The sequence below is a fragment of the Bacteroides sp. AM07-18 genome, from assembly GCF_003602695.1.
Taxonomy (GTDB): Bacteria; Bacteroidota; Bacteroidia; order Bacteroidales; family Bacteroidaceae; genus Bacteroides; species Bacteroides uniformis.
The window spans coordinates 35259-92929 of record NZ_QTLM01000006.1; the positions used below are offsets into that span (position 1 = coordinate 35259).

The 57671-nt window shown below is 47.4% G+C and carries 38 protein-coding genes (1 of these 38 only partly in view); 23 read left to right on the forward strand and 15 right to left on the reverse strand.

Features of this window, described 5'->3' with window-relative positions; translation table 11 throughout:
* The first annotated feature begins 189 nt into the window (after positions 1 to 189).
* The 5 genes from DW096_RS10010 (at position 190) to DW096_RS10030 (ending at position 7730) form a co-directional block, all read left to right on the forward strand.
* Positions 190 to 3585, forward strand: coding sequence for a TonB-dependent receptor (locus DW096_RS10010; RefSeq protein ID WP_016272490.1), 3396 nt, complete (start codon positions 190 to 192; stop codon positions 3583 to 3585).
* 22 nt (positions 3586 to 3607) lie between these two features.
* The gene (locus DW096_RS10015; RefSeq protein ID WP_005824940.1) at positions 3608 to 5293 is read left to right on the forward strand and encodes a RagB/SusD family nutrient uptake outer membrane protein; all 1686 of its coding nucleotides are present in this window, start codon (positions 3608 to 3610) and stop codon (positions 5291 to 5293) included.
* A gap of 208 nt (positions 5294 to 5501) precedes the next feature.
* A complete protein-coding gene (locus tag DW096_RS10020; RefSeq protein ID WP_005824945.1) occupies positions 5502 to 7055 on the forward strand; it encodes a hypothetical protein in 1554 nt (517 codons plus the stop codon).
* 90 nt (positions 7056 to 7145) lie between these two features.
* Complete coding sequence (locus DW096_RS10025; protein ID WP_005824947.1) at positions 7146 to 7418, forward strand: HI0074 family nucleotidyltransferase substrate-binding subunit; 273 nt, start codon at positions 7146 to 7148, stop codon at positions 7416 to 7418.
* Positions 7419 to 7421: 3 nt separating this feature from the next.
* Positions 7422 to 7730, forward strand: coding sequence for a nucleotidyltransferase domain-containing protein (locus DW096_RS10030; RefSeq protein ID WP_005824948.1), 309 nt, complete (start codon positions 7422 to 7424; stop codon positions 7728 to 7730).
* A 148-nt stretch (positions 7731 to 7878) separates the two neighbouring features.
* On the opposite strand, the gene DW096_RS10035 is transcribed toward DW096_RS10030, so the two are convergent.
* Entirely contained in the window at positions 7879 to 8502 is a 624-nt protein-coding gene (locus tag DW096_RS10035) for an HU family DNA-binding protein (protein ID WP_005834690.1), read from the reverse strand.
* Between the two features lie 372 nt (positions 8503 to 8874).
* Here DW096_RS10035 and DW096_RS10040 point away from each other — a divergent pair, with 372 nt between their 5' ends.
* The 15 genes from DW096_RS10040 (at position 8875) to DW096_RS10115 (ending at position 33519) form a co-directional block, all read left to right on the forward strand.
* On the forward strand, positions 8875 to 10968 hold the full coding sequence (locus tag DW096_RS10040; protein WP_120028745.1) for a BT4734/BF3469 family protein: 2094 nt from the start codon (positions 8875 to 8877) through the stop codon (positions 10966 to 10968).
* A gap of 230 nt (positions 10969 to 11198) precedes the next feature.
* Positions 11199 to 12365: an exo-beta-N-acetylmuramidase NamZ domain-containing protein gene (locus tag DW096_RS10050; RefSeq protein ID WP_034532683.1), complete on the forward strand. Its 1167-nt coding sequence runs from the start codon at positions 11199 to 11201 to the stop codon at positions 12363 to 12365.
* A 158-nt stretch (positions 12366 to 12523) separates the two neighbouring features.
* The gene (locus DW096_RS10055) at positions 12524 to 13978 is read left to right on the forward strand and encodes a sodium:solute symporter (protein ID WP_087332263.1); all 1455 of its coding nucleotides are present in this window, start codon (positions 12524 to 12526) and stop codon (positions 13976 to 13978) included.
* 15 nt (positions 13979 to 13993) lie between these two features.
* Positions 13994 to 17104: a xanthan lyase gene (locus tag DW096_RS10060; protein ID WP_120028746.1), complete on the forward strand. Its 3111-nt coding sequence runs from the start codon at positions 13994 to 13996 to the stop codon at positions 17102 to 17104.
* Between the two features lie 19 nt (positions 17105 to 17123).
* Positions 17124 to 18983: a PQQ-binding-like beta-propeller repeat protein gene (locus DW096_RS10065; protein ID WP_117963514.1), complete on the forward strand. Its 1860-nt coding sequence runs from the start codon at positions 17124 to 17126 to the stop codon at positions 18981 to 18983.
* Between the two features lie 24 nt (positions 18984 to 19007).
* The gene (locus DW096_RS10070; RefSeq protein ID WP_117963513.1) at positions 19008 to 20468 is read left to right on the forward strand and encodes a glycosyltransferase family 2 protein; all 1461 of its coding nucleotides are present in this window, start codon (positions 19008 to 19010) and stop codon (positions 20466 to 20468) included.
* Positions 20469 to 20504: 36 nt separating this feature from the next.
* Positions 20505 to 21437, forward strand: coding sequence for a DUF4922 domain-containing protein (locus DW096_RS10075; protein ID WP_057281521.1), 933 nt, complete (start codon positions 20505 to 20507; stop codon positions 21435 to 21437).
* Positions 21438 to 21478: 41 nt separating this feature from the next.
* Entirely contained in the window at positions 21479 to 22798 is a 1320-nt protein-coding gene (locus DW096_RS10080) for a SpoIID/LytB domain-containing protein (protein ID WP_057281381.1), read from the forward strand.
* Between the two features lie 27 nt (positions 22799 to 22825).
* Complete coding sequence (locus DW096_RS10085) at positions 22826 to 24148, forward strand: MFS transporter (RefSeq protein WP_005824972.1); 1323 nt, start codon at positions 22826 to 22828, stop codon at positions 24146 to 24148.
* A 48-nt stretch (positions 24149 to 24196) separates the two neighbouring features.
* Positions 24197 to 25438 carry an exo-beta-N-acetylmuramidase NamZ domain-containing protein gene (locus DW096_RS10090; RefSeq protein WP_117963512.1) on the forward strand — a complete coding sequence of 414 codons (1242 nt, stop codon included), beginning with the start codon at positions 24197 to 24199 and terminating at the stop codon, positions 25436 to 25438.
* A gap of 177 nt (positions 25439 to 25615) precedes the next feature.
* The gene (locus DW096_RS10095; RefSeq protein WP_117963511.1) at positions 25616 to 28561 is read left to right on the forward strand and encodes an FAD-binding and (Fe-S)-binding domain-containing protein; all 2946 of its coding nucleotides are present in this window, start codon (positions 25616 to 25618) and stop codon (positions 28559 to 28561) included.
* 33 nt (positions 28562 to 28594) lie between these two features.
* Positions 28595 to 29779 carry an acyltransferase family protein gene (locus DW096_RS10100; protein WP_057281383.1) on the forward strand — a complete coding sequence of 395 codons (1185 nt, stop codon included), beginning with the start codon at positions 28595 to 28597 and terminating at the stop codon, positions 29777 to 29779.
* Between the two features lie 113 nt (positions 29780 to 29892).
* A complete protein-coding gene (locus DW096_RS10105; protein WP_005824980.1) occupies positions 29893 to 30732 on the forward strand; it encodes a BadF/BadG/BcrA/BcrD ATPase family protein in 840 nt (279 codons plus the stop codon).
* A 53-nt stretch (positions 30733 to 30785) separates the two neighbouring features.
* Positions 30786 to 31595, forward strand: coding sequence for an N-acetylmuramic acid 6-phosphate etherase (gene murQ, locus DW096_RS10110; RefSeq protein ID WP_005824981.1), 810 nt, complete (start codon positions 30786 to 30788; stop codon positions 31593 to 31595).
* 28 nt (positions 31596 to 31623) lie between these two features.
* A complete protein-coding gene (locus DW096_RS10115; RefSeq protein ID WP_005824982.1) occupies positions 31624 to 33519 on the forward strand; it encodes a serine hydrolase in 1896 nt (631 codons plus the stop codon).
* Between the two features lie 144 nt (positions 33520 to 33663).
* On the opposite strand, the gene DW096_RS10120 is transcribed toward DW096_RS10115, so the two are convergent.
* From DW096_RS10120 to DW096_RS10175, 12 genes are all read right to left on the reverse strand, one after another.
* Entirely contained in the window at positions 33664 to 34308 is a 645-nt protein-coding gene (locus DW096_RS10120) for an FKBP-type peptidyl-prolyl cis-trans isomerase (RefSeq protein WP_005824983.1), read from the reverse strand.
* A 68-nt stretch (positions 34309 to 34376) separates the two neighbouring features.
* The gene (locus DW096_RS10125; protein WP_005824984.1) at positions 34377 to 35918 is read right to left on the reverse strand and encodes a glycine--tRNA ligase; all 1542 of its coding nucleotides are present in this window, start codon (positions 35916 to 35918) and stop codon (positions 34377 to 34379) included.
* 238 nt (positions 35919 to 36156) lie between these two features.
* The gene (locus DW096_RS10130; protein WP_044468059.1) at positions 36157 to 38493 is read right to left on the reverse strand and encodes a glycoside hydrolase family 3 protein; all 2337 of its coding nucleotides are present in this window, start codon (positions 38491 to 38493) and stop codon (positions 36157 to 36159) included.
* A 13-nt stretch (positions 38494 to 38506) separates the two neighbouring features.
* Positions 38507 to 39703, reverse strand: coding sequence for an esterase (locus DW096_RS10135; RefSeq protein ID WP_044468058.1), 1197 nt, complete (start codon positions 39701 to 39703; stop codon positions 38507 to 38509).
* Positions 39704 to 39738: 35 nt separating this feature from the next.
* Entirely contained in the window at positions 39739 to 41280 is a 1542-nt protein-coding gene (locus DW096_RS10140; RefSeq protein WP_005834667.1) for a DUF1593 domain-containing protein, read from the reverse strand.
* A gap of 21 nt (positions 41281 to 41301) precedes the next feature.
* Positions 41302 to 42849 carry a RagB/SusD family nutrient uptake outer membrane protein gene (locus tag DW096_RS10145; protein ID WP_005834665.1) on the reverse strand — a complete coding sequence of 516 codons (1548 nt, stop codon included), beginning with the start codon at positions 42847 to 42849 and terminating at the stop codon, positions 41302 to 41304.
* A 20-nt stretch (positions 42850 to 42869) separates the two neighbouring features.
* The gene (locus tag DW096_RS10150) at positions 42870 to 45926 is read right to left on the reverse strand and encodes a TonB-dependent receptor (RefSeq protein ID WP_005834663.1); all 3057 of its coding nucleotides are present in this window, start codon (positions 45924 to 45926) and stop codon (positions 42870 to 42872) included.
* Positions 45927 to 46000: 74 nt separating this feature from the next.
* Complete coding sequence (locus DW096_RS10155) at positions 46001 to 47017, reverse strand: GRP family sugar transporter (RefSeq protein WP_005834661.1); 1017 nt, start codon at positions 47015 to 47017, stop codon at positions 46001 to 46003.
* Positions 47018 to 47052: 35 nt separating this feature from the next.
* On the reverse strand, positions 47053 to 48477 hold the full coding sequence (locus DW096_RS10160) for an L-fucose/L-arabinose isomerase family protein (protein ID WP_005830248.1): 1425 nt from the start codon (positions 48475 to 48477) through the stop codon (positions 47053 to 47055).
* A gap of 38 nt (positions 48478 to 48515) precedes the next feature.
* Positions 48516 to 49994, reverse strand: coding sequence for a glycerol kinase (locus DW096_RS10165; protein WP_005830250.1), 1479 nt, complete (start codon positions 49992 to 49994; stop codon positions 48516 to 48518).
* 48 nt (positions 49995 to 50042) lie between these two features.
* Complete coding sequence (locus tag DW096_RS10170) at positions 50043 to 50966, reverse strand: transketolase family protein (RefSeq protein ID WP_005834658.1); 924 nt, start codon at positions 50964 to 50966, stop codon at positions 50043 to 50045.
* Between the two features lies 1 nt (position 50967).
* Complete coding sequence (locus DW096_RS10175) at positions 50968 to 51801, reverse strand: transketolase (protein ID WP_005830255.1); 834 nt, start codon at positions 51799 to 51801, stop codon at positions 50968 to 50970.
* Between the two features lie 254 nt (positions 51802 to 52055).
* Between DW096_RS10175 and ribB the strand changes: the two genes are divergently transcribed.
* Both ribB and DW096_RS10190 read left to right on the forward strand, forming a co-directional pair.
* Complete coding sequence (gene ribB / locus DW096_RS10185; protein WP_005830259.1) at positions 52056 to 52670, forward strand: 3,4-dihydroxy-2-butanone-4-phosphate synthase; 615 nt, start codon at positions 52056 to 52058, stop codon at positions 52668 to 52670.
* 7 nt (positions 52671 to 52677) lie between these two features.
* Positions 52678 to 53439 carry a DeoR/GlpR family DNA-binding transcription regulator gene (locus DW096_RS10190; protein WP_005830261.1) on the forward strand — a complete coding sequence of 254 codons (762 nt, stop codon included), beginning with the start codon at positions 52678 to 52680 and terminating at the stop codon, positions 53437 to 53439.
* Positions 53440 to 53518: 79 nt separating this feature from the next.
* On the opposite strand, the gene DW096_RS10195 is transcribed toward DW096_RS10190, so the two are convergent.
* The gene (locus tag DW096_RS10195; protein ID WP_005830263.1) at positions 53519 to 55045 is read right to left on the reverse strand and encodes a hypothetical protein; all 1527 of its coding nucleotides are present in this window, start codon (positions 55043 to 55045) and stop codon (positions 53519 to 53521) included.
* Positions 55046 to 55183: 138 nt separating this feature from the next.
* Here DW096_RS10195 and DW096_RS10200 point away from each other — a divergent pair, with 138 nt between their 5' ends.
* Positions 55184 to 56287 (forward strand): glycoside hydrolase family 43 protein, encoded by a 1104-nt coding sequence (locus DW096_RS10200; RefSeq protein WP_044467387.1) that lies wholly within the window; start codon positions 55184 to 55186, stop codon positions 56285 to 56287.
* Between the two features lie 81 nt (positions 56288 to 56368).
* On the opposite strand, the gene DW096_RS10205 is transcribed toward DW096_RS10200, so the two are convergent.
* Positions 56369 to 57671: the 3' portion of a glycoside hydrolase family 2 protein gene (locus DW096_RS10205; protein ID WP_005830268.1), read on the reverse strand. The gene runs 695 nt beyond the window's last position; the window shows 1303 of its 1998 coding nt (coding positions 696-1998); its start codon lies beyond the right edge, outside the window; the stop codon is at positions 56369 to 56371.

Genomic DNA, 57671 nt, shown 5'->3' on the forward strand with positions numbered 1-57671 from the left:
AAGTTCCGTCTGGACTTGGCAAACAAATAGAAAAACAAGAGATAATATAAAGTTATAAACCTTTAAAAAGAGAAAATGCCTATGGAAAAAGAAACAATCCTGCAAGTTGAATAGTCTCACTATTCGGTCCTTATTACCCTTACCCTAAATTTAAGAAGTATTTAATTAACAACAAATCATCAATCATTTATGAATGAAGATCACAAAAAACGAGGACTAACACATAGCAAACTCCTCACAGCAGTGGCAATCAGCTCACTGTTATTAAGCAGCGGCAACGTGATGGCTGCACAAGCCAATCCTGATAATTCGCTTGGCGTAACAGAACAATTACAAGCTATCACTATCAGCGGTTTAGTTGTCGATGCAGCCGGCGAACCGATTATCGGTGCCAGCGTAGTAGAAAAAGGGACTACCAACGGCGGAATTACCGACTTAGACGGTAAGTTTACATTGACCATAACACCGGGAGCAACACTAAAAATATCATTTGTGGGCTATCAGACACAAGAAGTGAAGGCAGCCAAAACGATGAGAATAACTCTGAAAGAAGATACCGAGATGCTGGATGAAGTAGTAGTAGTAGGCTACGGTGTACAAAAGAAGGCTAACTTGACAGGAGCAGTTTCTACAGTGGACTTAAACAAGACAATGGCAGGTCGTCCACAACAAGATGTAGCCAAAGCATTGCAAGGGGCTGTTCCGGGACTAAGCATTCTCACCACAAGTGGTGCCATCGACGAGACAGCCTCCATGCGTATACGTGGTTTGGGGACATTGAGTAATGGAGAAGTCAGCAATCCACTCATTGTAGTGGACGGCGTTCCGATGGATGACATTTCTTTCCTCGATACGCAAGACATCGAAAATATTTCCGTACTGAAGGACGCTTCCGCTTCCTCCATTTATGGAACGCGCGCCGCTTTCGGTGTGATTCTAATCAATACCAAGAGCGCAAAGCCTAGCGAAAAGGTTACCATCAATTACAGCAACAATTTTGCATGGGATCAAGCTACTTACCTGCCGGACTATCCCGATGTACCCACACAATTAAAGATGGGTATCGAAGCCAGTATGAACGGTGGTGCCGGTATGCCTGAATTGTTCGGTATGTATTTCGACAAATTGTTACCTTACGCCGAAAAGTGGCAGCAACAGAACGGCGGCAAGACCGGCTACCGTCCTATGAACCTCTACCAAAGCGATAGTAACGTGGGTGACTATATCGTATTGGACGGCACTCCTTTTTATTATGCTGACTGGGATGTACAGGACATCTACTTCAACAAAGCTGCTCCTTCCATGAGCCACAATGTTTCTATACAAGGAACATCTGGTAAGACCAATTACTACCTATCTTTCGGCTACAACGAAAAGCAAGGACAGATGAAGATTCACCCGGACGAACTAAAAAAGTACAATGCCTCAGTCAATGTCACCACTAATGTTTACGACTGGCTACAGGTGGGTGCACGCATCAACTATAGTCGTAAGAACTATAAACGCCCGGACACATGGGCCAACACCTACCAATATTTGTGGCGTTGGGGTTCTTATTTCATTCCTTCGGGCACAATCGACGGCTATGACACACGCGTCATGGCCATGCAGAAGCAAGCTGCCGATCGTGAAGTGACAACAGACCTGACCCGTATGAACACCTTCTTGAAAGCTGAAATCGTTAAAGGACTGACCCTTAATGCAGACTTTACATATGCCATTCAGAATATGAACAGCGGTTCGCAGGACAACTCCGTTTACGGCATCAATTGGAGCGGGAAACCGGTACCCTCTTACATCGTCACTAAAGGCAATAGCGGCATCTGGAGAGACTTTTCCAAACAGAACACATGGACGGCCAACGCATACGTAAACTATACCAAAACATTTGCCAAAAAACACAACCTGAATGTAATGGCAGGTGTCAACGCAGAAGAAGAGGAATACAAATATCTGTATGGTACCCGCAATGTGATGTACGATCAAGAGGGATACCCCGAACTGAATATGGCTGGCAAGGATGGACAAGATTTGAGTTGGAATCATACATCCCGCGCTTCTGCCGGTTATTTCGGCCGTATCAATTATGACTACAAAGGCATTTATTTATTGGAACTGAACGGACGTTACGACGGTTCTTCCCGTTTCCCCCATACCGACCAGTGGGCCTTCTTCCCTTCTGCATCCATCGGCTACCGCTTCTCCGAAGAAGCCTACTTCGCCCCACTGAAACATATTGTCAGCAATGGTAAGTTGCGTGCTTCTTTTGGCGAAATCGGCAACGAGGCTGTGGGCGACTACATGTTCGAACAATTAATAAGCCAACGGTTGAACAATAAAAGTACCGGCTATATCTATTGGATTGAAAACAATAATGCCAACGCTAATCTCCTGACCATGTATAACATGCCGGATTTGGTATCAAGTACTTTGACCTGGGAGCGTATCCGCACCCTCAATATAGGTCTTGACCTGGGTCTCTTGAATGACGAACTGACTATAGGTTTCGACTGGTTCCAACGTGAGAATCGTGACATGCTGGCACCGGCACAAGTATTGCCGAACACTCTGGGTGCTTCTGCTCCTTATGAAAATGCCGGTACCTTACGTACACGTGGATGGGAGTTGAACTTGAACTGGCGCCATACCTTCGGCGACTTCGACGTATATGCCAACTTCAACATCGGTGACTCCAAGACTAAAGTAACAAAGTGGGACAATGATTCCAAACTGCTCAGCACCTATTACACCGGTAAAACCTACGGTGACATTTTCGGTTTTGAAACCGACCGTTACTTCGAGGAAAAAGACTTCACCAGCCAAAATGCAGACGGCTCATGGAATTATGCAAACGGCATTGCAAGCCAGGCAGGACTGGAATCCGGTAATTTCCATTACGGCCCGGGAGACGTCAAGTTCAAGGATTTAGACGGCAATGGCAAGATTGACGGTGGAAAAGGCACAGCAGACGACCACGGCGATTTGAAAGTCATCGGAAACTCTATGCCACGCTACGAATACAGCTTCCATTTAGGCGGAGCGTGGAAAGGTATCGACCTTGACCTCTACTTCCAAGGTGTAGGCAAACGTGAGGACTGGACGACTTCTTCCCTAAACCTTCCCGCCATGGTACATGCCGACGTAGCCATCTATTCCCACCAAACAAGCTATAACAAAGTGCTTTGGAATTCAGACTATACCGCCATTACCGGTTATGAGGTAAATCAAGGCAACCGTTATCCACGTCTTTATCGTGGTACAAATAATAGTGGAGGTACCGTATCCGGTATAGCTAACGGCTGCAACAACTACTATCCCCAATCCCGCTATTTGACAGACATGTCCTATCTTCGTCTGAAGAACGTAACTGTGGGATATACCCTTCCGAAAGAGTGGACACGCAAAGCCTACATTGAGAAAGCACGTATCTACTTCAGTGGCAGCAACCTCTTTCTGCTCCACAAAGGGAATGACCTTCCAGTCGACCCCGAAATCAGTACAGGCAATGGACTTACAGCTGGTGGATGGGGACGTATAGCTCCTATTACACGCACATTCTCATTTGGAGTCCAGGTAACATTATAACAACCTCAAAAACTTAAGAACAATGAAGAAATTATTTATATATGGGGTCACAGCGCTGGCGATGTTAACCGGTTGCAACGATTTGCTGGACAAATCCCCCTTGGATACCTTCACGAATACTCCGGCATACTGGAGCAACACCGATAATTTGGATAATCAGTGCAATACTTTTTATAACAACTTTACCGGCTTTGGCAACGGAGCCAGTGGAGGATGGTTCTACTTCAAAACAATAAGCGATGACCAGGTAGATGCAGAAAGCCATAACTGGACTTACACTAACGTGGTCGCATCTTCCACAAACTGGTCAGCCCCTTTCACAGAAATCCGACGCGCCAACTATATCATTGCCGGTGTACAGTCTTCCTCTCTTGATGAAGCAACAAAGGCCCACTATGAAGGTCTTGCACGCATGAACCGTGCGTGGGAATACTATCAGTTGGTCCGTATGTACGGCGATGTTCAATGGATAGACAAAGTTATCGACCCAGCCGACAACGAAGCCCTCTACGGACCACGCACCGACCGGGATGAAGTGATGGACCATGTGCTGGCAGACATCAATTATGCGTGCGAACACATTACCGCAAACAGCAATCGGCAACGTTTCAGCACCGACATGGCATATGCCATGAAAGCAGACATCACCTTATATGAAGGTACATACTGCAAATATCGCACTCAAGCAGAGAATGGCAAAGCCGCTGATGAGAGCCGCGCCAACAAATACTTGCAAGAATGTGTATCAGCCTGCGAATATCTTATGGCCAAAAACTACTCTCTAAGTAACAGTTACAAAGCCAACTATAATTCTGTCAGCCTGGCAAGCAATCCGGAAATGATTTTCTACAAGCCTTATGCACAAAGTTCGTTAAGGCACTCCACCATTGACTACACAATCAATACAAGTGGTACGCACGGCATTTCAAAGGACGCATTCGACAGTTTCCTTTTCCTTGATGGAAAACCGTTGGCAACAACCTCGAAAAACAAGGACGATGCAGCCGTATTGGATGCAGACAAAAATTACTCTATAAGAGAGGTTTTGGCCGTACGCGACAAGCGCCTGTCCGAAATTCTTGACCCGGTACTTTCTTTCAGAGGCCACGCCTACAGCCGTGCCGGTGTAGCAGCCTTCACCACATCGACCGGTTATGGCATCGCCAAGTATGATAACCCCGAAGAATTGAGTGTTAGCGACCGAAACAACATCGGCTACCAATACACCGACTGCCCGCTCTATTGGATTTCAGTTATTTATCTGAACTTTGCAGAAGCCAAAGCCGAAATGGGTTCTCTCACACAAGACGATCTCAACAACTCCATAAACAAGCTTCAGGCTCGTGCCGGCCTGCCGGCTATGACAACTACTCCAGATGCCGATCCTGCCAATAATATGGGAGTAAGCAATCTGATTTGGGAGATACGCCGCTGTCGCCGTTGCGAACTGATTATGGATAACTGGTACCGATATTGGGATTTAATCCGTTGGCACCAGCTCGACAAATTGGATTCAACCAAGTACCCGAACACCATGTTGGGCGCCAACGTAAGCAATGTGCCTGACTGTGAAGAAGCGACCAAGAACGGATATATAGATGCCTCCGATGCACAAATCCGTACTTATGAAGCCAAACATTATTTCTACCCGATTCCAACTACACAGTTGACCCTGAATAAAAACATGAAGCAGAATCCGGGTTGGTAATCAACTAAAAACAGCATATCGCGCTGTACCTCGTTTGGATTTAATTAAAGCGTTCATACATTCCATGTATCTAAATACAAATGTATGGACGCTTTTGTTATTCCCTTTAAAAGGTGTATAGAAACACGAATAGCACCTTCTAAAAGGAACCATAAATCAATATCATATACTTTCCCTTCGTTCATAACATACTAACAAGAAACATATCATGAAAAAGAAGAACATATTTTTCGTACTACTAATCTGCTTCATCAATAGTAGTTGCAACAAAGAAGAACAAACAGACGAGTTACAAGATAAGGATTTCTATTCTGATGTCACAACACGTGCTTCCTACATAAGCGGTACTATTACGGGCGAAATGAACCCCTATGTTAGTGATGGTTACTACACTTATGATTTAAGTATTCCTATACAAAAACAATCTGTAGGTATAAGAATTTCAGCAGTCGGTGGAGAAGCACGATTCAAAACAAACTACCAAGAACGATTCGAGAGTACATGGGTAACCCAAATTCCAGCAGGAAAAAACCATTTTCCAATAAATGTATTATGGACTAAAGCAGGTAGTAATTCTACCCTGATGGTACGTCCTGAAAAAAGTACAATCGAACTTACCGCAGATCTAAGAAACATCAATGTCAAAATGAAACCTATGCCAATCAATGCCCCTTCAACATTTGAATTGGGAGATACGATAACACTTTGGTGCAATTATTCCATAAACAAAGATACGGGCATAAAGTGGACTTACGATAAAAATCTATTCGCTGAAGTCTCTCAAAGTGCATCTGTCACACAAAGTAGATTCCAAATAAATTTGAAATCAAAGCAAGCCTTCAAGAACAGCGATGTCGGAGTAGAAGTCCATGATTTCTACATAAATTCTATCGGAGCAAAAGAGTATTTCATGGCTCGGAAAAGCAATATCAGTTTTCCCAATATGGGTCCTCAAATAGATGGCTACAGAAATATTGAACAATATAAAGAATACATATATTCCATCAATGACAGCAAGGCACATACATTTTATTGGACCGGGAAGAATATCAAGATAGTAAGTGGTCAGAACAGCTCTACGGTAACAATCGTACCGACACAACCCGGTAACGCAAGTGTCAAAGTGAGCTACAAATATAAAAATCAAACCGATAATTTTACCAATGAGCTACCTTTGAGTGTATCTAAGACATCAATGCAACTGATTGGCCCTGACGTAATCTGTGACAACGGGACATTCAGTATCAAGAATTTTCCCACAAAAGCAACAGTGGATTGGATTGTTGGCAACGATTTATATTCGCAATTAAATCAGGCATCACCTGCTATCACCCTGAATAATTTAGGGACACCCGGAGGCAGTTCCATTTATACGACCTTAACCGCAATAGTACACACAAAGGAATACACTGTTCAGTTTTCCAAACCAATTACTTTCAATGTATCAGGAATACAAGAAAATGACCATGACATTATATATGGCTATCTGTCACAAAGCGGAGGTGAATGCGGATTGAATCCTATTCCTGAAGGTGCGCATGATTTTCATTGGAGTGTTGACTGCGATTGGGAGGTAGACATGCAAGGATATTATTTCACTACTTTCAGCAGTCGGAACAGTCATGAAATTGAACGAGTTTGCGTAACGGTTGATTTCATAAATGCATGTGGAACCAGAACATACATATATAACTATTTCGACATCGGCTCAACAAATTCAGGAACTTATTCCACACCTAAAAACAGCCTTTCTCCAAAATAGCCCCAGACAGCTTTCACGAAAAAGCCCCCATCCATTTGCTCGTTACACAAAAGAAGCTTATATTTGCTTACTTAAAAACAGACAGCTATCATGGTACAGCAAGACATACGATGGATACAGCGTTTTGAATATACCCACGAACTGGCCTGGAAAGTGATGAAGGACTATGCAGAATATCAGGGGTATACCGACATCCGCAGCTCCCGTGATGCCATACGCAAAGCCCTTGAAATGGGATTGATTGATGACAAGCAATGGACGGAGACTATAGAAGCCCGAAATCTGACATCGCACAATCATGACAACGATGTAGTCTCTGAAGAGAAAATGCAATCCTTGAATACACCATCCTTATTCGATTGAGCTATGTACGGATTGACCGACAATGAACTGGAAAAGCTATGCAATCTCTTCCGGAAACATGAAGAAATAGAGCAGGCTGTTTTGTACGGCTCACGAGCCAAAGGAAATTTCAAGCCTTTTTCCGACATAGACATCACGCTGATGGGAGACAGACTTACGTATAATACTTTAAGCAGCCTTTCCGATGAAATAGACGACCTGCTTTTGCCTTACAGCGTAGACCTTTCCATCTATGGCAAATTAAAGAATGCCGACCTTTTGGAACATATACACCGTATGGGAATACCCATATTCAGCCGCCCATCAAACTAAACTAAATTTCACACATCCACCCTCACCACCCTCACCTTTCGCACGCATCGCCCTATTCATCGGCATTCAAGAGGTGGGTGAGAGCAAATTTAAAAAGTGAGGGCAAAATTTGCCCTCACCACAAGATTTCTTCGTTCAAAGTTATAAGTCACTCATTCTTACCGTAATATCCTGAAACGGGTACATAAATCGGTTGCAGCATTGTTCCCTCATTCTTCAACTTTCCTTCGGTGCGCAGCCGACGGATATGCCGCATGGCAGTAGTACGCATCATGCCGCAAACGCTTTGAAAGTCATTCCGTGTCATAAAAGGGCGAGTGGCGAAATAGTTGGTCAGCCGACGGTCTATCTCTTTATCCGTCAGTTTAGCCGAATGCTCGTTTGCCTTCAAAGCCTTTGCCTTGATGGTACCAATTTCATTTTTCAGTTTCTGGTCAGCACGAAATTTCACACCCGCCATCTTCACCTTCGTCAACTTACGCTTGGTAGCAGCCACTACCCGTTCGGTCGTGGTGAGCGACACGCGAAAGTAGCCGATGCCGTCGAGATGCACCTGCCTTCCTTCGGCAAGTTCCCTGCCCATGACGTGCGACACAGCATCGAGCACAGCCGTCACATCGGTTTCTGTCAATGAGCAACGTGCCTGGATGTCCCGCCGCAATTCATCGGTAGACCTGCTCCCATTTAGGCGGAGACGGGGATGAAGGATTTTATCTTCCGGAGATTTGTCGTACGAGTCCGGATTCTCGTACCAATCAAACAAAATAGCCATAGTTCAAACTGCGTTAAAGGGTTACATTATACGATAAAGCACTGCACGGAACACGTGCGAAGTACGTACGCAGTCTGTTGAAGTACAAAGGTTATATCACAGCCCAGCCCGTGAGCAGAACCGTTCACTGTAGTGAGCTGCTCCGTTCACTAATATGAACAAGAAAGACCACTTTAGTGGACTGTTCATAAACTCTGGTGTAAAAGTAGACAAAACTATGGGGATAAGCAAAGAAACGAACACCTTTTATAAAAGAAACATATAGACATTCCACCCCAAAAAAGAAGCCAATCGGAAAATAATCCTTGAAAAGCTTGTATCCCCCCCCTTTCCCGGCGTATCTTTACAAGAATATTACATACACGATAAAGAATGAAAATCACACTGATCAGAGAGGAACGCGAAAGCGGAAAAGAGGCCGTCAGCACACAAAAAACGGACATGTTGATGGAAAAGCTGAAAACCGAGAACAAGACCGGATACATTACGGAGCTGCGTAGCATCATCCCGCATTTGAAAGGGACCAACGCCCGATATGAGCATATCGACAGACTGCCGCGTCTCTATCCCGCCGTAGAAATGACCCGCACCAAAGCAGGAGAACACCGGATAAAGACCTACAACGGGCTGGTACTACTGGAAGTAAACAATCTGGCCGGGGTGGCCGAAGCCGAACTGGTGAAACAACAAGCCGCCCTGCTGCCGCAAACCTTTGCCGCCTTCTGTGGCTCCAGCGGACGAAGTGCCAAAATATGGGTACGCTTCACCCTGCCCGACGGAGGGCTTCCAAAGAATGAAGACGATATCGCCTTATTCCACGCCCACGCCTACCGCCTGGCAGTGAAGTGCTACCAACCCCTTCTCCCTTTCCCCATCACCCTCCAGGCTCCTTCACTCCTACAAAGCTGCCGGATGACCGTGGACGAACAGCCCTATTATAGCCCCACCGCCGTGGCCTTCTGCCTGGAACAGCCCTGCGCCCTGCCCTCGGAAGACAACTACCGCCAACGGAAACAGCAGGAAAGCAATCCGTTGCTGAGAATGACTCCCGGCTACGAAGTGGCGGACACATGCAACCTGCTCTTCGAGGCCGCCCTCGACCGCGCCTTCCGCGATTTGGACAACTGGCGACGGGGCGACGACCTGCGCCCGCTGCTGTCCCGCCTTGCCGAACATTGCTTCAAAGCCGGCATTCCTGAAGAAGAAGCGGTGCGCCAGACACTGGTGCACTACTACCGGGAGGCAGACGAACCCCTTGTACGCCTGACGCTGCATAACCTTTACGGGGAATTGAAAGGCTTCGGCACCCGCAGCAGCCTGAACAAAGACCAGGAAACTGCTTTCCGGCTGGAAGAGTTCATGAAACGCCGCTACGAATTCCGCTACAACACCGTGCTTGGCGACTTGGAATACCGGCAGCGCGACTCCATCCACTTCTACTTCCAGCCTGCCGACCAGCGCGTACGCAGCAGCATTGCCATGAAGGCACTGAAAGAGGGAGTACGTGTGTGGGACCGCGACATCACCCGCTTCCTGTCTTCGGACTACGTGCCGCTATACAACCCCATCGAAGAATATCTCTATAACACCGGACGCTGGGACGGCAAAGACCGCATCCGCGCATTGGCCGACCTCGTGCCCTGCCATAATCCCCACTGGAGGGAACTGTTCTACCGGTGGTTTCTTGGCATGGTGGCACATTGGCGGGGAATCGACAAACAGCACGGCAACAATACCTCGCCCCTGCTCGTAGGTCCGCAAGGTTACCGCAAAAGTACTTTCTGCCGCATCCTATTGCCACCGGAACTGCGTTTCGGCTACACCGACAGTATCGACTTCAAGAGCAAGCAGGAAGCGGAGCGCAGCCTTGGCCGCTTTTTTCTGATTAACATCGACGAATTCGACCAGATAAACGCCAATCAGCAAGGCTTCTTGAAGCACCTCCTGCAAAAACCGGTTGCCAACCTGCGAAAGCCCTACGGTACCACTATTCAGGAAATGCGCCGCTATGCCTCCTTCATCGGGACCAGCAATCTGAAAGACCTGCTGACCGACCCGTCGGGAAGCCGCCGTTTCATCTGCATCGAAGTGACCGGCCCTATCCAGACAAACGTCACTATCAATTATCGCCAGCTCTATGCCCAAGCCATGCACGACATCATGAAGGGTGAACGCTACTGGCTGGACGACACTGACGAAGCAATCGTAAAGGAGTACAACCGGGAATTCGAGCGGGTAGACCCATTGGAAGAACTTTTCCTTTGCCATTTCCGTGGCGCGGAGGAGAGCGAAGAAGGCGAATGGCTCACAGCCATGCAGATTTTCAACGACCTGCAACAGAAAACGAGGGATAAGTTGGCCATCAACCGGATAGCAGCTTTCGGACGCACGCTCCGCAAGCTGGACATCCTCAACAAGAAATCGAACCGGGGAACACTTTATCATCTGGTAAGAATAGAAGAATGAACCGGCACTCCCACCGATTGTACCAAAGTGAGGGCAAACTTGGCCCTCACTCTTTTTATAAAAAGTATTTCCGTAGGCAACTGATGCAGTTCAACCATTATTTAATAAGGTGAACAGTTGACTATTTGCAAATTATGATTGATAATACTAAAAATACCCAAATAAGTGTTTTTGATATTAAAATAAAACGTATCTTTGTTGCAAACAACGTCCTCCTTAATAATACTATTATGAAGAAACTGCTGCTTTTAGCCTTTGTGCTATGTAGTTCTTTACTGTGCCGGGCACAAGAAGAACGAGTTATTTTAGGTGATGAACAGACTTCCGAGTATTTTCCAATCCTAAAAGATAAACGAATTGCCATATTCTCCAATCATACAGGAATGATAGGAGACAAGCATCTGCTGGACATTCTGCTGGAAAACAAGTTCAATGTAGTAGCCATTTTCTCCCCTGAACACGGTTTCAGAGGAGATGCCGACGCAGGCGAACATGTGTCCAGCTCGGTAGACAAGAAGACCGGAGTACCTATCCTCTCGCTGTACGACGGGAAATCCGGGAAACCAAGCGAAGCATCCATGCGCAAGTTCGATATCCTTGTGGTAGACATCCAGGATGTAGGCCTGAGATTCTATACTTATTATGCCTCTATGTGCCGGCTGATGGACGCTTGTGCAGAATACAACCGAAAGGTGCTGATACTGGACCGCCCCAATCCGAACGGACACTACGTGGACGGCCCGATACTGGACATGAAATATAAATCCGGTGTAGGTTGGCTGCCGATTCCCGTGGTGCACGGCATGACGCTGGGCGAACTGGGCCTGATGGTAAACGGCGAACGCTGGTTGCCGGCGTCACGCACTTGCGACCTGACCGTCATTCCCTGCAAGAACTATACGCACCAGACCCTATACAAGCTGCCGATTCCCCCGTCCCCCAATCTGCCGAACATGAAGTCCATCTATCTGTACCCCTCGACCTGCTACTTCGAGGCCACTCCGGTCAGCCTGGGAAGAGGAACCGACCTCCCCTTCCAGGTCTACGGGCATCCCAACATGACGGGCTACAGCTACAGCTTCACCCCGCGCAGTGTTCCCGGAGCCAAGAATCCGCCCCAGCTGGGCAAGCTTTGCCACGGCGTGAACCTGAGCAACATGAGCGACGAGGAAATCTGGAAACGCGGCATTGACTTGAGTTACGTGATAGACGCTTACCGGAATCTGAACATGGACGACCACTTCTTCCGTTCCTTCTTCGAGCTGTTGATAGGCACCGACTACGTGCGCAAAATGATAAAGGAAGGAAAGAGCGCCGAAGAAATCAAGGCAAGATGGAAAGACGACGTGGAGAAATTCAAGGTACAGCGCAAGCCCTATCTGCTCTACGAAGAATAAAGGGATGTACGATTTGACGATTTACGATTTACGATTAAAAAATGAACGTGAATTGGAAGAGAACGTCAGAGCGTACATAGGATAATCAAAGTCGTACATATCATCAAAAGAAGTAATTTCAATCGTAAATCGTAAATCATAAAATCGTAAATAACCTCATGACTCCACTTTCCGTAATCATTACCATCGCTGCCTACTTCGTGATATTGTTCACGGTATCTTATATTGCAGGAAGGAAGGCAGACAATGCCGGCTTCTTTGTGGGTAACCGCAAGTCATCCTGGTATGTCGTGGCGTTCGCCATGGTCGGTTCCGCCATTTCAGGTGTGACCTATGTATCCGTACCCGGCATGGTTGCCGCCAGCAGCTTCGGCTATCTGCAAATGGTGTTGGGCTTCATTGCCGGACAGCTCATCATAGCCTATCTGCTGGTACCGCTGTTCTACAAAATGAACCTGGTATCCATCTACGAATATCTGGAGAACCGTTTCGGCATGTCTTCCTACCGCACGGGTGCCTGGTTCTTCTTCATCTCCAAAATGCTCGGTGCCGCTGTCCGTCTGTTCCTCGTATGCCTGACGTTGCAACTACTGGTATTCGAACCTTTCGGACTGCCTTTCCTGCTGAACGTGGCCATCACGGTGGCACTGGTCTGGTTGTACACTTTCCAGGGTGGCGTAAAGTCTCTTATCTGGACAGACTCTCTGAAGACATTCTGCTTGGTGGTGTCGGTCGTACTCTGCATCTGGTATATCGCTTCCGACCTCAATCTGTCATTTACCGGTATGGTAAGCACCATTGCCGACAGTGACATGTCCCGCATCTTCTTCTTCGACGATGTGAACAGCAAGCAGTACTTTTTCAAGCAGTTCCTCGCCGGCGCTTTCACCATGATTGCCATGACCGGGCTGGACCAGGACATGATGCAGCGCAACCTGAGCTGCAAGAACTTCAAGGACTCACAGAAGAACATGATTACCAGCGTCATTTCGCAGTTCTTCGTCATCCTGCTCTTCCTGATGCTGGGCGTACTGCTCTACATCTTTGCCGCCAACCAGCAGATTGCGGTGGAGAAGAGTGACGAACTATTCCCGCTGATTGCCACCGGCAACTACTTCCCTGCCATTGTGGGCATACTGTTCATCATCGGCCTAATTTCTTCTGCCTATTCAGCCGCAGGCTCGGCACTCACCGCGCTGACCACTTCCTTCACCGTAGACATTCTGGGAACGAAAGGCAAGTCGGAAGAGACGGTTGTGAAGATGCGCAAGAAAGTGCACATCGGCATGGCGGTTGTCATGGGAATCACCATTTTCGTATTCAATCTTCTCAACAACACCAGTGTCATCGACGCTGTATATATTCTGGCAAGCTATACCTACGGTCCTATCCTGGGTCTGTTTGCTTTCGGCATTTTCATGAAACAACAAGTGCGTGACAAGTACATCCCGTTAGTTGCCATCGCCTCCCCGGTTCTCTGCTTCATTCTGCAGAAGAATTCCGAAGCCTGGTTCGGAGGTTATCAATTCAGCTACGAATTGCTGATTTTCAATGCACTGTTCACTTTCATCGGTCTCTGTCTATTGATTAAGAAAGATAAAAAGAACAATTAACTTAATACATCATCTATGAATGTAAGACGTCAGTTTTTACTTAGTCTGCTTGCCGCCTCCCTCTTCCCCCACGCGGGAGGCGCGCAAGGACTTCCGACGGATGTCCGCCAGGCAATCGGGAAATTCTTGGATACCACCGCACGAAAAGAAGTTTCCGTAGGACGTATCAGCATCGACTCAGTGGCTGTGGAAGGAAATACACTGCAACTGTTTGCCAACATGAACTGTGCCTATATTCCTTTCCGTGAGGACAATGTGGCCGAAATCTACCAAGGCGTAAGCGCCCTGCTGCCGGCGGAGTTTGCCAAATACAAGCTGCAAATCCGTACCAACAAGCGCAGTATCGAAGAACTGGTTCCCCAAGCCCTGCGCAGTAAAAAAGACAAAAAGACGAAGACATTCAGCCCCGTCGCTTCCAAGCCTCTGGTTACCGAAGTTTCCTCCCCCTACACCCCCACCAACGGCTTGCATAACCGGCATATCGCCCTATGGCAAAGCCACGGCTGGTACTACGAATCAAAACTCGACCGCTGGGAATGGCAGCGTGCGCGTATCTTCCAGACAGTGGAAGACCTCTACACCCAGAGCTACGTATTGCCCTTCCTCGTACCGATGTTGGAAAATGCCGGTGCCAATGTGCTGCTTCCCCGCGAACGCGATTGCCAGACGGCAGAAGTCATCGTAGACAATGACGGTTGCCTGACCGGCCGTTCCGTCTATACAGAAAATTCCGGTGACAAGCTCTGGAGTCAGGGAGAAGGACAAGGCTTCGCCCACCTGCGCCCCCAATACATAGACTTTGAGAATCCTTTCAAGGAAGGCACCTACCGCGCCATAGAAACCATCAAGAAAGGAAACGCAAGCACCGCCGAATGGATTCCCGAAATCCCTTCGACCGGACAATACGCCGTATACGTCTCTTACCAAACCTTGCCAAACAGCGCGGACGATGCCCTTTACACCGTCTATCACAAAGGCGGCACCACGCAGTTCAAGGTAAACCAGCAAATGGGAGGCGGCACCTGGATTTACCTCGGCACCTTCGGCTTCAATGCCGGTCGGAACAATGAATGCAAAGTCGTTCTGAGCAACCTTTCCTCCAAAGTAGGAAGAATCATCACCGCCGACGCCGTGAAGATTGGCGGCGGTATGGGGAACATCGCCCGCCGCATCTCCAACGAGGGCGCTACGGAAAACCTGAAAAGCTCCGACACCCGCAACCTGCAAAACACCCATACAGGCAACATCCAAGACCGTGTAACCTATTCTCCATTGTCCACTATCAATTATCAACTATCTAACTATCCCCGCTTCTGCGAAGCCGCCCGCTACTGGCTGCAATGGGCAGGCATACCGGACAGCGTATATTCAGAAAGCAACGGAAAGAACGACTATACGGATGACTATAAATGCCGTGGTATCTGGGTGAACTACCTTTCCGGAGGCTCTGCCGTGAATCCGACGGAGAGAGGGCTGAACATCCCCGTCAACATGGCCTTCGCCTTCCACTCCGATGCAGGAACTACACAGAACGATTCCATCATCGGGACACTCGGCATCTACCATACCAACGCCTACAATGAGAAGTTCGCCAACGGAGCATCACGCTATCTGAGCCACGACCTGACAGACTTGATTCAGTCCAACATCGTGCGCGACGTGCGTACCCTCTACGAACCTCAATGGACACGCCGTGGCAAATGGAACCAATCTTACTATGAGGCCCGTGTACCCCGCGTACCTACCATGCTGCTCGAACTGCTTTCCCATCAAAACTTTGCAGACATGCGCTACGGACTGGACCCACGTTTCCGTTTCACCGTAAGCCGCGCCATCTATAAAGGTATGTTGCAGTTCCTCTGCTCACAATACCACATGGATTATGTAGTGCAACCGTTACCGGTAGACCACATGGCCTTGCACATGACCAGCGAGAACGAAGTGGAACTGACCTGGCAACCCGTAGCGGATGCGTTGGAACCAACTGCCGTAGCAGAGAAATACATTGTTTATACCCGTATCGGCGACGGGGATTTCGACAACGGAGTATTGGTGGACGGCAACAGTTACCGAACCACGCTCCCCGCCGGCATGGTATGCAGCTACAAGGTTACCGCTGTCAACAAGGGCGGTGAAAGTTTCCCTTCCGAAATTCTTTCCACCGGACGGGCGTTCAATTCCAAAGGTGCCGTATTGGTGATAAACGGATTCGACCGTATCAGTGCCCCTGCCGACTTTACGGCCCCCGCCCCCGCCGACACCCTCCTTGCCGGATTTCTGGATGAGCAGGACCACGGGGTCCCCTATATCCATGACATCAGCTACATTGGCAAGATGAAGGAATACCGCCGTTCCATTCCCTGGATGGACGACGACGCCTCCGGTTTCGGCGACAGTTATGGAAATTACGAGACCCAAGTCATCGCAGGAAATACGTTCGATTATCCTGCCATACATGGTGCCGCTATCCTGAAAGCGGGATATTCGTTTGTATCGGTTAGTAATGAAAGTCTCTCCCCCGTAGGAAAGGGAGAGAAGAATATTCCGGTGGATATGAGGGAGTATAGGTATGTGGACTTGATACTTGGGAAGCAATGCCAGACCAAGATGGGACGGGGAGGCGTAAAACCGTTGGAGTTCAAGACTTTCAGCAAACCGATGCAGGAGGCTATTGCGGCTTATTGTAAGCAAGGTGGAAATATCTTTGTTTCGGGCGCTTTTGTAGGAACGGATTTATGGGACAACCGCCTTGCAACCGCCGACGAAGCCGACAAGAAATTTGCGATGGAAGTACTGAAATATAAGTGGCGTGTGGGACAAGCGGCTACAATGGGTAAGGTGAAAAGCGTAGCTTCTCCGTTCCCCGCCCTTTCAGGAAACTATACCTATCACAATGAGCTGAATGCCGATTCGTATGTGGTGGAATCACCGGACGCCATTGAACCGGCAACCAAAGATGCGCACACTGTGATGCGGTATTCTGAAAACAACCTAAGTGCCGGTGTGGCTTATCAAGGCAATTACAAGACTTGTGTCTTGGGATTTCCCTTTGAAGCCATACGTACTGATTCTGAAAGAGAGGCACTCATGAATGCTGTACTGACATTCTTCAACGACAACAAGTAATATCAACCAATCATCATCTATGAACAGAAGACTGTTAATAATCGTCCTGATGGCTTACCTGCTCCCCCTGGGGATGCAGGCACAGCAAGGGACATTCCGTTTTGCCCAACTGACGGACATTCATCTGACCCCGAACAATCCGAATCCCACAGAGGACCTGCTGCGTTCCGTGGCACAGATTAATGCCACCGACAGTATCGACTTTGTCCTGGTGACGGGCGACCTGACCGAAGAAGGCGACCGTACTACCATGGAAAAAGTGAAATCGTGCCTTGACTTGCTGAAGGTCCCCTACCACGTAGTCCTAGGCAACCATGAAACGAAATGGAGCGATTCCGGCTGCACCGCTTTCGGAGAAATCTTTGGCGGCGAACGCTTCGAGTTCGAGCATAAGGGATTCCTTTTCCTCGGCTTCAACTCCGGTCCGCTGATGCGTATGGCCTATGGGCATGTAGTGCCGCAAGACATCCGTTGGATGACGGAGGAAATGGAGAAAAACGGCAAAGACAAACCGGTGATACTTGTCACCCACTACCCGCTAATGGAAGGTGATGTGGACAATTGGTATGAGGTGACGGATGCCGTCCGCCCCTACAACGTGCGCTTGTTTATCGGCGGACACTACCACAGCAACCGGGATTTACGTTACGACGGCATTCCGGGCGTACTGATGCGCAGCAACCTGTGCGACAAAGAAGGGAAACCGGGTTACGGCATCTATGAAGTAACCGGGGATTCCATCCGGGTATACACGCAACGTATCGGCGAGCCCAAGAAGCAGTGGACAGCATTCTCGCTGACCGGACAGTATTACGACCGCAACGGAAAGGCAGAGAAATATCCTGACTTCTCGGTCAACAAGGAGTATCCGCAAGTAAAGGAGCAATGGATGGTGCAGACGGGCGCAGGCATTTACTGCTCTCCCGCCGTAGAAAAAGATAAAGTGTTCGTAGGAGACGATATGGGACAGCTGACAGCCTACGCCCTGAAAAACGGTAAAAAGCTATGGAGCTTTGAATCCGGCAAGCGCATTGTCGGTACTCCGGCCGTAAGCGAGGGCATCGTTGTATTCGGGTCTGCTGACCGTCGCATCTACGGATTGAACGCCAAAGACGGCAGCCTGCTCTGGACGGTAGAAGCCGCCGAACCGGTGCTCGGAGCCGTGACCATCGCAGACGGCAGAGCATACATCGGTGCCAGTGACGCCACTTTCCGTGCCATAGACATCCATACGGGAAAAGTAATCTGGGCCTACACCAGCGTGAAGGGCTACATCGAGACCAAGCCGTTGGTGACGGAAGACAAAGTTATCTTCGGCGCATGGGACAATACACTGTATGCCCTGAGCAAGGCAAACGGGCATGAACTATGGAAATGGACGGGCGGACTGACCCGTATGCACTTCTCTCCAGCCGCCGTATGGCCGGTAGCCACCGACGGCAAAGTATTCATTACCGACCCGCAACGCGCCATGACCGCCATAGACATCCATACGGGCAATACCGTGTGGCGCACCTTCCAGTCCATGGTGCGCGAGACCATCGGACTTTCCGAAGACGGTGAACGTATCTATAGCAAAACGATGAACGACAGCATTGTTTGCTATGCAGCTCAAGGAGATACTCCGCGGGAGTTGTGGGCAACCAATGTAGGTTTCGGTTATGAGCATGCCCCCTCCATGCAAGTGGAAAAAGAGGGGGTAATGTTTGGCAGTACCAAAGAAGGACTTATCTTCGCACTGGAAGGAAAAACAGGCAAAGTACTGTGGAAACATAAAATAGGAAATTCACTTATCAGTACCGTAGTTCCGTTGAACGGCCACGAAGTGCTGTTCACGGCAACCAGTGGAGAAGTGGGACTTCTGAGAATTAAAAATTGAGAATTAAAAATTAAAAGATATATCATGAATAAAATCAGTTGCTTTCTTCCCTACGCAGGAAAAGAACAAGTAGAAAAAACAGTGAACAGCCTACAGGCGACAGGACTTATAGAAGAAATCCGGTTAATCACGACCGATACCACTCTGGAATCGCTCCCGGGCTGCGAAATATTGTTTGTTGACATGCCCTACAGCAGTGCAACCCTCAAAGCTATTGCTAATGCAGCCAAAGGAGAATACACATTGCTTTATACCAAAGAGACTACGCTCGAAATGGGTATGTTTGCACTGGAACGTATGATACACATCCTTGAAGATTCAAGCGCCGGTATGGTATATGCCGACCACTACCAAATAGCAGACGGCAAGCAGAGCAACGCTCCGGTAATCGACTACCAATTCGGTTCCTTGAGGGATGACTTCAACTTTGGCTCCCTGCTCCTTTTCAACACCGAAAAACTAAAGGAAGCCGCCGGGCACATGAAGTCTGACTACAACTTCGCCGGACTTTATGATCTGCGCCTGAAATTGAGCCAACATTCAGACTTGGTACATATCAACGAATACTTATACAGCGAGGTGGAAAACGATACCCGCAAGAGCGGCGAAAAGATTTTCGACTATGTAGACCCCAAAAACCGTGACCGCCAGATTGAGATGGAGCAGGCATGTACCGAACATCTGAAAGAAATCGGGGGGTATCTGGCACCGGAGTTCAAGAAGATTGAGTTCTCTGCCGGTAACTTCGAATATGAGGCCTCCGTCATTATTCCGGTACGCAACCGTATCCGTACCATCCGTGACGCCATCAAATCTGTATTGATGCAGAAGACAGACTTTAAATATAATCTTATCATCATCGACAACCATTCCACAGACGGCACTACGGAGGCCATCGATGAATTCAAGGATGACGAACGCGTCATCCATATCATCCCCGAACGTACCGACCTCGGCATCGGCGGCTGCTGGAATATGGGGGTACACCACCCCAAGTGCGGCAAGTTTGCCGTGCAGCTGGACAGCGATGACGTATACAAAGACGAAAATACACTCGCCATCATGGTCCGCGCCTTCTACGAGCAGAACTGCGCCATGGTAGTAGGCACCTATATGATGACGGACTTCAACATGAACATGATTGCTCCGGGCATCATCGACCACAAGGAATGGACTCCGGCAAACGGACGCAACAACGCCCTCCGCATCAACGGTCTGGGTGCCCCGCGCGCCTTCTATACCCCGGTGCTGCGCGAAGTGAAAGTACCCAATACCAGCTATGGCGAAGACTATGCACTGGGACTGAACTTCTCCCGCCAATACCAGATAGGACGTGTGTACGACGTGGTCTACCTCTGCCGCCGTTGGGACGACAATTCCGACGCCTCACTGGACATCGTGAAGATGAACGGACACAACCTTTACAAAGACCGCATCCGTACTTGGGAACTCCAGGCACGCATAGCGATGAACAGGAAAAAGTGATTGTACACCGTAAATCATCAAATAACAGACAACCTCATGAATCAAACGATACACAATCTTCTAACCGAACAACTGGCATCCTGGGAGACGGCACGCAACAACTATGCCGCCCTCTCCGGCGTGCGGGTGAAAGAGCTGAACGTAAACGGCATACCCTATAAGGTGCAGTTCAACCCGGCACGCATCGTTTCCTCCGGTGCCAGGGTGGATGCCAAGTCCATCCAGGAACGGAAATGTTTTCTGTGCCCGGCAAACCTGCCGCCGGTACAGAAAGGCATCCCGTTCAGCGGACATTACAACATCCTGGTGAATCCGTTCCCCATCTTCCCCCGCCACCTGACAATACCGGAACTGGCGCATACGCCCCAACGCATCGCTTCCCGCTTCACCGACATGCTGGAGCTGGCCGGGGCGCTGACGGAATATACCATCTTCTACAACGGTCCCAAGTGTGGTGCCTCTGCCCCCGACCATGCCCATTTCCAGGCAGGAAACAAGGGATTCATGCCCATCGAGAAGGACTGGCGCGGACAGACTGCCGGGAAAATAGCCGATTATAGGAAAGCAGCACTGTGGTATCTTGACGACGCTCCCCGTGCCACACTTGTGATTGAATCCACCTCCAAAGAGGACGCGGCAGACTTGTTCGACATCATTTACCGTTCTCTGGACGTGAAACCCGAAGAAGACGAGCCGATGATGAACGTACTGGTCCTATACGAGGCCGACCGTTGGGTGGTCTTTGTCTTCCCGCGCGAGAAACACCGCCCCGCCTGCTATACTGCCGAAGGAGAAGCCAATCTGTTGAGCAGCCCGGCATCCGTCGACTTGGGAGGTGTCTTTATCACCCCCGTAGAAAAGGATTTCTTGAAAATCACTGCGGAAGACGTGGCGCAGATATTAAGTGAAGTATGCCTCTCTGCCACAGATTTCCACAAGGTACGGCAGCGTATCAGGGAAAAAATATGACTTCTGAAATCCAAGAACTCTAATTTTAAAGAAATACCATTATGAAAGAGCCCAAAGTACAAGTAGGCATTCTGTTTGAACCGCAGATAGAATTCGTTTTGCTGAATCCGTATCGCATGGACGGAACGGAAGTCAGCGGAAAGCAGGTAGTGACCTACGACGAAGGCAAGATTCTCTGGAATGGACGCCGGTATGACGAACTGCTGTTTGAACCGCAACACGAGCAGACCGATGCCTTCGAACTATTGGACGTTACCATCGGCATCAATTTCCATTGGGAGCGCAAGGAAGACCAGCGTTTTCTGGGTGCTCTCAAAATCATCGTTGAGAATGGAAAGCTCACCGGCATCAACGTCATCCATGTAGAAGATTATCTGACCAGCGTCATCTCCTCCGAGATGAGTGCCACCGCTTCTCTGGAGCTGCTCAAGGCACACGCTGTCATCTCCCGAAGCTGGCTACTGGCACAAATACAAAAGAATAAGGAAATCACCGAAGCCCAAGCTAACTACTCGGCCTTTACGCAGACCGACGAAGAGCTGATTCGCTGGTACGACCGAGAAGACCACACACGTTTCGATGTATGCGCCGACGACCATTGTCAGCGCTACCAGGGCATTACACGTGCCTCTACCGATATTGTGAAACAAGCCATCTCCGCTACCCGCGGCCAAGTACTGACATCTGATGGTAAGATTTGCGACGCCCGTTTCTCCAAATGCTGCGGCGGTGCTTTCGAGGAATTCCAATACTGCTGGGAAGACATCAAATACCCCTATCTTGCCCAACAACGAGACAGCAAAACGCACGCCACACTACCCGATTTGACGCAGGAAGTCGAAGCGGACCGCTGGATTCGTACCTCCCCCGAAGCATTCTGCAACACCACCGACAAGAAAATCCTCTCGCAGGTACTCAATAACTATGACCAGGAGACTACGGACTTCTATCGCTGGAAAGTGGAATATACTCAGGAAGAACTTTCAGCCCTCATTCTGAAACGTTCAGGCATTGACTACGGACAAATCATCGACCTTATCCCCATAGCCCGCGGAACCAGCGGACGCCTCTGGAAACTGAAGATTGTGGGAACCAAACGCACACTCACCATCGGCAAGGAACTGGAAATCCGCCGTACGCTCTCCACTTCACACCTCTATAGCTCCGCCTTTGTGGTAGACAAAGAGGAGTTGTCCGCCGAAGGCATTCCCGGACGCTTCATCCTCACCGGCGCCGGTTGGGGGCATGGTGTGGGGCTTTGCCAGATAGGTGCAGCCGTGATGGGCGAGCAAGGGTATAAGTATGATGCAATACTGCTGCACTATTATATAGGTGCCAGCATTGAAAAGCTATATGAATAATCGGATAAAACACAATAAATCAATATCATGAACCATACAAAAAACATATCGCCATGGGCATGGGTACCCACCTTGTACTTTGCACAAGGCATTCCGTATTTCATCGTAAACAACATCTCCGTGATGATGTTTACCAAGATGGGCGTACCGAACGGAGAAATGGCCTTGTTCACAAGCCTGCTTTATCTGCCCTGGACTATCAAACCCTTCTGGAGTCCGTTTGTCGACATCATCAAGACCAAAAGATGGTGGACTCTTTCCATGCAGATTCTGATGTCCGTGGCATTCATCCTGCTGACGCTGTCCATTCCACGGCCGGACGAGGCGACTATGGCAGCCGGAACAACCCCCATCAGCATGTTCAGCATCACGCTGATGCTGTTCATCATCACGGCTTTTGCCTCTGCCACACACGACATTGCCGCCGACGGCTTCTACATGCTGGCACTGAAACAGAGTGACCAGGCAGCCTTCGTTGGCATCCGAAGCACGTTTTACCGGCTCGCCTCTATCTTCGGACAAGGCGTGCTCGTAGCCATTGCCGGCGCCATCGAACTGAGAACCGAAAACATTCCGCTGTCATGGACCATCACGATGCTGGTTACAGCCGTTCTGTTCAGCCTGGTGACGTTCTATCACCTCTTTGCAGTCCCCAAACCCACCTCAGATAAGTCAACACTGGCTGCCGATGCCGCCACTGCAGGAGCCATATTCAGAGAATTCGGACGAACATTCGCCACCTATTTCACCAAACCGGGCGCATTGCTGGCCATCGTGTTCATGTTGCTGTACCGCCTGCCTGAAGCATTCCTCATCAAAATGTGTATGCCTTTCCTGGTTGCCTCCAAAGAATCGGGAGGTCTGGAACTATCGACAGCAGAAGTAGGTATCGTATACGGCACCATCGGAGTCATATTCCTCACCCTGGGCGGTATCCTCGGAGGATTGTTCGCATCACGCATTGGCTTGAAAAAATCCATCTGGTGGATGGCAGGATGCATGACTCTGCCATGCCTGACGTTTGTCTATCTTGCCATTGCCCAGCCCGACAATCTGTTTGCCATCTCCACCGCCATCGCCATCGAGCAATTCGGCTACGGCTTCGGTTTCACGGCCTACATGCTCTACATGATGTACTTCTCCGAAGGTGAATTCAAAACATCCCACTATGCCATCTGTACCGCATTCATGGCACTAAGCATGATGATACCAGGTATGTTTGCGGGATATATCCAGGAGGCTATCGGATATACGGACTTTTTCTGGTTGGTAATGATATGCTGTTTCGCCACGGTTGTTGTCACCATTTTTGCAGACAGAAGGATAGACCCGGAATATGGAAAAAAATGATTAATGGTTAATGATTAATGTTTTGTGAGTAATATTTAGTGATTGGTTATGAAGAGGACTATTATTATATCCTTGCTCTGCCTCCTTTGCGGAGGTGCGATGCAAGCACAGAAGATCAGAATAAAGACCGGTATCGAGGTACTGAAAGAACAGAATTTCCGATGCCTGGAAGGTAAGCGTGTAGGATTGATTACCAACCCGACGGGGGTGGACAACCGGATGAGGTCCACCATTGACATCCTGCACGAGGCGCCCAACGTGAACCTTGTGGCACTCTACGGCCCCGAACACGGCGTGCGCGGCGATGTGCACGCAGGCGACCATGTGACGGACATCAAAGACGCGACTACCGGACTGCCCGTCTATTCGCTTTACGGAAAGACCCGCAAGGCCACGCCGGACATGCTGAAAGATGTGGATGTATTAGTGTATGATATCCAAGACATCGGTTGCCGTTCCTTTACCTACATCAGCACCATGGGACTGGCCATGGAAGCCGCTGCCGAAAACGGCAAGGAATTCATTGTGCTGGACCGGCCCAATCCCGTAGGCGGATTGAAGATTGAAGGCAACTTGGTTGAAGATGATTGCATTTCTTTTGTAAGCCAGTTTAAAATTCCGTACCTTTACGCCCTCACTTGCGGTGAGCTGGCACTGATGCTCAATGGCGAGAAGATGTTGAAGGATGGGGAACAATGTAATCTCCACATAGTGAAGATGAAAGGCTGGAAACGCAAGATGGATTATACCCAAACCGGACTGCAATGGGTTCCCTCCTCTCCACACATTCCACATCCTCATTCTGCATTCTTCTACCCCGTCAGCGGCATTCTGGGCGAACTAGGATATATGTCTATCGGCGTGGGGTATACCATTCCGTTCCAGATGTTTGCCGCACCATGGATGGAAGCGGAAAAGCTGGCCGGAAACCTGAACCGTCTGAACGTACCGGGGGTCATCTTCAGACCGATGTACCTAAAGCCGTTCTATAGTGTAGGCAAAGGCGAGTTGCTGCAAGGTGTGCAAGTGCACATCATGGATTTCGGCAAAGCACCGTTGAGCGACCTGCAATTCCTGGTCATGCAGGAAGTCGCCGCCCTCTATCCTGACCGTGCCGTGTTTGACCATGCCGACAAGGGACGTTTCTCGATGTTCGACAAAGTAAGCGGTTCGCGGCAGATACGCGAGCGCTTCGCGAAGCGGAACCGTTGGGAGGACATACGCGACTACTGGTATAAAGATGCCGAAGACTTCCGTAAGCTGTCGAAAAAGTATTATTTATATAAATAAATTTACAGATAAACAAGGAAGGGAAAAGAGCCTGATACGGAGACTATTTCAGTCGTATACAGAACCACATTCAGTCGTATACTTAAATATATTCAGTATACGACTGAATGTACCCCCTCGTAAGACACGTTTACAGAGCACTTTGAAGCGAAGTGATGCAATATAAAAAAAGTGAACATGAAAGAGCATAGTTACATGGCTTTCCTGCAGGAAGCAAAACAATTCATTCCGCAGGAAAGGATTTACACCGACGAACTTCGCCGGCTGGCTTGGGGTACGGATGCCGGTTTTTACCGACTGATTCCCCAGATTGTAATCCGTTCGAAAGACGAAGATGAAGTTTCACAACTGTTGAAACTGGCGAGCCGCCACGGGCTGCCCGTCACCTTCCGAGCGGCAGGGACCAGTTTGTCGGGTCAAGCCATTAGTGACTCCATCCTCATCGTAGCCGGCAAGAATTGGGAAAAATACAGCATATCCGCCGGCCACGAACAGATAACCCTCCAACCGGGCATCATCGGACAACGTGTGAACGAACTGTTGGCTCCCTACGGCCGTAAGTTTGCACCGGATCCCGCCTCGGTGAAAAGCGCCATGGTAGGCGGTATTGTCATGAACAATGCTTCCGGCATGAACTGCGGTACGCACGCCAATAGCGACAAGGTGCTTGTTTCCGCCCGTATTATCCTAATGGACGGTACCCTGCTGGATACCGGAAATCCCGTCAGCCGCGCCTCCTTCGAAGTGACTCACCGTGACTTCATTCGCCGCATCTGCGAACTGCGCGATGAAATACGTACCAACGAAAAACTGGCCGAACGCATCCGTTACAAATATTCCATCAAAAATGTAACCGGGCTCAATCTGCTGCCCTTCGTCCGTTTCGACGACCCATTCGAAATCATTGCCCACCTCATGGTAGGTTCCGAAGGTACACTGGCGTTCCTTTCGGAAGTGACGATGAAGACTGAATATGATTATCCCTACAAGGCCAGCGCTATGCTCTACTTCAAGACCATCAAAGAAGCGAGCCGCGCTGTGGTAGCCATGAAGAAGCTGGTCGACGAAACCGGCGAATGGACAGTAAAAGGGGCTGAAATGCTAGACTATAAGAGTCTTTCCTCCGTCAACGACCCCGTATTCCTAAAATACAAAGGCGAAGTTGCCTCCTCTGCCCTCCCCGGCGTGGAGCCCGGCGACGAAACCGGGTTGACAGCAGTGCTGACCGAAACCCAAGCCCGTACCCCGGAAGAACTGCAACAGAACATATCCGCCATCGAAGCTTGCCTGCAAGCCTTCACCTCCTATATTCCGGTACGCTTCACCGACCGTCCGGAGGAATATTCCAAATACTGGGGCATCCGTTCCGGCATCTTCCCCTCTGTGGGAGGTACGCGCCAACCGGGAACCACTTGCCTCATCGAGGATATCGCCTTCCACATTGAAGACCTTCCAGAAGCGACGGCAGAACTGCAACAGCTCATAGCCCGTCACGGCTATGACGACGCCTGCATCTACGGCCATGCTCTCGAAGGAAACTATCACTTCATCATCAACCAGTCCTTCAGTACCCAAGCGGAAGTGAAACGCTACGAAGACTTGATGAATGACATCAAGACCTTGGTAGTAGATAAATATGACGGTTCCCTAAAAGCCGAGCATGGTACGGGCCGGAATATGGCTCCCTTTGTCCGCCATGAATGGGGAGATGACGCCTACAAAGCCATGAAAGCCGTCAAAGAGCTGTTTGACCCACAAGGATTGCTAAACCCCGGTGTCATTTTCAATGATGACCCGCAATGCCATATCAAGAACTTCAAGCCGCTGCCTTTATTAGTGATGAGTGACAAGAGACAAGCTACGTCACTCGTAGCTGACAAATGCATCGAGTGCGGTTTCTGCGAAGTCAACTGTCTCTCCTGTGGCTTTACCCTTTCCTCGCGCCAGCGTATCGTGTTGCAGCGCGAAATATCCCGGCTGAAACAAAGCGGCGAGGACCCGACACGCCTTGCACTGCTCGAAAAACAATACCGCTATCCCGGCAACCAGACTTGTGCCGGAGACGGCCTCTGCTCCATGTCGTGCCCGATGGGTATCAATACGGGCGACCTTACCCATATAATCCGCCAGGAAGCATTACCCAAAGGCAGTCTGGGATACAAAGCCGGAGACTTTGTCGCCAATCATTTCGCCGGTGTCAAGAGTACACTGCGTCCCGTATTGTCCTTAGCCAACTTCGGACATTCACTATTAGGGACAAAGGCGATGAGCAATATTACCAAAGGCTTGCACAATGCATTAGGCATACCTCTATGGACGCCGGCTATGCCGAAAAGTTATCAGTTACAAGCTACAAGCACTATGCAGCATAATAGCGCAGCACTTGTAGCTCGTAGCTCTGTAACTCGTAACTACAAAGTCGTTTACTTCCCCAGCTGCATCAACCAAACTATGGGTCTGGCAAAGAAGTCTCCCGTAGAGCAGCCATTGGTAAATAAAATGGTGTCCTTGTTGCAAAAAGCCGGTTACGAAATCATCTTCCCGAAAGACATGGACAAACTTTGCTGTGGCACCATTTGGGAAAGTAAAGGGATGCTGGACATTGCCGACCGCAAGACAGCCGAACTGGAGGCCGCACTTTGGGAAGCCAGCGAACAAGGCAAATACCCCGTCCTCTGTGACCAAAGCCCTTGTCTGCACCGCATGCGCGAATGTATCAAGAAGATGAAACTGTATGAACCTGCAGAATTCATCTATACATTCTTACGTGAGAAGCTGATTTTCACACCTATTAACCGCCCCGTAGCAATCCACATCACCTGCTCCATGCGGAAAATGGGACTGGCAGATACCATTATAGCCCTTGCACGCCTTTGCTCCAGTAAAGTCATCGTGCCGGAAGAAGTAGGTTGCTGCGGTTTTGCCGGAGACCGGGGATTCACCTATCCTGAGCTGAACTCGTACGCCCTACGCAAACTCCGCCCGCAAATAGAAGCGTCCGGAGTGAATATAGGCTACTCTAACAGCCGTACTTGTGAAATCGGATTGACAACAAACTCAGGTATCCCCTATGTATCCATTGCCTATCTGGTAGACGAATGTACAAAGGCAGCTGATAATTAGGATTGATAATTAACTTAACACACAAATATTACAATGAACAGTACAAAAGTAAGTAAACGCATCCTTGCACTCGACATTCTCCGTGGTGTCACCATCGCAGGTATGATTATGGTAAACAACCCCGGTTCGTGGGGACATATCTATGCCCCCTTGCGGCATGCAGAGTGGAACGGTCTGACCCCCACCGACCTCGTCTTTCCCTTCTTCATGTTTATCATGGGAATTTCCACATACATTTCCCTGAAGAAATACAACTTCGAGTTCAGCCACGCCGCCGGCATGAAGATACTGAAACGCACCATCGTCATTTTCCTCATAGGCATGGCTATCGGCTGGTTCTCGCGTTTCTGCTATTACTGGGCTTCAGCTCCGGACGACCTCAGTTTTGGAGAAAAACTATGGGCTTCCGTCTGGACATTCGACCGTATCCGTATCCTGGGTGTCATGCAACGGCTGGCCCTTTGCTACGGAGCAGCCTCCATCATTGCACTAACCATGAAGCATAAACATATACCTTATCTGATTGCCAGCCTATTAATAGGTTACTTCATACTGTTGATGTGTGGCAACGGTTTCGCCTATAATGAAACAAACATTCTTTCCGTGGTAGACCGTGCCATCCTGACCCCTGCACACATGTACAAGGATAACGGCATAGATCCCGAAGGTTTGTTAAGTACTATCCCTGCCATTGCACACGTGTTGCTGGGATTCTGTGTAGGACGGCTGATGCTGGACGGCAACAAGTCGGAAGACCGTGCCTCATTTCTCAATTCGCAGCTTATCACACTGTTTCTGGTAGGTGTTATCCTTACTTTCTCTGGTTTCCTGCTAAGCTACGGTTGCCCCATCAACAAGAAAATATGGTCTCCTACCTACGTATTCGTCACTTGCGGACTGGCATCCAGTTTTCTGGCATTGCTTATCTGGATTATTGATGTGAAAGGCTATAAGAAGTGGAGCATGTTTTTCGAGGCATTCGGTGTGAATCCGCTGTTCATGTATGTATTGGGCGGCGTACTTAGCATACTTTTCGGTAGCATCAGCTTCCCGTGGGGAGACGGCAGCATCAGTATACACGGATTCTTATACAATATAGTCCTCATGCCCGTTTTCGGTGAAACCGCCGGTTCCCTTGCCTTTGCCCTGCTGTTTATCGCCATTAACTGGTGTATCGGCTACCAGTTGTACAAACGAAAAATATATATCAAGATATGAGAATAAGGATGAAGGATGAAGGATTAATGTTTAATGATACCACCTTTATTATATGCAACACCCTAATCCTTAATCCATCATCCCTAATCCTTAATCCTTAAAAACTATTTTATATGATTCTAATAGCAGACAGTGGCTCTACAAAAACCGATTGGTGTGTTGTAGAGAATGGAGTACTTCTCCAACAGATATTCACGAAAGGTACGAACCCTTTCTTTCAGTCGGAAGAGGAGATCAGTAATGAAATAGCAACAGCGCTATTACCTCAGCTGAAAACAAGTGAACTGGATGCCGTATACTTTTATGGTGCAGGATGCGGATTTCCCGACAAGATAAGTATGGTGCACCGTGCCATAACCAAACACCTCAGTGTGAAAAATGAAGTGGAAGTCAATACCGATATGCTGGCTGCCGCACGTGGCCTCTGCGGACATGACTCAGGCATTGCCTGCATCATGGGGACCGGCTCCAACTCATGTTATTATGACGGAAAAAGCATTGTCACCAATGTATCTCCTCTGGGATTCATCTTGGGAGACGAAGGCAGCGGAGCCTGCTTGGGCAAACTGTTGGTAGGCGATATCTTGAAAAATCAGATGACACCCGAGCTGAAAGAGAAATTCCTCAAACAATTCGACCTGACACCTGCTGATATCATCGACCGTGTCTACCGTAAACCTTTCCCCAACCGTTTCCTGGCAAGCTTGTCACCATTTCTTGCACAGAATCTGGGTGAACCTTGTGTACGCGCTCTGGTACTGAACAGCTTTAAGGCATTCCTTAAACGCAATGTCATGCAATATGAAGACTATCAGCATCAAAAAGTACATTTCATCGGTTCCGTAGCCTTCTATTACAAGGAAGTTCTGGCAGAAGCTGCCAAAGAAATGGGTATCCAACTGGGTGCAATCATCAAGAGCCCCATGGAAGGACTCATCAAATATCACAACTGAAAGTGACAAATCGTAAATAGTAAATAGTAAATCGTCAAATAGTAAATAGCCTTATGTTCGTAAAAATCTCAGAGCAACCATCGCTCTACAATGACTTGGAAAAGAAATCAGTCCGTGAAATTCTGGAAGACATCAATACCGAAGACCAGAAAGTGGCGCTTGCCGTACAGAGGGCAATCCCTCAAATAGAAAAGTTGGTAACCCAGATTGTGCCCCGCATGAAACAAGGCGGACGCATCTTCTACATGGGTGCGGGTACCAGTGGACGTCTGGGCGTACTCGACGCTTCGGAAATTCCACCGACTTTCGGTATGCCCCCCACGCTGGTTATCGGCTTGATTGCCGGTGGTGACACTGCATTGAGAAATCCGGTAGAGAATGCCGAAGATGACATTCACCGCGGTTGGGAAGAGTTGACGGAACGCAATATTACAGATAAGGATACGGTCATCGGTATTGCTGCATCCGGTACCACCCCCTACGTGATTGGTGCCATGCACGAGGCACGCGAACACGGCATACTGACCGGCTGTATCACCAGCAACCCGGACTCTCCAATGGCAGCAGAGGCAGATGTAGCCATCGAAATGATTGTAGGGCCTGAATATGTGACGGGAAGCTCACGCATGAAATCGGGAACAGGACAGAAAATGATACTGAATATGATTACTACTTCCGTCATGATACAGTTGGGACGCGTGAAAGGCAACAAAATGGTGAATATGCAGCTCAGTAACAAAAAGCTTGTGGACCGTGGTACCCGTATGATTGTAGAGGAACTCGGACTGGACTATGGCAAAGCCAAGGCGCTGCTGTTGATGCACGGTTCGGTGAAAAAGGCAGTGGATGCGTACCGGATTTAGCTATTACTCACTCTTAAATTCCTTTATTATGAAAGCAATATATTTTTTTCTCTTTTCTCTTTGTCTGCAAGCTGCCACCGCGCAACCCTTGCAACGCGTAGCCCCTGAACAAGTGGGAATGGACTCACGCAAGTTGATGTATGCTGACGAAGCGATTGAAACAGCCATCTCCAACAAGGATATTCCCGGTGCCGTACTTGCTGTAGTACGTAACGGCAAGATGGCCTATCTGAAAGCTTACGGCAACAAGCGTATTTATCCCAATGTGGAGCCTATGACTGCCAATACTATCTTTGATATGGCATCTTGCAGCAAATCCATGTCGACCGCCGTATGTACGATGATACTGGCAGAACGCGGCAAGCTCCGTATGCTGGACCCCGTCAGCCTCTACATACCCCATTTCAAGAATTGGGAAAGCGAAGACGGCAAAGAGAAAAAGGTAATCCGCATTGCCGATTTGATGACACACACTTCCGGTCTTCCTCCCTATGCACCGGTAGCCGAGCTAGAAAAGCAGTACGGTTCTCCCAATCCTGATGGGCTTATGGAATATATTGCTACTTGTAAACGCGACTTCAAGCCGCAGACTGATTTTCAATACAGTTGCCTCAACTTCATCACTTTGCAGCACATTATCGAGACTATAAGCGGACAGAGCCTGCGTGACTTTGCACGTGAAAACCTATTTGATGTACTCGGCATGGAGCATACCGACTATCTGCCTTGCCAACGTGATAAGGATGGTAACTGGATTACGATAGTTGACAAAGGAACGAGAAAACAAGGACACAAGGAAAACAACGTAGCCAATTCTCAATTTTCAATTCGCAATTCTCAATTGAATAACATTGCCCCCACTGAAAAGCAACCTAATGGACAAGTTCTCTGCGGACAAGTTCATGACCCGCTGGCACGTGTCATGAACGGAGGTATCAGCGGTAATGCAGGAGTATTCTCTTGTGCTGATGATATTGCCATACTCTGCGCAGCCCTGCAAAACGGAGGTGAATGGAACGGACGCCGCATCCTGAGTCCGCTGGGTGTAAAAGCCATGCGTACTGTGCCACGCACTACCGCCAGTCTGGGACGCACTCTCGGTTGGGATAATTTTACAGCCTATGCCTCCAACAATGGAGATTTGTTTGGTCCTAATACCTATGGGCATACCGGCTACACGGGTACCTCCATCATTATCGATCCGGACAATGACACTTCCGTCATACTCCTTATCAACGCCGTACATCCGGAAGACGGACACAGCGTAGTTCGCCTGCGTTCATTGGTTGCCAACGCTGTGGCGGCTTCCATCTACCCCATTCCGCGTATTTATACAGACCATTACTACAAACGTTTCCTACAGTTTATGGATGAGCCTGCCATTACAAGCAAGGACATCGTCATGCTTGGCAATAGCCTGACTGAAGGTGGCGGTGACTGGTCTGCCCGTCTTGGTAAGAAGAATGTACGTAATCGCGGCATCATCGGTGATGAAGTGATGGGTATCTATGACCGCCTGCATCAGATACTTCCCGGACATCCCGCCAAGCTGTTCCTGCTTATCGGAGTCAATGACATTTCCCATGACTTGGCACCAGACAGTATTGTAGACATGATTCGCATGACGGTGGAACGCATCCGGAAAGAATCTCCCGACACAAAACTCTACCTACAAAGCCTACTCCCTTTCAATGAAAGTTTCGGCCGATACAAAAAACTGACTGGAAAGACAGATATGGTTCCTGAAATCAACTCCCGTCTGGAGGCGTTTGCCAAAGAGGAAGGCATTGCCTATATCAATCTTTTTCCACTATTTACAGAGAAGGGAACAAATGTACTACGCAGTGAGTTGACCGGCGACGGACTGCATTTGAATGAGGATGGATACAAAATCTGGGTAAAGGCCATTAAGAAGAAAATATAAAACGAACCAGTCTCCGAACGTCTGCCACACTACCAACAGGCTAAAGAAGACATCTCTCCATTAACTAGATTCCCCCTGCCATAGACATCTATAGCAGGGGGAATTCTTATATTCGGGGCGTTTCGGCACACACCCTCTTTTATCTCATTCGGCAAAGCTAACCAGTTGCAAGTCAAACGTCAACAGAGAGCCTCCGGGGATTGTATTTGTAGAATAAGGAGCAGTATAATCATTTATACCATATCCGCTTTGATAAGGGATATACAACATCCACCGCTCACCCATCCGCATAAGCTGCAAGGCAGCTGCCCAACCGGCAACGACACCCGAAACTTCAAAATCCACGAATGAATCAAAAACCGTAGGTTCTTTTACCGGAGGAATAGGTATATCGCGGTCAATAGCACTATAACCGTCAAAGCAACCGTCGAATTCTTCGCCATTCACATAAGTCCCATAATAATAAGCATTCACCTTTGAATGATAACCCGTATACAACGGGCGTTCACCCGTCTCATTCTTCACAAGCTTCTTGCAATAGACATACTGAGCACCTTCAGAAGTGCTTGCAGTCGTCTGTATGGCATACAGTTTCCCGAGTTCCATAGCATCGGCCTGCTCTGCTGTGGCGACATAATTCTCGCCAGTCAGCCTTTTTATCGAGTCAACAAAAGCCTCGCCGCGTTCTCTCCAATTATCATACTTTCCAGCCTCTTCCACTTCTTCACAAGAGATAAAAGCACCCACCAGCAACAGCAAGAAAGGCAAAAACAAAAGGGACTTTTTCATTTACTATTTTACTATTTTACTATTTACTATTTCAGTTTGTTCACGCACCGGTCTATTCCATAACCGCTTTATTGCAAGGTTTTCAGCAACGATGTGATGCTTACACGGTCTGCAATAATATTATTCAGTTCAGAGATAGCCACGCGCTCTTGCTGCATGGTGTCACGATTACGCAGTGTCACACAGTTATCTTCCAAAGTCTGATGATCCACGGTGACACAGTACGGAGTACCAATGGCATCCTGGCGGCGGTAACGCTTACCAATAGAATCTTTCTCATCATACTGACAATGGAAGTGGAACTTCAGATTGTCAATGATTTCGCGCGCTTTTTCGGGCAGACCATCTTTCTTTACCAACGGCATTACGGCCAGTTTCACCGGTGCCAGTGCAGCAGGCAACTTCAAGACAACACGGGATTCACCGCTATCCAACGTCTCTTCACAGTAGGAAGCCGACATGATGCTAAGGAACATGCGGTCTACACCGATACTAGTCTCGATGACATACGGGGTATAGCTTTCGTTGGTTTCCGGATCGAAATACTTGATGTTCTTGCCGGAGAACTTCTCATGCTGGGACAAGTCGAAATTTGTACGGCTGTGAATACCCTCTACTTCCTTGAAACCGAAAGGCATCAAGAACTCAATGTCTGTAGCAGCATTAGCGTAGTGGGCCAGTTTGTCGTGGTCGTGATAACGGTAATGGTCATCACCGAAGCCCAGCGCCTTGTGCCATTTCAGGCGAGTAGCCTTCCAACTCTTGAACCAGTCAAGCTCTGTACCCGGCTTCACAAAGAACTGCATTTCCATCTGCTCGAACTCGCGCATACGGAAGATGAACTGGCGGGCTACAATTTCGTTACGGAAAGCCTTACCAATCTGGGCGATACCGAAAGGAATCTTCATGCGACCGGTTTTCTGTACATTAAGGTAATTTACGAAGATACCTTGTGCCGTTTCCGGGCGAAGGTATATCTTCATGGCACCATCGGCGGTAGACCCCATTTCTGTTGAGAACATCAGATTGAACTGACGTACCTCTGTCCAGTTCTTTGTACCACTGATAGGGCAAACGATTTCTTCGTCAAGGATAATCTGACGGAGTTCGTCCAGATTATTATCGTTCAAAGCCTTGGAAAAACGTTCATGCAAGGCATCACGTTTGGCCTGGTGTTCCAGCACACGACCGTTGGTACTGCGGAACTGAGCCTCATCGAAAGCCTCACCAAAACGCTTGGCAGCTTTGGCCACTTCTTTGTTTATCTTGTCATCGTACTTAGCAAGCTGGTCCTCTATCAACACATCGGCACGATAACGTTTCTTGGAATCGCGGTTGTCAATCAAAGGGTCATTGAAAGCATCTACGTGTCCGCTGGCTTTCCAGATGGTGGGGTGCATAAAGATTGCTGAGTCGATACCGACAATATTTTCGTGCAGCAGCACCATACTCTGCCACCAGTATTGCTTGATGTTATTTTTCAGTTCCACACCCATCTGACCATAGTCATACACAGCTCCCAGTCCATCATAAATCTCGCTGGAAGGGAACACAAAACCATATTCCTTACAGTGTGATACGAGTTTCTTAAAAACGTCTTCTTGTGCCATTTTCTGTTGTATCTAAATTAATTTGAATCTTATTTTCAGCTAAAAAGCGCCACAAAGATAGGGATTTATATCGTAAGTAGGACACGGAGGGTATTAATTTATCTTATTACCAAATAAAAGAAGAAGCTACCTCATAACTCCGAGGCAGCTTCTTTCCCAATTTTACCCAATTACAATTAATTTACCTAAGCACTACAAATCAACCTAATCACAACCAAGAATAATATTATACTCACCTTCAGCGTTTTATCGTATTAACAGTCTCTTGTGGTTTCAATATGTCATTTGTTTTTTCCACAACTGATACCACATCAACATCAAGTACAGCCTTAATATCCTTGGAAGAGGTTCCAATCAAAAACTTATAATTTCCAGCATCCACTACCCATGAAGAAGAAGCTTCATCATAAGAAGCCAAATCCGTAGTGTTCAGTTTCAAAGTGGCAGTAACAGTCTCACCTGGCCTCAATTCCTTAGTTTTGGTAAAAGCTTTAAGTTCTTTTTCCGGTTTGTTCATCTGAAACCTATTGGGAGCGGAGACATAAAGCTGAACAACCTCTTTCCCTGCAAACTTACCAACATTCTTCACATCAATAGAAACAGAATATATACCATTATCAACTTTGACAGACGGATTGACATACTCGAATGTTGTATACGAAAGACCATAGCCGAAAGGATAAGACACTTGCTTTCCGAAACTATCGAAATAGCGATAACCGACAAAAATATCTTCTTCATAATCCGTATAGTCTACATTCTTCACTGAAGATCTTTTGTCCTCCTTATTCCTCACATCTGTATTAGCCCTAGCATCCATAGGAAAATTGGTCGAAGAAGCAACGTCCATCAACTTGTTCGGGAAAGTCATTGTCAACTTACCCGATGGAGATACCTTACCGCTCAACACATCCGTCACACTATTTCCACCCTCCTGTCCTGCCTGCCAAGCCAGCAAAATAGCATCCGGTAGTTTTTTCCAAGAAGCTGTTTCGATTACACCTCCGATATTCAATACCACCACCACTTTCTTCCCAGCAGCATGGAAAGCTTGGCTGACGGACTTCAGCAGTTGCAATTCTTCCTCGCTCAGTTCAAAATCACTGACATTACGGTCTACAAATTCACCGGAAGTACGTCCCAGCGTAACCAATGCAACATCCGCTTTAGCAACTTGTTCTGACAACACCTTTGTAGTAGGGATAAGTTCTGTCGGGCGAGGTACCGGCATAAATCTGGAGAAAGGCTGAGACGAGTCAGGAGTATTTTTCTTATTCTCGGCCTCAATATACTGTTCATAATCGGCCTTCAATGCTTCATCTATCTGGTATCCAGCATTCTTCAAACCATCCAATAATGAGACTGTATAGGCACGATTCACATTACCTGAACCGGTACCTCCTGCTATGAAATCATAGGAAGTACACCCGAAAAGAGCTATATTTCTGACCTTCCTTTCAAATGGCAAGGTTTCGTTATTATTCTTCAACAAAACCATTCCTTCAGTCGCTGACTGGCGGGTAACTGCTGCGTGCGCCTTCAAATCAGGTTTATTGGAATATTTGTATTCTTTAAAATGAGGAGTTTGGAGAATAAGTTCAAGAACACGCTTCACATTACGATTCAGTATGGATTCATCCAATTTTCCGGATTTCACTCCTTCGATAATCATATCATACTGGTTAGCCCTTCCTGGTTGAAGCATATCATTACCTGCTATCATCTGAGTCACGGCATCCTTCCCTCCAAACCAGTCAGTTACCACCATACCCTCGAAATTCCACTCATCACGCAATAAAGTGGACAGCAAGTCTGTATTCTCAGAAGCATAGGTGCCATTAATATGATTGTAGGAGGACATTACTGTCCATGGTGCCGATTCCTTCACTGCAATTTCGAACCCCTTCAAATAGATTTCCCGTAAGGCACGAGGAGTGATACGAGCATCATTAGCATTCCGATTGGTTTCCTGGTTGTTAACAGCAAAATGTTTGATGGAAGTTCCCACTCCGTTGCTCTGTATCCCTCTAACATATGCAGCAGCTATCTTGCCAGACACTAACGGGTCTTCGGAATAATATTCAAAATTACGCCCGCACAAAGGATTCCGATGGATATTCAAAGCAGGAGCCAGTAAAACATCCGCACCATATTCCAACACTTCATTACCAATTGATTTTCCAACTTCCTCTACCAAATCCTGATTCCAAGTAGAAGCAAGTAACGTACCGATAGGAAAATGTGTACAATAATAAGTAGCAGAATCCCCTTCGCGGATAGGATCTATACGTAAACCTGCAGGTCCATCAGCCAACACAATGGCAGGAATTCCCAAACGGGGTATCGGATAAGTAGTACCTGCTGCACCGGGAACCAACTTCTTTGTAGTGCCAATCACCGTACTGTCACCCGAAGTACCCACCATTCCGGTACCGATAACCAAATGTGCCTTTTCTTCCAAAGTCATGGCACCAATAACATCCTCAACGGAATCTTTACCCAGTTGGGGAGCCGCCGGTCCACAAGCGCTCAAAACGCTTGCGACCAACAGCAGACTGAATAGTTGTTTCTTCATGGTGTGTTATGATTTATTTGAACAACTTGGGAGCAAATACAGAGAGATAAATACGCCAGCAAGTCCATACATGCCCACCGGGAGTTTCCATAAACTCATACTTATATCCCTTCTTATCCAAATCGGCGCGATAGGCGGCATTGTTCTTATACAGGAAATCGTCTTTGCCGATACCCAGCCAGTAGAGTTTAGGAGCTTTTTCAAACTGGACAGCCAGCTTCTTGTCCATATCCTGATAAACCGGGCTATTCCGCTGGCCTGCACTCTGGACATTAAGAGCGGCAGAGAACAAACCTACATAATCGAACATATCGGGATAGTTCAAAGAAATATTGGCAGAATGAAAGCCACCCATTGAAAGGCCTGCAATGGCACGGTGTGCCTTGTCTGCCTGCACACGGTAATTACTTTCTACGAACTTCACAATCTCGGGGAAATAGGTTTCAAATGCACCGTCCATGGTTCCGTTCTTCATGTGGTAGGGCTTATAGTAACCCAGGCTGCTTTCACCCGGTGCAGCTTCCATGGCGGCATGTCCATTGGGCATCACGACAATCATCGGTTCAGCCTTGCCTTGTGCTATCAGATTATCGAGAATCTGTGCCGCACGTCCGAAAGTAGTCCATTCGTCTTCATCACCGCCCATGCCATGCAACAAGTAGAGCACAGGATATTTTCTGTTACCGGACTGTTCATAACCCGCCGGTGTGTAGATGTTGATACGGCGATCCATTTTCATGCCATCAGAGTGATACCAACGGTGGGCCAATGTTCCATGAGGCACTTTATTGACCTTATATAAATCAGCCTTGCCATTCCCTACGATGAATACATTGCTTGTTGTGGCAAAGTCACGATAGACATAAACATTGTTGGGGTCTATGGTCGGTACGCCGTCTACCATGAATTCATAACTGTAGAGTTCCGAGTCCAGCGGTTTGGTGGTATAGGTCCAGATTCCTTCGGCATTCTTCGTCATGTCTATCAGGCCTGCGCCCACCATACCGCCAATGTGTTGTCCCTCCGCCCTTTCGGCAAAGTCACCTGCAATCTGTACCTTCTTGGCATCGGGAGCCTTGAAGTTAAAAGTCACTGTGTTGTCTTTATTCACGATTGCAGACTCGAGGTCTTGCGCAACAAACAAGTTCTGCTGGGCAGACATTTGCAGTCCACAAGCTGCCATAAATGCAGCCAATATAATCTTTTTCATTTCAGTTCTTCAAATTAAAGTTCATTGATTCAAGTTCATTCTGCCACTGTAATAATCAGGCGGTGATAGCGGTTCATCTGTGGCGTACCGTTATCCGTAGCTTCCAAAATCAAGTGGATGGTATCACCGGGGTTGGCATCAGCCGGAACAGTAAAAGCTGTATTTGCAGAAGCAGGGTCATCTACCGTTACTTTGCCCCGATATGTACCGGCTGACACATACTGCCACCATTTAATGGTAAGGGCATCCTTATCCGGATCGGTTACAGTGTATTTAAGTTTCAGCTTCTCACCCGGCTTGGCACTCATGGCAAGCGCCCCTTTTATCACCGGCTCATGATTTGCGTCGGCATAGTTTGGAGTGACCGACCATTTAAAGCGGGCAGCCAATCCATTCATTACCGGAGCTGTGAAGTCGGGCAAAGGATAGTGCTCGGCTCTATACTTCATCTGCTCCATGCGCGGAAGATTCTTCACCGAATCGGGAAGGACGGTTCTTCCACCGCACCATCCCCCATAAGTGGGGTCTTCGTGACCACGCAGGCCGTTACCTATCAAATTCAGGAAACAGTAAGTATCGCCTTCAGCCAGATAGGAGCCTTTCGGCTGGATTCCGGTCCAAACCACATAGCCTTGCTTTTTCAATTCATCAACCGTATAACCCGACAAACCGAAGAAATCGAACTTATCACCTTTCACCATCTGCTTACCGTCTCCCCAGACCCGATACATTTCACCGAAAGGACCTTTACTGCGGATGTTCTCCTGCATCCATTCCGGAGAGTAGAAAACCTGATTTTCCTTGGAGGCTCTTAACTGTGCATTATAAGCCAGGCCGACTGTCATCCCCCCCATCTCCATTTGTCTGAGTTCCGGCCAGAAAGGTCGGATATACCGTGCATACGTATCATCCTGATCACCCGAAAGGGAAAGGACCACTTTTCCTATTATCTTCTCACGGATGCCTTTCCAGGCATCGGTATGCTCATAAATATCCTGAATGGACTTCAAGGCACGGGCGATGGTGCTGCCACCTCCCCAAGCATTGATGAATACCGGATCCGTACAATCATCGAGCAATACAGCTTTAATCAGCTCCGACCCCGGAGTGTCCTTGGAAATATCACCGTCGAACTCGATATTACCGATACGCACTTTAGACTTCAGGTATTCGGGAGTCGGATAAGACGGGTCGTGCACTTTCAGATTGGGATATACTTTCTCGTAAGCTTCCACGGCATCGTCAATGAAACGTTCATCCGGATCCCAACGCCAGCTTTCCATAGGTCCGTAGTCTATGCCATTACGGGAATATTCACGTCCAGGCACATACCACTTCGTGCCGTGCCCGTCACCTTTCCAATGGAACTGGCTGCTGGCATAAATCAAGCCTTCCACACGGAAATCCGTACTGAAAAGCAGGAAACGTATCAAAGAGTTCAGGTCATCAAGTTCCGGGTCACAAGTAATGATGACACGCGGTTTTGACGATTTTTCACCGGGCGTCTGCTGTCCGCTCATGCAAACCGGCATCACAGCCATAAGGCCTGATAGGAATAAGCATTTTAATTTATTCATAAACTAAGTTTTATTGATTAATTACCAACCCGGGTTCTGGGTCATATTCTTATTGACATTCATTTCAGTAGCAGGGAACGGAAGCAGTTCATGCTTACCGCTCTTGAAGCCGGCAGAAGCATTTTTCTGTTCATCCCAACTTACACGGCCGTCTTTGTAAAGAGCCGGTCTTTCCTGCCCTCTCTTGGCAAGTACCGTAGCAGCATCACCCCACCGAATCAAATCCTGGTAACGGCAGCCTTCCATCCAAAGCTCCAGACGCTTCTCTTTCTTGATATCATCCATAGAGACGCTGCCCAATGCAGGCAACTGGGCACGGTCACGCACTTTATTCACATATCCGGCAGCCTTACTTGCATTTCCGGACTGAAGACTCGCTTCAGCAGCAAGCAGCAGAACCTCGGCATAACGCATGGCACGGGTATTGTTAGGACAACGCAACCACCAATAGTTGATGACATCTGCTTCATAAACACGGTATTTCCAGCTGAAGTAACCGGCATTGTCCGGCATATAAGCTATGGCATTGCTCAATGAGATACCCATATCCTCCATTTGCCGGTATGTCTTGATAGAGGCATTCAAGCGATAAGTATCTCCCATTTCGACAAACGCATCGTAGCTTTCCTTCGTCGGATTAAAAAATCCCCAGCCGCCATGAGAATAGATTTGAGTAGGCTCATTGAATGCAAGCATGTCTCCACGCCAATGCACATATACCCAAATCATGTTACTCATAATGCCGGTAACATTGTTGGCGTCGTAAACATAATTACTTTCAAACAGACTTTCACAATTCGCCTCGCCTTTGGTAGTCTGGATATTCTCATAATCACTGTAAAGGTCGTACTTCCCGCTATTGATTACCTCATCCAAAACTGTAACAGCAGCACCATAATTCTTCTGGAATACGTATGCCTTGCCCAACAAGGCTTGTGCAAATTGTTTGGTGATACGATAGGTAAAGTTGTCCAAGCTTGTCTTTTCCTCCAAATTGCCACTGTTGACAGCTTCGGTCAAATCTTGGTTCACCAATGCCCAAAGCGCCTCTGTATTACCATTTGCCTGGGAATATTCGTTTGCTTTCAACGGATGGTCCACCAACGGCGGAGTTCCCCAAAGACTGATCAATTCGATGTAGGACATCGCACGGAAAACCTTTGCCTCTGCACGTGCACGAAGCTTAACCTCAGAATCATCGCCTACATACTGCAAAACAATGTTGGCGGCATAAATCACTTTATAAAGATTCGTATACAACGTTTTAATATGGGAAAAATCAGAGTCGAACGTATAAGTCGACAGCAACTGTGCACTGGCAGCCGTCCAGCTTTCCCCTGCCGAATAGCAATCGTCAGAAAGAAGATTCTTCAGCCAGAACGCAGGCGCATAGGTGTCCTTCCAATTGCTATAGCAGGCTATAATGGCTTCTTCCGCATCGGCATCCGTTTTATAGAAATTTTCGAAAGTGCTTACCCCATGCTGCGAAATATCCAGATTGTCCTCACAAGAGGAAAAGAAAGTGCAGCCGGCAAGTAACAGACTTGATAAAATATATTTTGCTTTCATATTTCGTATTGAATTAAAGATTAAAATACTACGTTAAGACCGAGCACGACTTTCTTGCTGGACGGATAAGAGCCCATATCCAAACCCATCGCATTGCCTGTACTCGTAAATTCAGGATCAAATCCGGGATATTTGGTAAATGTGAAGAAGTCGTCTAAAGAACAATACAAACGAAGGTTACTCAAACCCACCTGCTTCAACAAATTCTTAGGCAGGTTATAGCCCAACTGTATCTGCTTGATTTTAAAATATGAACCGTCGAATACAAATTTGGAGCTCTTTAAATACTTATCATAATTGCTGGGATTGGAACGGGCATATTTTGCATTGTCTCCCACAGCAGTCCACCGTCCGTCATAGAATTCCTTCAAGGTATTCGCTTTCATACGGGAAGTACGGTTATAGCCGGCAAACACATCATTGCCATGAGAACCGGAACCAAAGATTGTCAGGTCAAGGCCTTTCCAGGCAGCTGTCAAAGTAATACCATAAGTAAAGTCGGGAATGGCAGAACCGATTTCTGTCTGGTCGGCATCTCCAATAATGTCATCATCATTCTTGTCTTTGAATATTGGGTCACCCGTTTGCGGATCAATACCCGTGCACTCATAACCGCGCATGTACCAAATGGGATGTCCTTCTTCAAAATAATTCATAGTGCCGATACCTGCACTTGTTGTACTGGCAATACGCTCCAATGTTTCATGAAGATAAGTTACTTTATTCTTCAAAGTAGCGATGTTAGCTTTTACACTATAACTGAAATCTTTGATATGATCACGCCATGAGAGTTCAAACTCAAATCCGCTGTTCTTGACATTTCCCGCATTCATAGGTGAAGTAGTGTTACCCACAATCAAAGAAGGAGTAATACCGGTTACAATCAAGTCTTTGGTTTTCTTCTCATAATAGTCAAATCCGAAGCTCAAACGGTCATTCAGCATCCGGAGGTCAATACCCAAGTCTATCTGTTCGGAAGTTTCCCACTTCAAATCATAGTTACCGGTTGCAGATGGCAACGAACCTGTTTCATAAGACACATCACCGGACATTGGATAATTGATTCCAGACAAAATCGTAGCATCATACATATAGTCTGCCAAACCGGCGATACTACCATTCTGTCCCCAGCTTGCACGCAACTTCAAATGAGAGATTGACTTGAGGTTTTCCATAAATTTCTCGTTGGAAAGTACCCAGCCGACAGACACAGCCGGGAAATAGCCCCAACGTTTCTGCAAAGGAAGGATAGACAAGTCGGCTGCATCCGCACGAAGGGTGAATTGGGCAAAATACTTGCCTGCATAGTCATAAGATGCCCGGCCAAAGTAAGAAAGATTGGCATACCTCCGTTTCTCTCCACCACTTACCGTACGGGTGGCAGTACCGGTCCGAAAAGCAAAATAGGCATAATTGGGATCCAACTTGGTAATACCCAAATCAACCTTGTCGCCGGAACGGCTACCATTGATTCCTCCCGTCACTCCAAAGGAAGTATTGGAAGAATAGGACATACCAAGCATCACGTTTACATTGTGCTTATCTGCAAATGTCTTGGTATAGTTGGCAAAGTTTTCCCATTGCCAGTACGTGGTGTTGGAGCTTGTCGCACTTACCGATACATAGTCCTGATAAAGGTCAGAGCAGGTAATGTTAGGCATAACATAGCCGTAGGAATTGCTGTAAGTATAACGGTATCCCAAACGTGAAGTGATGACCAGCTCTTTAATCGGAGTAAAATCCAGATAAGTGGAGCCGCTGAACACAAAACCATCTCTTTTCGTTGTACCACGGTCACGCATAATATACGGATTGATATTATTGGAGTCACCATAAGGGGAAATAGAATAATAATCACCATTGGCATTCTGAAGCAAGGTATGCCCTTGGTTCATATAATTAATCATAGTGTCGGGCAGTTTATCCGGTGTATAGGTAACTGGAGTAAGAGGGTCAAGCTGAATGGCAGACAGCATCAAAGAACCGGTTGCTGAGCCTTCGCTTACAGACTGTACATGATAACGGGAAAATGAATTGTTTGTCGTGAACTTCAACCAATCCTTTACTTTATAATCTGCATTGACAGTGCCGGTAATACGGTCAAAAACGTCCTTATTGCCTACAATGGGACCATTGTTGCTTAAATAAGAAAGCGATGCAAACAGTGAACCATTATCATTGGCCCCTTGGAAATTGACATTGTGACGTTGCATCATGGATGATTCAAACGTTTCTTTCACCCAATCAGTATTTGTCTTTCCATCCCAATACCTATCTATTGTTTCTCTGGGAATAAGATTGCCTTCAGTCATATAATTGACGTATTCCTGAGCATTCAGAATATCAGGAGTACGACCCAAAGACTGGGAGGACAACTGGAAATCATAAGAAATACGGCGGACTCCCTTTTTTGCCTTCCGGGTGGTAATCAAGACAACACCGTTACCGGCCTGGGCGCCATAGATAGCAGCAGAGGCAGCATCCTTCAATACTTCCATACTCTCAATATCGTTCGGATCGAGGTTGCTGATGTCTTTCGTACGCAGACCATCGACTACATACAAAGGATCTGAGCTGGCATTACTGCTATATCCACGGATACGAATGGCGGGATTCGAACCAGGAGCCGCAGATGCAGAAATAATTTGCACACCGGCTGTCTTACCCTGCAAGGCCTGCTCGGCATTGGTAATGGTACGATTTTCAAAATCTTCAGCCTTTACGGAAGAGATGGCCCCCGTTACGGAGCTTTTCTTCTGTACACCATATCCCACTACAACCACTTCATCCAAGGTCTTGTTATCTTCTTTCAGTACTATATTCATAGTACCCGCAGCGGCTTTCTTTTCCTGGGTCACATAACCTATATACGAAAAGACGATAGTGGCGCCCTCATTCACCGACAAGGTATAATTACCATCCAAATCAGTTATGACACCATTTGTCGTACCTTTTTCCAATACACTTACACCAATCATCGGTTCATTAAGTTCATCGGTGATTCTGCCAGATACACTTACATGTTTCTGTGCAAAAACAGATGTCATACCTACCAAAAGGAACAGCACCAAGACCATTAACCTTTTCTGTTTAATTTGTCTTACAATCGTTTTCATTTATTATTATTTTGGGTTAACAATGAATTAAAATATCAGTTTGAAAGCGTAATCAGTACCAGCCCCACAACAAAGAGTACAAACATAGTCGCAATCATAGGTACAGTTCCTTTGGGAGCTCCTTTGAACTCTTTCCATACAAAGAATCCCCAAATCATGGCTACCACCGGTGCGGCATTGCTCAGCGCATAGGCTATGGCCGGATTGGCTGATCCGGCTCCCATAAAGCTGACCACCATACCGCTCATCCAGATAAAGCCGCCCAACATACCGATCAGGTGTGTACGGGTATCACCTTTCAGATAGTCCTTCATTGTGACCTTGTTTCCTTGAGCCGGATGACTCATGGCAAACGTATTGAAAATGGGAGTAGTGATAAGGACACCGGCGGCAAAGCAAAATACGCCGGTATAGGGAGTCAGTGTTCCCGTACCACCCGCAACATACTGGGGATCGAGTGATTTTACAACCAATCCATAGAAAAACATGATGGCCAATCCTGCCACAATAGCCAATAAGATACCTTTTTTAGGGGTGGATGCCTGACTCGCCGACATCTTTCCATAAGCCTTCCCGCAAATGCAGATGGCTACAATGATAACAACTACCCCTATCCAAAGCAATGCCTGGTTTCCGGGGTATACTTCACCGGCCAAAGTTATCAGCAGATAATTAAAAATTATACCGCCTATCCAGGCTAAGCCTCCGCCAATGGGAAACCCTATCGACATACCGGCCACAGCGATGGCTGCCGTCAGAAAGATATTACCGAAATTCCAGACAATACCACCCAACAGTGCATACTTCATACTGTTCCAGTCCATTGCCGCCAAGTCCTCAAAGAAAGTACGGCCTTCACTTCCCAAGCTTCCCAATGTCAGAGCCCCCAACAGAGCCGTGAAAAACAAACCGAAAGCCAAGTCCCAATAGAAAAGCTCGAAACTCCAGCTTTTCGAGGTCACCATCTTCTGCGTATTCGCCCAAGAGCCCCAACAGAGGCAGCAATAGACACAACACAGAATGGCCAAAATATAGTTGTCAACAAGTATCATAATTTATCTTCTGTTGTTTACCGTGTGTTTACTTTTCATTCATGCACATATAGATTCCAGCCCAAATAGTCCTCGATGGCTTCGTTCAGAATTTCCTTCACATCATTGCGAACCATAGCCACATGATGTTCAAAACCATTTTTACAAATATACTTCATCAGAGTCTGCAAGTTATTCACCTTGGTGACAGCTATGCATCCATCCATTCCATACGGGTCATCCGTGATTTCACCAGTACCCAAATAAGCCTTGATAGCGCCTTTTGTATCATCTGTGGAAATACGGAAGAATGTGAAATCACCTTTGGTCACTTTACCATATACGGCACCGAATGTATTGACCTTGCCCAGCGTACGTCCCAAAACGCCCAGTGTACCAAGCTTCAAGTCATTTCTGACAAACGATTTCGGGAAGTTACCGCAATGGGTACATACACATTTGTTCCGGTCTTCTGCAAAATTGTTATTCCAGTCAAGCAATGCCGATTGACCTTGCGCTGCCAATGTCAAAGCATACATGGACACAGCGCCGGCAATATCTACCTCACAAGCGGCAGGAAGTAATTTTTCACCCAGCATACTCATTGTCACACATGCTGCACAACCATAATTTTGTTCCAAAGAGTCCCAACACTGAACAGCAACAGCATCAATCTGATTGGCTTCGATCCAACGTTCTACAGCCACACCGAATTTTGCCTGAAGCACCAGCTTGTCACTATATTCCTTGGGAACTGCCGCATAGCACTTAATTTCTTCAAGCTTCTTCAGCAACTCCGCATCCGTATCCTCAATCTTACGGGCAGCACCGAGTATTTCAGAAAGGTCGACCGGAACGACTGTAATGCCACTCTTCTGTAACAGTTTCTCACTTGCACGTACAGTCTGGAAACCAGCCGGACGAGCACCGATAGCACCGATACGTGCATGGCGCAAGCCATTGACTACACGACAGATACCAGCAAACTTATTGATATCCTTGGCCAGTAATTCGGAGTATATAGAATAGGTGTGTAGCGTGGTATCTGTAAAAGGTATGCCATATTGATACAGATTGTTACAAACAGAAATCTTACCGCAAAAAGCATCACGGCGGCTGTCCAGATCCACCTTGTCGTTCTCGTCGTCACAAGCCTGTACCAAAACGGGGACATTCAAATCGGCCACGCTGATAGCATTGATGATTCCAATCTCAAAGCCAAAGTTGGGCAGGGAAACTATGATACCGTCAATGCGGTCACGATTCTGTCGGAACAGTTCCGCACACTTCAATCCGTCTTCGCGGGTTTCAATACTGCTACTGCCGGTAGGAGTAGCGTCTTCAGGTAAGATCACATAATCATAGCCTTCGTCGGCAAGTGTTTTCAACAATTGTTTGCGAACATCTTTAGCCAATTCTGAATTAAAATAAGCACGAGTGCCGATAATTATACCGAAACACATTCTTTCCTTGTTTTTCATTGTAGATAGTGGGTATTTAAATTATACTTTGAAAATATTTATCTGATTAATTGGTTTACCGCTTTCAACCAGCCTTCACACCATTTTTCTACCTGTGATAGGTTACTTTGCGGCTCTATGCGGTAGCGGCTCCGGCGTAATACGGACACCTGCTCAAAGCTCGTCCATATCTTGCGAGCCATTCCGTTCATTACAACGGCTCCCAAGGCCGAAGCTTCTTCAACATCCGAACAATTGATCGGTACACGTAAGCAGTCGGCCTGGAACTGCATCAGGAATTTATTTTTTGTAGGTCCTCCATCGGCTCTGACTTCTTTCAGCTTTATACCTGCCTGACTGGTCATCGCTCTGACCAAATCATTCACTTGATAGGCTATGGATTCAAGTGCTGCCCTGAGAACATGCGGTTTCCCGGTACCTAAGGTCATCCCTAAAATGGCAGCCTTTACATCCCCTTGCCACCAAGGAGCTCCCAACCCGGCAAAAGCCGGTACGACATACACACCTCCATTGTCTTTTACTGTAGCCGCCAACTCTTCCGCTTCGTCTGGCGAACTAATCATCTGCAATCTCTGTTCTAGCCACTTGATGGTAGCACCAGTACAATGGATATTGCCTTCAAAAGCATAGAATATTTTTCCAAGTGCGGCAAAACCGATGGAAGTGACCAATCCACGGGGAGCAACGGCAGCTTTTTCACCAATATTCACCATCACTGATGAGCCGGTTCCATAAGTGACCTTGCCCAGCCCTTCTTCAAAGCACATCTGACCGGCCAGTGCACCGTGTGAATCCCCCAATACACCGGCTATGACAATAGGATTCTTAAATAATCCTCCCACCGTAGTTTCTCCAAAAACAGCATCACATGGCAGTAATTCAGGCATCATAGTTTCGGGGATGGTAAATAGCTCCAGCAGGTCACTGTCCCATTGCATCGTATGAATATTAAACAAAAGAGTCCTGGAAGCATTGGTATAATCTGTCACATGGCGTTTACCATCAGTCAATTTCCAAATCAGCCACGTATCAATGGTTCCCATCAATAAGTCACCGTTATCAGCAGCCTGACGGGCTCCTTCCACATTGTCAAGTATCCACTTCACACCACTGGCTGAGAAATAAGGATCCAATAGCAAACCGCTTTTCGCCTGTACTATTTCGCTGTACCCACTGGCTTTCAACTCATTACAGATATCAGCACCACGCATGCATTGCCATACCACAGCATTGCATATCGGTTTGCCCGTATGCTTATTCCATACAACCACTGTTTCACGTTGATTGGTGATGGCCAACGAATACATATTGTCTGCCACTTCCTCCTTTATCAGTTCGGCTATACTTTTCTGTACATTCCGATAAATTTCTTCAGCATCATGCTCCACCCATCCGGATTTGGGATAATATTGTTCATGGGTGACATTGACGCGCCTCAGCATTTCACACCTCTCATTGAATAGCATGGCTTTGGTAGCCGAGGTGCTTTGGTCTATTGCAATTATCAGGTTTTCCATTTCAGGTATTATTAAAGGCTAATTGATTTCAAATTTATCGAATCGGAGTTACTTAAGGAAGTCAAGGGCAGTTTTCACGATACCGGATGAGTCGAGTCCATAATGGGCAAAAATTTCCAGGGAGTTCCCATGCACCACATTCTCATCAGGGATACCCAGGATTTTCACCGGTACGGGATGCTCGGATATGATTTCAGTCACCATCGCCCCAAGACCTCCATACTGGCTATGCTCCTCAACCGTGATGATTCGCCCGGTTTCGGAAGCGGCTTTCAAAACAGCTTCCTCATCACAAGGTTTAATAGAGGACATATCCAATACCCGGGCCGAAATACCATATTCGCGTAACTTCAAAGCCGCCTGACGTGTGTGGTATACGGTTTCACCGGTTCCGATAATAGTCAGATCTGTTCCGTCCAGCAACATGTTGGCCTTACCTATGGCAAAATCAAAATCATCATTTTCATAGACATCGGGAACTGCTGCACGACCTACACGTACATAAACCGGTTCGGGATAATCAACCAAAAGCTCAACCAGTTTTTTAGTCTGTCGGGCATCGCAAGGTAACACGATATTCATTCCGGGAAAAGTACGCAGCACGGCAATGTCGTGTAAGCTATGATGGGTAGCCCCCAAAGCTCCGTAAGCTACTCCTCCACTTACTCCCAATATTTTTACGTTGTTCTGGCTATAAGCCAAGTCCACCTTTACCTGTTCCAAGCTACGAGCCACATAAAAACAAGCCGGACCACATACAAACACTTTCTTTCCGCTATGAGCCAACCCGGCTGAAATACCCACAGCATCCTGCTCCGCAATACCACACTCCACGAATTGCTGCGGCAATTCTTTGGCAAAATCATTTAACGTCACCGAGCCACGGGCATCCGTCGTCACAGCAATGATGTCCTTGTCCATCCGAGCCAATGACAACAAAGTGTCGGTGAAACTTTTTCTGCAAGCTATCATATCAATTATATTCTAAATCCTTAATTCTTTCTGATATTTCTTGAATGGCCTGTTCATACTGTTCGTTACTCGGAACCCCATGATGCCATTTAGCTACCCCTTCCATGAAAGATACTCCTTTCCCTTTTGTCGTATGAGCCACCAGCAAATGAGGGTGACGGTTTGCATAATCAATGGAACGGAAAGTCCGGATAATATCTTCCATGTCGTCACCATTCATATCCTTTACCTCCCAGCCGAATGCCGTCCAGCGATCATGGATATCATCAATTCCCATCACATCTTCCGTATTTCCGCTAATCTGCAAATGATTACGGTCTATTATAGCCACCAAATTATCTAATCTATACTGCCGGGCAGCCATTGCTGCTTCGTAGATGGAACCTTCACCCTGTTCACCATCCCCCATCAACACATAGGTTTTATAATCCCTGTTGTCCATTTTGGCAGCTATCGCTATACCTACCCCAACAGACAAACCATGTCCCAAGGCTCCGGTATTCACTTCAATACCCGGAACTCCGATAGTGGGATGTCCCGAAAGGATAGAGCCATATTGTCCCAATGTATCCAAAATGCCTTCTGTTATAAACCCTTTGGATTCCAGCGTCACATACAAAGCCTCCACACAATGCCCCTTGCTCAAAATGAAACGGTCACGCAAATCATCTTTAGGACTGTCCGCATTCACATTCATCACATCAAAGTAAAGAGCCGTAAGAACATTGAGGCAAGACAAATCTCCGCCGATATGACCGGCTTTTGCCTTATAGATAATTTCAATTAATCTTTTTCGATTCCTTTCTGATTGAAGAGTCAATTCTTTTGTTTTCATAGCTTATTTGCTTTCATTTCTTTGCAAAGAAAACAAATAAAAACCACGAAACGAAAGAAAACAAAAGTTTTCCATTGTTTATTAACATGTTTTATAATTAGACCAGGGCGAAAAACGAAACAAATAAATAAAAAAGAGAAAGGAACTACAGTGCAAAAGATAATATATAGAATAAAAAAGAAGAAAAACAGCAAGAATAGACTTTCATTTGACTTTTTCTGACTACCTTTGCGGAAAAATTAAATGATTATACAATGCTCAATACTGTAGACGAAGGAATAGAAGCGGTTCGACAAGGGAAAATAGTGATAGTTGTCGATGATGAAAATAGAGAAAACGAAGGCGATTTTATTGTATCCGGTGAAAAAATAACTCCTGACATTGTTAACTTCATGATTACACACGGAAGAGGGCTTCTTTGTGTACCGCTACCGCGTTCACGTTGCAAAGAACTCCAACTGCCCCCAATGTCGGAAGACAACACTTCCCTTTTAGGCACGCCGTTCACCATGTCCGTCGATCTGAAGGGCTATGGCTGCACAACGGGAGTTTCCGCCTATGACCGCTCCGCTACCATACGTGCTTTGGTTACCGGTAATATAAAGCCCTCGGAACTGGCACGTCCCGGACACATTTTCCCCCTTTACGGACATGAGGACGGAGTATTGGGACGTGACGGACATACAGAAGCATTACTCGACCTGACAAGAATGGCAGGATTGACACCCGGCGGCGCTCTCATTGAAATACTGAACCAGGATGGGACAATGGCCCGCTTGCCACAACTACTTGAAATGGCAAAAAAGTTCCGACTGAAGATTATAGCGATCAAAGATATACAGGATTATCGTAGAAACAACAATATATAAAGTAGATATGGCACTAAACCAAAGAAGAGTCAAGATTCTGGACCTTATCCGCGAAGACGGGCATGCAAAAGTTCAAGAATTAAGCAGGATTTTCAATGTAACGGATGTAACAATCAGACAAGACCTGGAAGCCCTTGAAAAATTAGGGTATATCCAAAGAGAACACGGCGGAGCCTTCCTGAAGGATGTGGGCTCATTTGCAAAAACCGGAAAGGTTTTCAATCAGACCCATATTGAGGAAAAAAGAGAAATAGCCCAAAAAGCAGCGTCGTTTATCAGTGAAGGTGAATGTATCATTCTCGACTCCGGTTCTACTACCACAGAAATAGCCAAACTACTTACACAATACAAAGAGCTGACCGTCATTACCAATGCTCTGAACATAGCACTTATATTGGGCGAAAATCCAGGCATCAACCTCATTGTGACAGGAGGAGAATTCAAAGCACCCACCCTTTCATTGACAGGAAAGATGGCAGCCGATTCACTCAAAGGTTTCCATGCCAACAAACTATTCCTTGCCACAGCAGGAATATCCCCAGACATGAGTCTGACCTATCCGAGCCTCAGCGATCTGATGGTTAAATCGGCCATGATAAAAGCCGCCGAGGAAGTCATTCTGGTAGCTGATTCCTCCAAGATAGGAATTAGTGCATTTGCCAGTTTAGGTTCAATATCTATGGTAAATTCTTTCATCACAGACAGCAATATCTCGGAAGAGAATATCGAAAAGATGAAAGAAAAGAACATAAACCTTCTAATTGGATAACTTAAAAGATTACCCCTTCCAGAAGATATTGAACAGACAATATAGTAACGATTGGAATAAGGAACAATTAGAAGTAAAACTATAAAACATGTTTTTTAGCCAGCCGATACGCTTCCCCGACCACTTCCTTCGGATAACCGCACATCTCGATAATCCGGATGGCATTACGTTCCGTCGCCGGTCCCGGTTTCAGCTTATAATCAAAAGACAAGGTATTGTCGGCAACACATTCACAAAAATGAAACGATTCATATTCGTTCTCAAGTAAGGAAGCCAGTTCAACGTCGTGAGTGGAAGCAAACACGATACTGTTCTTGTGTGCCAAAGCAGATAGCACAGCTTTGGCTATAGCTATCCGTTCCACCGTGTTCGTCCCTTTGAACAACTCATCCAGCAGGAAAAGCTGCCTACGTCCCTTTCCGACCTCCAGCATCTCTCGAACAATCTGTACCTCCTGCAGAAAGAAACTTTTTCCTTCCATCAGACTATCCTCCAGATGGATAGCAGAAAACAATGCGGTATCCATGGGAAAACGAAAACTGCGGGCGAAACAAGTATGGAACACTTGTGCGGAAAGCAGGTTAAGTCCGATAGCACGGATAAAGGTTGTCTTACCAGACATATTGGAGCCGGTAACAAGGACAGAACTGCCACAAAGCGTAATGTCATTGGGGATACAATGCTCTATAAGCGGATGATAAAGGCCCTCTGCATGAAGCGTTTCACCCTCGTCACAAGCTTCCGGAAGAGTATAATAGGGCAGCCCATCCCGAAGCTCGGAAACAGAGCAAAGCGCATCCACCAATCCAAAATAGCGGAAAACCTCTTCAATCTGTTCTTGCCTGCCCTGCAATAGAAAGAAAGCCTTGGAAACCGGAATAACCTCCCGCAGGAAAAACACATTCACCATCTCGATGAAGAAATAAGCAAGAATGGCGATGTCGCTCTCCAGCTTGATACTGAAACGGAAAGTGGAAAGTTGCTTTCGTAACGGACGCAGCGCCTGCAAAGTCTTTTGGATATCCCGATGCACCGATACACACAACGGAATCTGTGCCAGCCTCTCCGCTTGCCTGAGCAGCAGCCATAACTGAGGGATGGAAAAGAAATAGCCCTGAATCCGTGCCTTGCTGCGATAGTGCAATACCATGTTCACCAATACCGATATACACAATAACCCCAGAACGTAAAGCGAAGATGTAACATAAACCATCCCTGACAAAACAAAAGGCACGAACTGCAATATACTTAGCAAACGGTAAAAGCGGCGGGAATATATGGGATGGGAAATGGAAAACAACGATGCAATGGCGCAAGCATCCGGCGTATCCAGTTTCTGCAACTCCGACCGGATTTCTGCACGCAACTCCTTGTCGGCAGAGAGTTCGCGAATCACTTCCTCCTGTTCCGAAATCTCCGAAAGGCGGTTGTAATGCAACAAGTCGTAGAGGTACTGTCGGCCCACACAAGAAGAGGTACGGTCGGCCCATTCGAAAAAGTCATCCAGATTGAGGTCGTCCCAGGTTTTCTGTGACACCAAATGTTCTTTCTCCTTCACCGACCGGTACTCGTGGTATAGCGATATATCCGAAAATGACTGTCCCATCAAAGAATTATTTAGAATGATGCACAAAAATAATGAAAAGCTTGCATTCTATCTAATTTCCTTGCAGCTTTCCCTATATTGTGTTTACTTTGCAGATACAAACACTTTTCGTTACTTCAACATTTAAATTCTAACAAGATGAAGCACACCCTTTTCACATTGGCACTGGTCTTATTGGCTCTGCTGTCAGCATCATGCGGAGATAAGAAGAAAGTAGTATATCAGAACCCACTTCCCATGGCCTTCGGAGACCCGTTCCTCCTGAAAGCTTCCGACGGGAAATTCTATATGTACGGGACGGGGGGAGTACAGAACGGCTTCAAAGTATATTCCTCCGATGACCTGGTGACATGGAAAGATGAGGGTCCCGTCTATCAAGGCGGCACATCCGACTCATGGGCCACCGACTGTTTCTGGGCGCCCGAAGTGTATGAGCGCGACGGCAAATACTACTTATGGTTCAGCGCCAACTGGAAGGAAAACCCCACTCAGGAGCAAGAGAACTTCCGTATCGGCGTAGCCGTAGCCGATAAACCCACCGGGCCTTTCAAAGATTTGTCCGACCGCCCGGTATTCGACCCCGGCTATCCTATCATCGACGCAAACATACTCTTTGACGATGCATCCGGAAAGACCTACCTCTACTACTCCCGCTGCTGCTACAAACATGCCGTCGAGAGCGAAGTCTCAGCATGGGCCAAAACAAAGGGCTGGTTTGACGAGATTGAGGAGAGCTGGATTTACGGCGTGGAGCTGAAACCGGATTTCTCCGGTGTCATCGGAGAGCCGGTAGCATTGCTTTGCCCGCCCAAAACGATGGACGACCCTCAAGCGAAATGGGAGAACCGTTCGGTGACTACACATGAGGTCAACAGACGCTGGACAGAAGGTTCGTATATGGTGAAACACGGGAATCTCTATTACATGCTTTACTCTGCAAACTTCTTCGGAGGAAAGAATTATGCGGTGGGCTATGCAACCTCCCAAAGTCCTTTAGGCCCATTCACAAAGGCTGCCAACAATCCGGTGCTGCAAAAGAACACAGAGCAAGGCGGCATCGTGACCGGAACCGGGCATTGTATGCTCATCGACATTCACAATCGGCTCTACTGTGTCTACCATGGACGCACCGAAACCACCGGTGACGAACGAATGGTATTCATCGACCTCATAGACATCCAACCAGACGGGAAACTGGTAGTCCACGGACCGAATACGGATTTACAGAAAATCACATATTAAAGCTATCAGGCGCAGACTGTACAGCATTTCACGGTTCATTATTCCCCGTGGCTCTCCTATACATTCCGCGCCTGATGAAAATTAAAAAGGACATATCCATACACAACAATCCGCTCCATATTTGTTCCTGACTTCAATTCTATTTTCACCGGTATCCAATACAATGCCTTTCCATTCCAGTACATTTACGGAATCAGGTTTTGCAGTCCCATATGCTTTGCCATTGATATACAATTTGGCAGCTCCGCTATTGCTGAATACTTGCACATCAACGGTTTTGCGGGTTCTGTTTACCAATCGTTTTCCTGCGATATATACAAACTTATCTTCTTGATTCCAGTTTGCCTTATAAAAGTAAAAGGCATCTTTCTTTATTTTCCGGTCGTAAGTCACCAGCCCCTTATCGTTGCGTCCCATAATGGATCCCTCCCTACGGCCTGCCGCCGAAAAGTCGAACATGCACCAGATGAAGTTGCACCACAAGAATTCGCGTTCCTGAAGCTGTTTCCAATTCTCCACATGATAATAAGTCTGCCAGTTTTCGGGATGCCATTGCCCCCACGGTTCCGGATGCCTCAGCGAGTCCTCCTGCTGGAATACGCATGCCCCGGCACCATACTCGCTGATGCCCATCTTCCGCTCCGGATGTGCTGCATGCTCGCGGTCTATCCAGCGCCCCATGTCATCCATGTTGTCGCCATACCAGCCGAAATACTTGTTGAAAGCAATCAGGTCGGTGAATCCGTTGAAGTCGTCATCCTGATTACTGGCTCCCATAGTGGGACGGCTCGGGTCCAACTGACGGGCCAAAGCATGAAGCTCTGCCGCCATACGCGAAGGACGGTCCAGCCAACCGGAATTTATCTCATTGAACAGCCCCCAGAACAAAATGCAGGGGTGATTGTAGTTCTGTAAAATCAGTTCCTTCAATTGCAGGCGCAAGTTTTCATCATAAGCAGGATTATTCACATAAACATTGACAAAAGGAATCTCAGCCCATGCCACCAGTCCCCGCTTGTCCATCTGTTGATGCATGTATTTGGCTTGCGGATAGTGACAAAGACGCACGGCATTGCATCCCATTTCCTGCATCAAGTCCAAATCTTCATCATGGTCTTGCGGATAAAATGCCGAAGCGCGTTCTGCCCTATCCTGATGCCGGTTCACGCCATTCAAGCGATAAGGCTTTCCATTCAGGAAGAAACCTTTCTCCGCATCGGCATGAAAGTAGCGGAAACCTATCTCTTCTTCGCGGCGGTCTATCTCTTTTCCATCCTTACGCAATATCACCACTCCTTTATATAAATAGGGATTCTTCACTCCATCCCACAAATGAGGCCTTTCAAGCACTATGTCCATCATCACCTTTTTATCCTCACCCACC

Coding starts and splice junctions, on each gene's coding strand:
- DW096_RS10115 (WP_005824982.1), top strand. CDS start 31,624: ATGAAAGCAATATATTTTTTTCTCTTTTCTCTTTGTCTGCAAGCTGCC.
- DW096_RS10030 (WP_005824948.1), top strand. CDS start 7,422: ATGTACGGATTGACCGACAATGAACTGGAAAAGCTATGCAATCTCTTC.
- DW096_RS10165 (WP_005830250.1), bottom strand. CDS start 49,994: ATGGAAAACCTGATAATTGCAATAGACCAAAGCACCTCGGCTACCAAA.
- DW096_RS10070 (WP_117963513.1), top strand. CDS start 19,008: ATGAATAAAATCAGTTGCTTTCTTCCCTACGCAGGAAAAGAACAAGTA.
- DW096_RS10085 (WP_005824972.1), top strand. CDS start 22,826: ATGAACCATACAAAAAACATATCGCCATGGGCATGGGTACCCACCTTG.
- DW096_RS10050 (WP_034532683.1), top strand. CDS start 11,199: ATGAAGAAACTGCTGCTTTTAGCCTTTGTGCTATGTAGTTCTTTACTG.
- DW096_RS10175 (WP_005830255.1), bottom strand. CDS start 51,801: ATGAAAACAAAAGAATTGACTCTTCAATCAGAAAGGAATCGAAAAAGA.
- DW096_RS10095 (WP_117963511.1), top strand. CDS start 25,616: ATGAAAGAGCATAGTTACATGGCTTTCCTGCAGGAAGCAAAACAATTC.
- ribB (WP_005830259.1), top strand. CDS start 52,056: ATGCTCAATACTGTAGACGAAGGAATAGAAGCGGTTCGACAAGGGAAA.
- DW096_RS10155 (WP_005834661.1), bottom strand. CDS start 47,017: ATGATACTTGTTGACAACTATATTTTGGCCATTCTGTGTTGTGTCTAT.
- murQ (WP_005824981.1), top strand. CDS start 30,786: ATGTTCGTAAAAATCTCAGAGCAACCATCGCTCTACAATGACTTGGAA.
- DW096_RS10135 (WP_044468058.1), bottom strand. CDS start 39,703: ATGAAAAAGATTATATTGGCTGCATTTATGGCAGCTTGTGGACTGCAA.
- DW096_RS10060 (WP_120028746.1), top strand. CDS start 13,994: ATGAATGTAAGACGTCAGTTTTTACTTAGTCTGCTTGCCGCCTCCCTC.
- DW096_RS10190 (WP_005830261.1), top strand. CDS start 52,678: ATGGCACTAAACCAAAGAAGAGTCAAGATTCTGGACCTTATCCGCGAA.
- DW096_RS10075 (WP_057281521.1), top strand. CDS start 20,505: ATGAATCAAACGATACACAATCTTCTAACCGAACAACTGGCATCCTGG.
- DW096_RS10125 (WP_005824984.1), bottom strand. CDS start 35,918: ATGGCACAAGAAGACGTTTTTAAGAAACTCGTATCACACTGTAAGGAA.
- DW096_RS10160 (WP_005830248.1), bottom strand. CDS start 48,477: ATGAAAAACAAGGAAAGAATGTGTTTCGGTATAATTATCGGCACTCGT.
- DW096_RS10100 (WP_057281383.1), top strand. CDS start 28,595: ATGAACAGTACAAAAGTAAGTAAACGCATCCTTGCACTCGACATTCTC.
- DW096_RS10195 (WP_005830263.1), bottom strand. CDS start 55,045: ATGGGACAGTCATTTTCGGATATATCGCTATACCACGAGTACCGGTCG.
- DW096_RS10080 (WP_057281381.1), top strand. CDS start 21,479: ATGAAAGAGCCCAAAGTACAAGTAGGCATTCTGTTTGAACCGCAGATA.
- DW096_RS10170 (WP_005834658.1), bottom strand. CDS start 50,966: ATGATAGCTTGCAGAAAAAGTTTCACCGACACTTTGTTGTCATTGGCT.
- DW096_RS10105 (WP_005824980.1), top strand. CDS start 29,893: ATGATTCTAATAGCAGACAGTGGCTCTACAAAAACCGATTGGTGTGTT.
- DW096_RS10025 (WP_005824947.1), top strand. CDS start 7,146: ATGGTACAGCAAGACATACGATGGATACAGCGTTTTGAATATACCCAC.
- DW096_RS10010 (WP_016272490.1), top strand. CDS start 190: ATGAATGAAGATCACAAAAAACGAGGACTAACACATAGCAAACTCCTC.
- DW096_RS10040 (WP_120028745.1), top strand. CDS start 8,875: ATGAAAATCACACTGATCAGAGAGGAACGCGAAAGCGGAAAAGAGGCC.
- DW096_RS10145 (WP_005834665.1), bottom strand. CDS start 42,849: ATGAAAGCAAAATATATTTTATCAAGTCTGTTACTTGCCGGCTGCACT.
- DW096_RS10140 (WP_005834667.1), bottom strand. CDS start 41,280: ATGAATAAATTAAAATGCTTATTCCTATCAGGCCTTATGGCTGTGATG.
- DW096_RS10150 (WP_005834663.1), bottom strand. CDS start 45,926: ATGGTCTTGGTGCTGTTCCTTTTGGTAGGTATGACATCTGTTTTTGCA.
- DW096_RS10200 (WP_044467387.1), top strand. CDS start 55,184: ATGAAGCACACCCTTTTCACATTGGCACTGGTCTTATTGGCTCTGCTG.
- DW096_RS10090 (WP_117963512.1), top strand. CDS start 24,197: ATGAAGAGGACTATTATTATATCCTTGCTCTGCCTCCTTTGCGGAGGT.
- DW096_RS10130 (WP_044468059.1), bottom strand. CDS start 38,493: ATGAAGAAACAACTATTCAGTCTGCTGTTGGTCGCAAGCGTTTTGAGC.
- DW096_RS10055 (WP_087332263.1), top strand. CDS start 12,524: ATGACTCCACTTTCCGTAATCATTACCATCGCTGCCTACTTCGTGATA.
- DW096_RS10065 (WP_117963514.1), top strand. CDS start 17,124: ATGAACAGAAGACTGTTAATAATCGTCCTGATGGCTTACCTGCTCCCC.
- DW096_RS10020 (WP_005824945.1), top strand. CDS start 5,502: ATGAAAAAGAAGAACATATTTTTCGTACTACTAATCTGCTTCATCAAT.
- DW096_RS10015 (WP_005824940.1), top strand. CDS start 3,608: ATGAAGAAATTATTTATATATGGGGTCACAGCGCTGGCGATGTTAACC.
- DW096_RS10120 (WP_005824983.1), bottom strand. CDS start 34,308: ATGAAAAAGTCCCTTTTGTTTTTGCCTTTCTTGCTGTTGCTGGTGGGT.
- DW096_RS10035 (WP_005834690.1), bottom strand. CDS start 8,502: ATGGCTATTTTGTTTGATTGGTACGAGAATCCGGACTCGTACGACAAA.